Genomic DNA, 57,039 nt, shown 5'->3' on the forward strand with positions numbered 1-57,039 from the left:
CGCATCGAGGTTGCCGAGCGCGACGTCGCGCTCGCGGCCGAGCGCGATGCGCGCGACCGCGCGACTCAGCTTGCGCGTGACGAATGCCTCGTCGCGCAGCTCCGATTCGTGGTTGAACAGGATCGCGCTCGACGCGCGCAGACCGTAGCTCGCACGCCACGCGCCGACCGCGGCATGCGCGTACAGCTTCGACAACCCGTACGGCGAGCGGGCCGCGAGCGGCGTCGATTCGTCCTGCGGTGCGGCCTGGGGCGCACCGAAGATCTCCGCGCTCGCGGCGAGCACGAAGTGCGCGGCCGGCGCGCGCGTACGCACCGCTTCGAGCAGATGCAGCGTGCTCGTGCCGTTCGCCTCCGCGCTCTCGCGCGGGTCGCGGAACGAATCGGCGACGCGCGACTGCCCCGCGCAATGGAACAGCGCGTCCGGCTGCACGTCGGCGACGAGCCGCGCGCAGGCGTCGCCGTCGCGCGGGTCGAGTGCGACCGCGCGCAAGCGCGCGTCGCCATCGATGCCGAGCTCGCGCAGGCGCCAGCCGCGCGCGTCGCTGCCGGGGCGATGCGTGCCGACGACGTCGACGCCCGCGCCGAGCAGGCGCGCGGCGAGCAGTGCGCCATCCTGGCCGCTGAGGCCGGTGACGAGGGCGCGTCGGATCGGGTTCATCGGGAATCGCTCGGCAGGCGCGCGGGAGGCAGCCATTCTGCCGTGCGCAGCGCCGCCGCGGCACTCTCGCCGAACGGCGCGGCGATGCGCAGCCGCGGAACGCCGAGCAGGCCACAGAGGATCTCGGCGACGGAGTCGCGCGCTTCGGTGACGAGCAGCGCCTCGATCGCGTGCAGCTGCAGCCAGTCCCACAACGCGCGGTACGAGGGCTCCGGGTCGTGCGCGATCCACGCGCTCGCGGCGACCACCTTGCCGGCATGCAGGAGCTCGTTGCGCGCGCGGTTCGCGCGCAGGTTCCATACCTCGGCGTCGCGCCATGCCGGTGCACCCGCGCCGACCCAGAGCAGGCGCCGCAGCGGCGCGGCTTCGGTGCGCGCGTCGGCATGGATGCGCCTGACGCGCCAGTCGAGCACGCGGCGTTCGTACGAGTACAGCGTCCGCGCGACGTCGTCTTCGTAGCGCGGCCAGCGTTCGCGCAGTACCGCCATGCCGGCGCGGCCGAGCGTCGCGCGCCGCTCGTCGCCGAAGCTCGCGCTGCGCGCATGGCGCACGAACACGTTGCCGGCGACCACGTGGCGCAGGCCGCGCTGCGCGGCGCGCTGGCTCCAGTCGTTCTCTTCGCCGTAGCCCTGCGGGAACGCGGCCTCGTCGAGCACGCCGACCGCGTCGAGCACGTCGCGGCGCAGGTACATGCAGAAGCCGTTGCCGGTCGGCAGCTCCGGATAGGCGAGGCCGGCGTCGTGCCATGCCGCGCGCGCCGCGTGTTCGGTCGTCCAGCCGTCGGGCAGCGCGTTGTAGCGTTCGAGTTCGGGCACAGAGAACGCGCCCGCGTTGTCGGACACCGCGGTCGCGCTGGCGACGTCGTCGGCCGCGTACGCGGCGCGGCGCAGGCCGGCGAGCCAGTTGGGGCCGACTTCCGTGTCCGCGTTGAGCAGCACGACGTCGGCGCGGTCGGCCTCGGCGATGCCGCGGTTAGCGGTCGCGGTGAAACCGCGATTGACCTCGTTGCGCAGCACGCGCGCGAAGCCCGCCGCGCGCTCGAGCAGCGGCGCGATCGCCGGATCGCGGCTTGCGTCGTCGATGACGATCACGCGCGTCGCGGCGTCGACGTGCCCGCGCAGCGCCGCGAGGCAGCGTTCGACGAGTGCGGGCGCATCGTGCACCGGCACGACCACGGCGACTTCGCGCGCGGCGACGTCGCGGCCGAACGGCACGAGGCGCGACGCCGCCAGCGGCGCGAGCGGCGAGCGGCGCCATCCGGCGGACACCGCGACGAGGCCGGCCTTGCCGAACTCGAGGCGCAAGGGGCCCGCGGCGAGCGCGGCGCCGTCGCGCCCGGCACGCGGCAGCAGTTCGAGCGTATCCGTGCCGGACGGCGCGAATGCGAACGTGCAGCGCGCGACGCCCTGCGCGTCGGGGACCAGGCTCGTGAAATGGCAGCCGTCGAGTTCGAGCGCGACCTCGACGAGCGCGCCGGGCGTGCACGCGAGGCGCAGCTCGCGACCATCCCAGTGCAGGTCGAGCAGCGGCGCGAGCGGCACCGGTTTCGCGCGTCGCAGCAGGCCGAACATCATGCGCCCTCCGGCATCAGGCGCTCCGCGGCACGACTATGCGTGCCTCGACCGACGCGGCATCGAGGATGCTGCGGTCGGCGATCGCGGCCTGCAGCGCGCGCTGCGCCGCGCTCGGCACGGCGCCCGGCGCGCGCACGCGTTGCGTGTTCGGCTCGATCCAGTCGCGCAGCACGTCGACCGACGGCATCGCGACGCCGGCGATGCCGGCCGCGCGCAGCGCGTCGAACAACCGGCGCGCTTCCACCTCGGGGGCGACGCACAACGCGTCGTAGTCGACGACGATGCGCGGCCAGCCGCGGCTCGATTCGAACGCGTCGCGCGTGTAGCGCTCCCACAACGCGAGGGCCGCGGAAGGTGTGAAACCGTCGCGCGCGGCGAGCGAGTCGGCGACCGCGACGGGATCGCGCACCACGTGCACGAACAGCGGCCGTGTCAGCAACGGCAGCAGCTCGCGCGCGACGAGGCACAGGCGCGGCTCCTTCAACAGCCACGGCCGCTGCGCATCGAACTCCTCGACGAGCGCGCCGACCTCGCGGCGGAATGCGTCGATCGCGGCCGGCGGCGCCGCGTCGGGTGGATCGCGCCAGTCGCCTCCCGCGGCCGCGAGGCGACGCACGCAGGCCATGTGCAGGCGCGCGGATTCGTAGTGTCCTTTCGGGTTGTCCGGTCCCTGCAGCAGGTCGTCCGCGGGACCTGCCGCGACACCCATGCGCGCGAGCAGACCGGCGACGCTCGACGTGCCCGAGCGATGCATGCCGAGCACGACGATCTGCCCGCTCGCCGCGCGCGCGAGGTCGATCGGCCGATGCGGCCGCGGAACCGGAGCGGGTGCGGGCAGGCCCGCGAGTTCGCCGATGCGCGCGGCGAGCCGGTCCGCACTCGCCTCGACGTCGTGCGCACGCGCGAACGCGTCGGCCTCGCGCCGCGCGCGCGCGAGTCGCTCCTCGTGCTGGTCGTGCACGTCGCGCAATGCCGCGACGAACGCATCGTGATCGGGCTCGGCCCACGGCGATCCGCTCGCGGAGTCGGTGACGCGCCCGCTGGCGACCGCGCGACCATGCGTGCGCGCGAGTTGTGCCTGGCTTCCGAAGTCGGCGGCGACGAGCAGCTTGCCGCAGGCGAGCGCTTCCGCCGCGTACGGATCCCAACCGCCACCGCGGCGCACGGATACATAGACGTCGGCGCCCGCAAGCAGTTGCGCGCGCTGGTACCACGGGTGCATCCAGTCGACGATCAGGCGGATGCGCGCGTCGCCGGCGCAAAGCGGCGCGAGTGCGTCGGCGATCGCGAACGCTTCGGCGCCGGGGCGCACGTGGATGAGCAGTGCGACCGCTTCGTCGCGATCGAACGCGGCGCGGAACGCGCGCACGAGACGGTCCGGCGCGTCGCGTCCGTACGCGTCGACGACGGCGAGGAACACCAGCCGTCCGGCCGGGTCGCGCGGCGCAGGCACGCGCGGATGGCAGTAGTCGCGATCGACGCCGGGCGGCAGGATCTCGATCGGCGCGTCGACGCCGGCGGCGCGGAACGCGTCGCGCTGGAACGCGTCGGGCACGAGCAGCAGGTCGAGCGAGCGCGCTGCTGCAGCCCAGCCGTCGGGCACGCGCTCCCATTCGCCGCAGCGCAGGCCGACGCGCACGCGCGCGTACGCCGGTGCGGCGGCGCCGCCGCAGACGACCGCCGCATCGATCGGCGGACGCGCGCGCCGCCGGGCAGCGAGGTCGAGCCTGAAATCGTCGCCGGGAGCGATCTCCGCGGCCGACGTCGGCCGCGTCATGCGCAGGCCGCGCGCGTCGAGGCGCCGCACGAACGCGTGCGCGAGATGGGCATCGGCGTACGGCAGGCGCGCGGCGCCATGCCAGGCGACGTCGCCGCGATACGACGCACGCAGCCGCTCCTGCCAGCGCCCGGCGAACGACGCGCGACTCGCATCCCACAGGCGGCGGCGGAAGCCGCCGTCGTCGCGCGTCGAACCGTGCTGGTGGTGGTGCAGCGTGACCGCGCCGGCGACGATCGTCGCGATGCCCGCGTCGGCGGCGCGCAGGCAGTAATCGGTGTCCTCGAAATAGCTGTGGAAGATCGGGTCGAGCGCGCCGATGCGGTCGAGGCAGTCGCGGCGCAGGTAGGCGAGCGCGAACGCGACGCCCTGCACGCGCCGCGTCCTGTCGAACTGGGCGACGTCGCGCTCGAACGGACCGGTCTCGACCTGATGGCCGCGCAGCTCGTCGGCTTCGATGAAGCCGCCCGCGTGATAGAGGCGTCCCTCCGCTTCGGGGCCGAGCTGGCGGCAGCCGACGACGCCGTACTCCGGCGCCGCATAGGCCGCATCGCGCAGGCGTTCGAGCCAGTCCGCCTGGATGAACACGAGGTCGTTGTTGAGCAGGACGACGTCGTCGTCCGCGCGTGCAGCGGCGATGCCGGCATTCATGCCGCGCACGAAACCGAGGTTGTCCGGCAGCGTGACGATGCGCACGCGCCCCGCATAGGCGGCGAGCGCGGCGGGCGTCTCGTCGCTGCTGCCGTTGTCGACGACGATGACTTCGGCTGCATGCGGCGCGGTCGCGAGCAGCGAGTCGAGGCAGCGGCGCGTGGTCGTCCACTGGTTCCAGGCGAGCACGATCAGGGCCGCGCCGCGCACGTCAACGCTCCGCCACGTCCGCCCAGATCATGCCGAGCGCGTTGTCGATGTCGTCGAGCGCGTACGCGCCAGGACCGAGCCGGGCGAGCGCAGCAGCGGCTTGCATCGCGGCCGGCGCGTCACGCAGGCGCTCGATCTCGAGCTGCAACCGCTCGCGGTCGAACGGCTGCCCTGCTTGCGCCGCGCGCCGCGCGAACAGGACCAACAGCGCGTGCGGCTCGAGGCCAAGGCGGGCGGCGAGTGCCTCGAGGCGCGCCGCCTCGGGCGCCGCGGCATTCACGCCGCCTCCGGCGGATGGTGCAGGTCGCGATGATAGGCCTCGAACACTTCGTCGCGCGGCCCCTCGAGCACGCTGCGCCCGTGTTCGATCCACAGCACGCGATCGCAGCGATCGGCGATCTGCTTCTCGTCGTGGCTGACCAGCACGACGGTGTGGCCTTCGCCCATGCGCGCGCGCAGCGCGGCGCCGGACTTCTCCTGGAACTCGGCGTCGCCGACCGACAGCACCTCGTCGATGAGCAGCACGTCGGGCTCCACCTGGATCGCGACCGAGAACGCGAGGCGCAGGTTCATGCCGGCGGAATAGGTCGCGATCGGCTGCTCGAAGAAGTCGCCGAGTTCGGAGAAATCGCGGATCGCCGGCAGCCGCGAGACGATGTCGCGCCGGCGCAGGCCGAGCAGCAGACCCGACAGGATCGCATTGTCGCGGCCGGACAGGTGCGGTACGAAACCGAGTGCGAGCGACATGAGCTGGCACGATACACCGCCGCGCCGGATCGCGCCGCGATCGGGCACGAGGATGCCCGCGAGCACGCGCAACAGCGTGCTCTTGCCGGCACCGTTGCGGCCGATCACGCCGAGGCGTTCGCCACGACGCAACCGCAAGCTGACGTCTTCGAGTGCCCAGTAGCGCGATCCGCCGATGCTGCGTTGCGAACTGAAGGCGACGCCGACGCGGTCGAGTTCGATCACGACGTCGTTCACGCGGGCCTCGCGCATGCGGGGGCATTCTTCGGCATCGTCAACTCGCGAGCTTCGGGAAACGCGGCGCGAGGCGCTGCACGAACAGCAAGCCGACCACGCACAGCACGACGGAAATGAGCGCGACCTTCGACAGGCCGGTCCAGTTCGGCAGCTGCCCGTGCAGCAGGATGCCGCGCGCGTCGTCCATGACCACCGCGACCGGATTGAGCGCCATGACCCAGCGCAGGTGCTCGGGCACCTTGTCGAGCGGGAAGATCACGCCGGACAGGAACATCACGACCATGAGCACCTGCTCGATCACGAAACGCAGGTCGGGGACGAGCGGGACCAGCGCCGAGATCACGAAACCGGCGCCGGCGGCGGCGAGGAAGATCGCGGCGAACACGATCGGCAATGCCCAGTACGCCGCGTTCGGCGGATAGCCGAGCGCCCACAGGATCGCCACCAGCAACACGAAGATGCAGGCGAACTTGACCGTGTCCGAGAGCATCGCGATGAGCGGGAACACGAGTGGCGGCAGTCGCACCTGGCGCACCATCGGCAGGCTGCCCCAGATCGCGTAGCCGCCGTGCGTGATGCACGACTTCATCCACTGCCACAGCGTCATGCCGATGAGCAGGAACGGCACGTAGTCGGGGCCGCCGGTCTTGAGGATCACGTCGAACACGAGCCAGAACGCGCCCATCATCATCGCCGGCTCGAGCACCCACCAGATCAAGCCGAGGTAGCTGCGCGCGGCTTCGGCGCGCAACTCGGCATAGGTGCTGAACAGGACGAGTTCGACGAGGTGGAGACGCATCGGAGGCACGGGCAGGGGGCGGGCGCGAGGATACCGGATTCGCCGCGGCTCAGCCCGCGCAGAGGCGATCGAGCGCGGGTCCGGCGAACGCGAGGAACAGCAGCAGCGCGGCAAGCGCGCCACCGACGGCGAGGCGCACGGGCGTCATCGCGATCGCGTCGTCGACGCGACGGCGGTGCAGCGCGGCGAGGAAGCTGCCGGCGAAACCGCACAGGAAGGGCAGCAACGGCAGCAGGAAACGCGCCTTCACGTGGATCAGCGCGAACAGCGCGAGCTGGTAGCCCGCGAACAGCGCGAGCACGAGCAGGAGGCGATCCGGCCGGCGCCGCCAGGCGGCAATGCCGAACGCGGCCGCGACGAGGATCAGGGCATGGAACGCGTCATTGCCCCGGCGCAGCGCGCTCGCGAGCGCCGGCGACGTCGCGTACGCCGACAGATGGCCCGCGCACGCGGGACCGGGCAGCTGCGACACGAGCGGCGTCTTCGCGCTGAACAAGCGGAAGTACTGCCGGCCGAACTGCGCGGCCGCGACGTCGACGACGCCACGCTCGGCGACGAGCGCGCGCACCTTGTCGAGGTAGATCGCGTTGCGCGCCTGCGGCGTGTCCGCACTGGCGAGGAACTCCGGCAGCGTGCGGCCGCCCATGTCCGCGACGTAGTCGCTGCGCCAGCGGTCGCCGAGGCCGACCCACAGGTTGTAGATCGAACTGTCGGCGATCATCGGCTTGCCGTACTCGCGCCAGCCGTGCAGCAGCGCGGGCGCGGTGACCAGGCCGATGCCGAGCGTGAACGTCGCGACGAGGCGCACGCCCGCGAGCGGCCGCGCGCGCGGCACGAGCAGCACCGCGAGCACCGGCCAGAACAGCGACAGCAGGCTCTTGGCGAGCAGCGCGAGGCCGATGCACAGGCCGGCCGCGAACGCGCGCGCGCGCAGCAGCAGGGCGAGTGCAGCGAGCAGCAGGAACAGGTGCGGCACCTCCGGCCACAACCAGTGCGCGTACGCGGCGATGCCCGGATCGAGCAGGAACAGTGCGGCGGCGGTGTTCGCCGCGGCGACGCTGGCGCCGAAGCGGCGCCAGATGTCGCGCAGCAGCGCGCCGCAGGCGACGAACAACAGCGTCTGCGCAACCTGCGCGACGAGCACGTGCGCGCCGAACAGCGCGTACAGCGCGGCGAGCAGCAGCGGCTGCAGCGGCGGCCAGATCGTGCTGGGCATCCACGCGCCGCCGCCGAGGATCGACAGCGCGGTCTGCTGGTAGGTCAGCTCGTCGCCGATCAGCGCCTTCGCGCCGTGGCCGTAGTAGGCGTACCAGAGCAGCCCTTGCGACAGCGCGAACGCGGCGATGAATAGCGCGGCAAGCGCGCGGCGACGCCGCGCGATCGCCGCGTCGGCCTTCATCGCGGCGCGTGCCGGCGCGGCATCAACCGTTCTTCGCCGGTTCCGGCGTCGCCGCGGCCGCCGCGCGTGCGCGCACTTTCGGCGGCGCACGGAAGGTCGGCGTGAACTTCTCGTGCGAACCGGTCGTCGTGATGCCTTCGACGTAGTACCAGTATTCCTTGCACGGATCGATCGTGTCGTCGCGGTACTCGTACTTGTGCGTTTCGTCCGAGGTACCCGCGCCGAGGATCGGTTCCTTGGTCAGCTTGGTGAATTCGCCCTTCTCGCTGTCGCCGCGGAACACGTCGAAGCCGAAGTTGTTCTGCTCGCTCGCGGTGGTCCAGCGCGCCGTGTTGGCGATGCGTTGCTCGGGCGGCAGTTTCGACTGGTCGCCGCAGTCGCCCTCGGGGATTTCCTTCGCCGGTGCCGCAGCGGGCGCAGCCGCCGTCGGTTCGGCTGGTTTCGGCGCGGCGGCGGGCGCCGCGGGGGCAGCCGACGGTGCGGCGGGCTGCGGGGACGGGCTGCAGGCGCACAACGCGGCGGCGAGGACGGTGAGGGCGAGCGGACGCATGCGGAACTCCCTGGATTCGTGGCTGGACAACGGCCGGCGCCGGCAACGATAGTCGGCGGATGCGTCCACTGGCAACCGCACCGTATCGACGCCCACTCCGCACGCTGGTCGGCGCCAGCGCGCTCGCGCTCGCGTTCGCTGCGTTTCCGGCGCGCGCGTTCGACTGGCAGATCGATGTGACGCCCGCGGGCGAGCTGTTCCCGGCGCTGCAGCTGTCGCAGTCGCCGCGCCCGCGCGCGGGCGGTTTCGGCGACGGCGACGGCCTGGTCAGCGTGAGCGTGCGTGGCGACGACCTGCCGCGCCACCTGCGCCTGCGCATCGACACGCCCGGCCTGCGCCGGCCGGCCGTGCTCGAGGCCGACGTCGAGGCGGGAACGCACCGCGTCGACCTGCACCCGCGGCTCGAATGGGACACGACCTGGCTGCGCGCCCTCGACGGCACGCGCGAGCAGGCGCTGCGCCTGGGCCTCGAGGCCGACGGCGTCACCCGCACGCACCGCGTCGACGTGCGCGTGCACGCGCTCGACGACGCGCCGTACTACGTGCGCGAAGGCCGCGATCGCGTCGATCTCGGCTGGGCGTTCGCCGGTTACGTCGACCCGCACGATGCGGTCGTCGACGAGATCCTCGCCGACGCGCGTGCGTCCGACGCGGGCTTCGACCGCGGCAGCGACCTGCATCGCGTCGGCGCGGTCTGGGCCGCACTGGAGCGGCGCGGCCTGCGTTACGACGCGGGCGATCCCGCGCTGAGTCGCGGGCCGGTCGTCTGGAGCCAGCGCGTGCGGCTGCCCGCGGCCGTGTGGCGCGACCGCCGCGCGAACTGCATCGACAGCAGCGTACTCATCGCGGCGGTGCTCGAACGGCTCGGCATGCGTGCGCTCATCGTGCTGGTGCCGGGCCATGCGTTCGTCGGCTATCGCGACGGCGAGCGCGCCGAGTATTTCGAGACGACCCTGCTCGGCGCCGCCGGGGGCCGCGCCGACAGCGCGGCCGCGAACCATTTCGCCGCCGCGCGCGCCGCCGGGCACGCACGCTGGCGGCGCGTCGCGGCACGCCTCGACGGCCGCCACGGGCCGGACTATGCGCTCATCGACATCGGCACCGCGCGCGCGTATGGCATCATTCCGCTCGGCGCCGGGGAGCGCGCCAGCCGACATCCATCCGAGGCCCCACCGGCACCCGCCGGATCCTCCCGACAGCGCGGGTTGCCGTGAATTCCGATCGCAACGACGAACAGCTCGAGCAGGTCCGGGGCGAGATCCGCGCCGCTGCGGCGACCCTGCGCGATCGTCCACGGCTCGCGCCGTCGGCACCCGCGCCGGCTGCGGGCGCCGACGGCATCGAAGCGGCGCGCCGCAGCTACCGCATCGCCGAACTCACCGATCCGCCGTATCACGCGTTCGTCGAACACGCGTTCCGCGCCCTGCTCAAGCGCGCGCCGACGCCCGTCGAAGCCTCCGCACAGCTGGATCTGCTCGGACGTGGAGCGAGCAAGACCGAAGTGCTCGGCAACCTGCGCTGGTCGGCCGAAGGCCGCCGCGTCGGCGTCGGCGTCGCCGGCCTGCTGCCGCGCTACCTGCTCGCCAAGCTCGGCCGCGTGCCGCTGCTCGGCTACCTCGTCGAAGGGGCCGTCGCCTTCGCCGCGCTGCCGCTGCTCGCGCGCCAGCTGCGTGCGGCCGATGCGGCGATATCCGCCGGCGACAGCGCGCTTGGCGCCGGGCAAAAGGCGCTTGCCGCGCGCGCCGACGTGCTGAACCAGCGCATCGACGACCTGCGTGGCCTCGCGCACGAACTCGGCCTCGCGCGCGACGAACTGATCCGCACCCTCAACATGATCGACGAGGGCTTGCGCGCACGCGCGTCCGCGACCGAAGTCGCGCTCGACGACCTCGCCCGGCGCCAGCACGACCTCGAAGGCGTGCGCCGCGACGAACTCGAGTTCGTGCGCCGGCGCGTGTACGTGATGGATCGCTGGTTCGAGGCGCTGCGAGGCGCGCTGGACGAAGTGGAGTTGGCGGCCGGGCGCCGCGACGCGCGCGTGCGCGAGTTCGAGGCACGCACGCGCGACGCGATCACTGCCGCCGACGGCGGAGCGAGCGCGGCGCGTCTCGATCGCTGGCTCGACGCGCTCCAGCCCGCGTGCGCCGCAGGCGCGCGCGTGGTCACGATCGGCGACGACGACTGGAACGAACGGCTCGCCGCGCGCGGCGCGATCGCGACTTCGTTCGCGGGTACGCGTGCCGGCGATGGCCCCGGGCTGCGCGACGCGCTCGCGCACGTCGAGGACAGCTGCCTCGGCGCGCTGGTCGCACCCGCGTTTCCCGCGCTGCTGCGCGCGATTCCCGCCGACGAGTTCGTCGATGCGGCGACGCGCGTGCTGCAACCGGGTGGACTGCTGCTGCTCGGCTTCGCCCACGAACCCGTGCTCGCCGCCGCGCTCGCCGGCGACATCGTGCCTGCGGTGCAACCGGGCGTGCTCGCGACGACGCTCTCCGTGGCCGGGTATTCGACCCGCCGCATCGACGCCGCCGACGGCACGCCGGCCCTGCTCGCGTGGAGGGAGTCGCACTGAATGGACGCACTCGCTTCCCTCGCCGAGGCATCCGGCCGGCTGCGCACACAGGCAGCGGACGACGCGTTGCTGCGCCGCTGGCAGACCCGTGCGACCGTGTGGGCGGCCAGCTGCGACGCTGCCGGCTCGCCGGTCCTGCTCGACGCGTTCCATGCCTGTCTTTCCCATTGCGATGCCGCCGCACGCCTGCTCGTCCTCGACCCCGGCGCCGAAGCGGCGGTAGCCGCCGCCTCGAGCCGCGGCATCGACGCGCACGTCGAGTGCGTGGGCGACGCCGCCGACGCTCGCAAGGCGGCGCTGCTCGCCGCGGACGCGCTCGTCGTCTGCGGCGGCGGCGCCGCGTTCGTGCTCGACGCCCTCGCCGTCGGCACGCCGGTCACCGGCGTCGAATGCGCCGCCACCATGGACGCCGCCGGCGACGCGGCGCTGCTGTGGCGCGCGGGCGACCCCGCCGCCGAGCTGATCGCGGCGACCGTGGAGCGCTTGCGCGCGGACGCGCCGCTGCGCGCACGGCTGCGCGCGCGCGGCCACGCACGCATATCCCGCATCGCTGCGCCATCGGAGTCGCCCGCATGACGCGCATCGCGATCGTCGTGCAGCGGTGCGACGAATCGGTGGTCGGTGGTTCCGAAGCCCTCGCCTGGCAGTACGCACGCCTGCTTTCGGATCGCTTCGACGTCGAGGTGCTGAGTTCGACCGCGATCGACTACGTGAGCTGGCGCGACGAGCTGCCTTCGGGCGTGCGCCTGCGCGACGGCATTCCCGTGCGCCGTTTCCCCACGCTGTTCGAACGCGGCCCTTACTGGTACGGCCTGCACCAGCGCATGATGCTCGAGGTGCAACCGTTCGCAGCGCCGCGCGACGGCGCGCCCCTCGCATGGCGCGAGGCGCTGCAGGACGAGTACGTGCGGTTCCAGGGGCCGTGCTGTCCCGGCCTCGACGACTGGCTGCGCGACCACCACCCCGATTACGCCGCCGTGCTGTTCTGCACCTATCTCTATCCGACCACCTACTTCGGCATCGCCGAAGTGCCTGCGCACAAGACGCTGTTCGTGCCGACGCTGCACGACGAGCCGACCGCCTACCTGCCCGCATTCGCGCAACGCTACGCCGCGCACCGCAACCGCATCTGGCTCACCGCCGCCGAGCAGCGCACGGCGGCACGCATCTGGGGCTATGACGAGGGCGACGTGATCGGCATGGCCGTCGAACACAGCGAATCGGCGATGCCGGAGTCGCGTGCGCGGCCGTACCTCCTGTACTGCGGCCGCATCGAGGCCGGCAAGGGTTGCGACGAACTCGTGCGCGCGATGGAGCGCGTCGCCGATCGCGGCCTCACCCTCGTGCTGACCGGCGTGGACAACATGGGCCTGCCGCGCCAGCCGTGGATCGAGTACCTCGGCTTCGTCGACGAGCGGCGCAAGTTCGAACTCATGGCCGGTGCCACCGCGTTCGTGCTGCCCTCGCAGTACGAGAGCTTCAGCATCGTCACGCTGGAGGCGATGGCGCAGCGCGTACCCGTACTCGTCAACGGCCGTTGCGACGTCATGCGCGAGCACATCGAGCGTTCCGGCGCGGGATTCCACTACGACGGCCTCGACGACATGGTCGCGAAGATCGGCCGGATCGCCACGCTGGATTCAGGCGAGCGCGCCCGCATCGGCGCCGCGGGCCGCGAGTATGTGCTGGCGAACTACCGCGAGGAGCGCGTGCGAGCGCGCCTGGTCGAGCAGGTCGAACGCGTCATCGGCGCAGCTGCAGGCTGAAATCATGGCGCATATCTACATCGACCTGACCACGAGCATCCGCTGGCGCCGTCCGCCGGTCGGCATCGTGCGCGTCGAGCGCGAATTCGCCCTGCACTGCCTCCGGCACGAGCCGGGAACGGTGTTCTGCGAGATCGATGCGGCGGGCGAGTATCGCGCGATCGAACCGGCCCAGGCATCCCTGATCCTCGACGACGCCTGGTGCCGAGCCGAGCCGGTCGCGGCGATCGGCGCGCACGTCGCCGCCGCGACTTTGGCGCCCGTGCGCGGGCGCGTACAGCGCCTGTTCGACTGGCTCGCCGCGCGCGGGCCGAAGCTCGTGCCGACCGCGGCGTACCCGCTGTTGCGCGATCTCGGCCGCGTACTCGTCGACCACCACGCGGCGTTCGTGCGCCATCGCGCCGCGAGGAAGGCCTTGCGCGAGGCAGCGGCGCCCGCCACGACCTCGGTGCCGCAAGCCGTCGCGCCGCGCATCGAGCCGACGCCGCAGGACCTGTTCTTCTCGATCGGCCTGCAGTGGCACCACGGCGCGATCCACGCCTGGCGCCTCAAGCAACGCACCGGCATGCGCGTGATCGAAGCGTGCTACGACACGATCCCGATCGACTATCCCGAATACGCCGGCAGCGCGAAGCAGCCGTTTTCCGAGCATTTCACCACGATCGCGCACACTGCCGACGTCGTCTTCGCGATCTCCGACACGTCCAACGCCGATCTCGCCGCGTTCTACCGCCGTGTCGGCCTGTTCGAGGTGCCGCCGATCCGCACCGTGCACCTCGCCACGCCGGAAGTGCATCGCGACGCCGACGTCGACGCGCTCGCCGAGGACGAGCGGGCGGCGCTGGACGCGCTCGCCGCGCGCGACTACGTGCTCTACGTGAGCACGTTCGAGACGCGCAAGAACCATCGCGTGCTGTTGCAGGTGTGGAAGGAGCTGTACCGCCGCCGCGGCGAGGCCTGCCCGACGCTCGTCGTCGTCGGCATGTTCGGCTGGGGCGTCAACGACCTGTGGGCCGAGATGCAGGCGAGCGAGGTGTGGGAAGCCGGACGCATCGTCCTGCTACACCACGTCTCCGACGCGCTGCTCGCGCACCTGTACCGCGGCTGCGCATTCACCGTGTTCCCGTCGATCTACGAGGGCTGGGGACTGGCCGCGACCGAGAGCCTCGCCTACGGCAAGCTCGCGATCGTGTCCGATGCGCCGGCGTTGCGCGAGGCGACGCAGGGCCTGTGTCCGACGATCCATCCCTTCGATTTCCCGCGCTGGCACGAGGCGATCGCGCATTATCTCGACGATGCGGGCGCGCGCGCCGAGGCCGAAGCGCGCATCCGCGCGACGTACGTGCCGCGCCACTGGAGCGACTTCGCGGTCGACCTGCTCGCCGCGGCGAGGACGCGGCCATGAAGCGCATCGTCCAGCTCACGACCTATCCGCTGAAGTCGCCCCGCCACGGTGGCCAACTGCGCTGCGCGGCGATCCGCGCCTGCTATCGCGAACTCGGCTTCGAGGTCGCGACGATCGCCGCGATCCACGGTACCGACTACCGCCCGTCCGACCTCGAGGGCGACGACCTCGTCCTGCCGGCGGACCACGCCGCGTTCGACCCGCGCCTCGCGCGCTTCATCGACCTGCAGAGCGGCGAGCTGATCGCCGCCGACGACGGTGCGACCTGGCGCGCGTTCGCGCGCACGCTCGACCGGCTCGCCCCGGACGTGATCGCGCTCGAACAACCGTGGCTGTACCCCGCCGCGCGCCGCTGGATCGACGCGCGCATCGCTTCGGGTGCCGCGGTGCCGCGCCTCGTCTATTCTTCGCAGAACGTCGAGGGAAAGCTCAAGCGCGACGAGCGTCCCGAAGGCGCGCGCGACGCGCTGCAGGACGACGCGGTCGCGCGCGTGGAACGACTCGAACGCGAAGCGGTGTGCCACGCCGACCTCGTCGTCGCGTGCACCGACGAGGAGCTGGCGGAGCTGCGCGCGATGGACGACGCGCCGCAGTCGCGCGCGTGGATCGTCGCGCACAATGCGATCGCGCCGTTCGAGGCGGATCCGCAGCGCGTCGCCGACGTTCGTCGCCGCCTCGGACTCGACCGCTACGCGTTGTTCGTCGGCAGTGCGCACCCGCCGAACGCCGACGGTTTCTGGCGCATGCTCGCGCCCTCGCTGGCGTTCCTGCGGCCGGACGAACGCATCGTCGTCGTCGGTGGCGTCGTCAACTACCTGCGCCAGCACCGCGTCTATCGCGCGTGGCCCGCGATCGACGAACCGCGCCTCGTCACGCCGGGCGAGCTCGATCGCGACGATCTCGTCGCGCTGCTCGGCGGCGCACACGTGGTACTGCTGCCGATCACCACCGGCGGCGGTTCCAATCTGAAGACCGCCGAAGCGATCTACAGCGGTCGGCCCGTGCTGGCGACGCCGCACGCGCTGCGCGGCTATGGCGACGCCGCACATTGGCCGACGGTGACGGTCGCGGCGAGCACCGATGTGTACCGGCGATCGCTGCGCGCGATGCTCGATCGCGATACGCCGCCGCTCCCGGCGGACTACGCATCGATCCGCGAGGAAGTCACCTGGCAGCGCAGCCTGGCACCGCTCGCACACGCGGTTAGCGCGCTCGCGCCGTAGCCGTGGTGCGCCAACCCGATCGCTTGCGCGACGCGATGGACGGCTCGTCCACGCAACCGCTCGAATTCGTGCAGGCGTTGCGCGGAATCGCGGCGCTGCTCGTCGTCCTCTGGCACGCGAGCATCTACCTGGGCCCATATGGCACGGGCATCGGCGGCAGGCTGTTCGGGTCGGGGGGGTCGATGGGCGTCGACCTGTTCTTCCTGATCAGTGGCTTCATCATGGTGCACACGACGCGCGCCAGCGACGGTTCGTGGAAGGATGCGGCCGTGTTCGCCATCAAGCGCGCCAGCCGCATTTGGCCGGTATGGGTCGTCGCGCTCGTGTTGTGCGTGCTATCCCGCTCGGATGCCCATGCATTCTTGGTCGATCCCGGAAAGCGTTCGTGGCTGCTGCATTCCCTGGTGTTCGTGCCCGCACCGGGTGCGCCGTCGGACTTCGCGCCCATCTACGGTTTCCCCGTGCTCGGCGTCGGCTGGACGCTCAACTACGAGATGTACTTCTACGCGATCTTCGCCGCGTCGATGCTGTTCGCCCGCTGGCGCTGGCATGCGTTCTTCGCCTGGATCGTCGCGACCATCCTGTTGCTGCCGTATTGCGCCGGACATCTCGTGACGACCGCGGACTGGGGGGGACTCGCCGCTTCCGGCAACGCGCATCGATTCCAGGTGCACTATCTCGACCTGGCGACCAACCCGCTGGTCCTGCTGTTCGTCGCCGGCGTGCTCATCGGCTTGCTCCATGGTTCGCGCCATGCCGTCGGCAATGCGCGCGTGCTGAAGATCCTGTGCCTGGCAGTGACTGTCGGCGCGGTGCTGCAGTACGCGATGCAGTGGCGCGTCGGCCACGGAGTCGGTCGGTGTGGCGTTTCGCTGGGCCCGCTGCTGCTGGTGTACTGCATGGCGAGCAAGCGCATCGCCATGCCCGTGCCGCGCTGGCTCGTCGGCCTCGGCAACATGTCGTTTTCCCTGTACCTGCTGCATCCGATCGCGCTGGGCATCCTGCAATCCCTCGCGATCCGGCCCGGCCCGAATCATGGATGGGCCGCGATACTCCTCATGATGGCCTTGTCCGTCGCCCTCGCTGCGCTGTCGTACTTCGTGATCGAACGGGGCCTGTGCGAGTGGCTCAAGGAAAAGATGTTGCGCTGGCTCCCTTCGCGGCCCGCGGCGAGCTGCGCCAGCACGGGCTGATCAGCGCACGCCGAGGCGCGTGACGAAGCGCGCGCCGCCGAGCGTCGGCGAACGGTCGACGACGAGTTCGCCGCGGTACGCGCGCACGATGTCCTGCACGATCGCCAGGCCGATGCCGTGGCCCTGCACGCGCTCGTCGCCGCGCACGCCGCGCTGCAGGAGATGCTCGACCTTGTCGTCGGGAATGCCCGGTCCGTCGTCCTCGACCGAGAACTCGAGGCCCGCGCGCCGCCCGCCGGCAGTCGCGAGCGGGCGGGCGTCGAGCAATACGCGCCGGCGCGCCCACTTGAATGCGTTCTCGAGCAGGTTGCCGAACAGCTCCATGAGGTCGCCCTGGTCGCCGTGGAAGCGCGCCGCGGGATCGATCTCGAACTCGCACAGCACGGACTTGCCCGCATAGACCTTCTCGAGGCTGCGCACGATCTCTTCCGCGTACGGTTCGATGAGCAGCGGCGCGGCGAACGTCTGGTGGCCCGAGGTCGCCGCGCGCGAGAGCTGGTAGGCGACGATCTCGTCCATGCGCCCGACCTGCTCGAGCACGGTCCAGCGCAGCGATTCGCCGTCGCTGCCGGTTTCGAGCTGGCTGCGCATGACCGCGAGCGGCGTCTTCAGGCTGTGCGCGAGGTCGGACAGCGTGTTGCGGTAGCGCTTGACGCGGTCGCGCTCCGCTTCGATGAAGCTGTCGAGGCTGGTCGTGAGGCCGGACAGTTCGACCGGGTACTGGTTGCCGAGGTGCTCCTGCATGCCGCGCTCGACGCGCACGAGGTCGGTGGAGACACGGCGCAGCGGCGCGAGGCTCCAGCGCAGCACGGCGAGCAGCAACAGCAACAACGCCACGCCGAGCACCCCGAGCCAGGTCAGCAGGGTGCGCCGGAACACGTCGATCTGCGCACGCAGCGCGTCGCCGTCCTCGCCGACATAGAACGTCAGGTGCAGTGCGTCGCTCTTGCCGCCGCTGTTCCAGTCGACGCCTTGGGCGAGCACGAACAGGTCGCCCGCGGGGGTCTCGACCGGCCCGCGGAATTGCGCCGGCCCTCGCGGCAGGGGTTCGGTGAACGGCAGTTCGCGCCCGACCGCCGACGGCGAGCGCCAGCTGCCGTCCTTCGAGCCGAGGATCTTCGCGCCGACGATGCCGGCGTAGAGGCCACTCTGCGAAGGGCGGTCGAAACGCGGGTCCGGGCCGACCTCGGGCGGGATCAGCGCGCCCGCACGGGTCGTGTCGGACCCGGCGAGGTAGGCGTACATGTAGCCCTGCAGGCGCTCGCGCAACGAGCTCTCGGCCGCTTCGTAGAACGCGCGGTCGAGTGCGATGAAGGCGAGCGCGAGGAACGCGGCGAGCACGAAGCCGGCCGCCGCGAGGGAGCGCGCTTGCAGCGACAGCGGGCGCGCCACGTGCGCGGTCTCAGGCGTTTTCTGCCTGCGCGTTGTCGTCGACCGGGTTGTCGCTGCGCTCGAGCGCGAAGCGGTAGCCGCGGCCGCGCACCGTCTCGATCGGCTTGATCGCGTTGTCAGGGTCGAGCTTGCGGCGCAGGCGGCCGATGAACACCTCGAGCACGTTCGAATCGCGGTCGAAGTCCTGCTGGTAGATGTGCTCGGTCAGGTCGGCCTTCGAGACGAGCTCACCGGCATGCAGCATGAGGTACTCGAGCACCTTGTATTCGTAGCTGGTCAGGTCGACCGTGCTGCCGTTGACCGCGACCGTCTGCGCGGTCGTGTCGAGCACGACCGGCCCGCACTCGAGCGTCGGTCGCGACCACCCGCTCGCGCGCCGCACGAGCGCATTGAGCCGGGCGAGCAGTTCCTCGACGTGGAACGGCTTGACCAGATAGTCGTCGGCGCCGTTCTTCAGCCCCTGCACCTTGTCCTGCCACGACGAGCGCGCGGTGAGGATCAGGATCGGATAGCGCTGCCCGGCCTCGCGCAGCTGCTTGACCAGATCCATGCCGGACAGTTTCGGCAGGCCGAGATCGATGATCGCCACGTCGAACGGCACTTCGCGCCCGAGATAGAGGCCTTCCTCGCCGTCACCGGCCGCATCGACCGCGAAGCCGTCGCGCTTGAGGCGCGCCGCGAGCGTTTCGCGCAGGGGTGCCTCGTCTTCCACCAAAAGTACGCGCATGTGTCCTCCGTCAGTCTCGTCCGTGCCCGCGCCGATGTGCCGCCTACTGCTCGGCCTGCACCTGCACGATGCGCACCTGGCCATCGCGGGTCAGGATCTTGATGCGATACACCTTGCGCTTGCCGACATTGAGCGCCTGCACCGACAGCACCTTGCCGCCCACTTCCTGCTGCGCCTGCGCCACCGCTTCCTGCACGCTGATCTCGCGCGCGTGCGCTACCGTCGCGGCGAGGACAGCGCAGAACAGGAGCAGCCGGCGATTTCGATTGGTTCGCATCACTCCGTCCGCATCATAGCGACCGCGGCTCTAACCGCGGAAGCCACGATCGCCGTTGGCCGGAGTCTCGGCAGCGGGGATTGAATTTCGGCTGAACCCGCTGCAAGGCCCTGCCCGCGCGAACAAAATTCCGCGCACCGGGAGCGCGGTGAAGCAGCCGTCCGCTGCGTCCGGCGAGGGCGGCTCAGAAGATCTCGGCGACGCAGCAGCGCAGGCTGCCGCCCGCCTTTTCGATTTCGTCGAGGTCGACCGCGCCGAGGGAGAAGCCGCCGCGCTCGAGCAGTGCGCGCTGCGACGGTTCGAGCACGGCCGCCGCCGCCGCGCTCATCCAGACGCGGTCGGGCGCGAGCGCGATCGCGTTGCCGGCGAACGCGCGCTTCTGCGCCGGGCTCAGGCGGACCGCCTGGCCGCCGTACGCGCGCGCGATCGCGTCCGGCACGGCCGGGTCGGCGAAGCCGTCGCCGGCGAGGATCACCGCGCGGCCGGCGAGCACCGCGAGCACGACGTTGGTGTGGTACTCGCCCGCGGCGAGTTCGAACGCGAACGTGAGGCGCAGGCCGAATGCCTCGTGCATCGCGCGCGCGCCGGCCATGTCGCAGCGTTCGGACAGGCCGCAGTAGCCGATCCCGCGCGCGCGATCGATGACGAGCGCACCGGTCAGCTCGGCGACGTAGTCGCCGCCCGACAGGTCGAGCTCGTGATAGCCGAGCACGTCGCGGAAGAAGCCGCGGATGTCGTCGCGCGCGGCCTCGCGCTGGCGCACCGGATGGCGCATGCGGCCGACGATGAGGTTGCCGCGCGCGGTCGCGAACACGTTGTTCGGGAACATGCCGTCGGGACAGTCCGGGTCGCCGGGGAAGGTCAGCACCGGCACGTCGGCGCCGAGGCGGCGCGCGAGTTCGGCGTGCTGGCGCAGCGCGCGCAGCGGGTCGGGCGCGCGCGAAAGATCCATGTAGCGGTTGTCGCGCGCCGATTCCTCGGCGAGCACGCTGCTCGCCGGGCTGACCAGGAACGCGCTGCGCGCGGTCGCCGCGCCGCGCATCGGGTAACGCTCGTCGGTGAACTCGGCGAGGAACGCGGCGGGGTCGGTGACGAACATGGATCAGCCTCGGATCACGGCGTCGTGGCGGAAGCAGCCGACCAGGTGGTCATTGACCATGCCGGTCGCCTGCATGAACGCATAGCAGATCGTCGAGCCGACGAAGCGGAAGCCGCGCTTGCGCAGGGCCTTGCTCATGCGGTCGGACACGTCGGTCGTCGCCGGTACTTCGGCGCGCGTGCGCCAGCGGTTGCGCAACGGCCGGCCGTCGACGAACGACCACAGGAACGCGTCGAGGCTGCCGTGCTCGGCGATCGCCTCGAGCGTCGCGCGCGCGTTGTCGCGCACGGATTCGATCTTCATGCGGTTGCGGATCAGCCCGGCGTCGCCGAGCAGGCGCTCGACGCGCGCGTCGGTGATGCGCGCGCAGCGCGCGATCTCGAAGTCGCCGAACGCGCGGCGGTAAGCCTCGCGCTTGGCCAGCACCGTGCGCCAGCTGAGGCCGGCCTGCGCGCCTTCGAGGCAGAGAAATTCGAACAGCGCGCGATCGTCGTGCAGCGGAACGCCCCACTCGCTGTCGTGGTAGTCGCGTTCGATCTCGCTGCCTGCGGCCCAGTCGCAGCGGACAGGCTCCCGGCCTTTCATGTAACGACCCTCGATCGTGGACACGTATCATACGCAGCCCGCCGCCCGCGCCACGCGCACGACTGTGACCGACGTCTCATCTTCCCGCCGTCCCGCGCTCGTCGCGCTCGCGCTGCTCACGCTGATCTGGAGCTACAACTGGATCGTCATGAAGCAGGCGCTGCGCTACAGCGGCCCGTTCGAGTTCTCCGCGCTGCGCTACGTGCTCGGCAGCGGGGTGCTGTTCGCGGCGCTGCTGCTGCGCGGCGAATCGCTGCGGCCGCCGCCGCTATGGCCGACCACGCTGATCGGCCTCGCACAGACGACCGGCTTCCAGCTGTTCGTGCAGTCGGCGCTGCTCGTCGGCGGCGCCGGCAAGACGGCGCTGCTCGCCTACACGATGCCGTTCTGGGTCGTGCTGATCGGCTGGCTCGCGCTCGGCGAGAAGCCGACGCGCCGCCTCTGGCTCGGCCTCGCGGTCGCCGGTGGCGGCCTCGTGCTCGTGCTCGAACCCTGGCACGGCCTCGGCAACGCGGGCAGCTCCGCGCTCGCGCTCGCCGGCGGCGTCTGCTGGGCGATCGGCGTGGTCGCGTCGAAGCGGCTGTTCCAGCGCGGCGGTACCAGCGCGCTGTCGCTGACCGCGTGGCAGATGCTGATCGGCACGCTCGTCGTCGGCGTGATCGCGCTGCTCGTACCGGAGAGGCCGATCGAGTGGACGAACTGGTTCATCGGCGCGCTCGTCTACAACGCACTCCTCGCCTCGGGCCTCGCCTGGCTCATGTGGTCCTACGTGGTCGCCCGGCTGCCGGCGAACGTCGCCGGCCTGTCGAGCCTCGTGATCCCGGTCGCCGGCATCGCGTTCGCGTGGCTGCTGCTCGGTGAAGTACCAACGCCGATCGAAGGTGCCGGCATCGCACTCATCGCCGCCGCGCTCGCCCTCGTGAACCTGCGCCGCGCTGGTTGACCTATCTCGATAGTCCGCGCGACATGATCACCGCTGCGAGCGGGATCAGCGCGAGCAGGTGCAGCTCGACCAGGACCCAGCGCCGCGCGCTGCGCCATTCCGCCTCGGGCACGCGCCAGCCCGGATCGACGCGGCGCGCGCGACGCCAGCGCAGGAATGCGCGCGTCGGCAGGATCGACAGCAGGCCGACCAGCACGAACAGCGTGACCTTCAGGTGGAACACCGGCGCGTGGGCGTAGAACGACCAGCCCTTGAGGCCGTACACCGCGCGCAGCGCGCCGCTCAGCAGCACGATGCCGGCGAGTGCGCCGTAGCCGGCGTCCGCGCGCGCGATGCGCTCGACGTCGAGCGCTCCGGCACCCGCGCGCAGCAACGTCCATTCCTTCGACAGGAACCAGATCATCGTGAAGATCGCCGCGAAGTGGAAATACGCGAGCAGGGCATCGGTCCACATGGGTTTCGACTCCGCTGGTCAGTCGACGTTGCCGCCGGACAGGATGATGCCGACGCGGCGGCCCGCGAACGCGTCGCGATGGGCGAACACCGCGGCGAGCGCGATCGCCGACGACGGCTCGACCACCTGCTTGAGGCGCGCGGCGATCAAGCGCTGCGCGGCGAGCGTGTCTGCGTCGTCGACGGTGAGCACGCGCACCGCGCAGGCTTCGAGCAGTTCGAGGTTGATCGCGCCGATCGCGCCACGCAGGCCGTCGCAGACGGTGTCGGGCACGAGGTCGGTCACGCGCGTGCCGCGCCGCAACGATTCGTACGCGTCCGCCGCGCCGGCGGGTTCGGCCGCGAACACGGCGATGCCCGGCGCGAGCGCGCGTGCGACGAGTGCGCTGCCGCCGATCAGCCCGCCGCCGCCGACCGGCGTGAGCAGCACGTCGAGGCCGTCGATCTCGCGCAGCAGTTCGAGCGCGGCCGTGCCCTGGCCCGCGATCACGCGCGGATCGGTGTAGGGATGCACGAGCGTCGCGCCGGTCGCGCGGCGCACCCGCTCGGCCGCCTCTTCGCGCGCGGCGATCGTCGGCGCGCAACGGTGCAGGGTCGCGCCGTAGGCTTCGATCGCGGCGAGCTTGGAGCGCACCGCACCCTCAGGCACGACCACGTGCGCGCGAATGCCGCGCGTGCGCGCCGCGAGCGCGAGCGCCGCGCCATGGTTGCCGGAGGAGTGCGTGACGACGCCGCGCGCGGCATCCGCCTCGTCGAGCGACCAGACTGCGTTGCAAGCACCGCGGAACTTGAACGCGCCGACGCGCTGCAGATGCTCGCACTTGAAGTGCAGCTCGGCGCCGGCGAGCGCATCGAGCGAACGCGAATGCATGACCGGCGTGCGGTGCGCGTGCGGCGCGATACGCGCGGCCGCGGCTTCGATCGCGCGGAAATCCGGCAGGGTGTGCGCTGGCATGTTCGCGGCGGCAGGCAGGCGGAGCGCGTCACGATACACGCGCGCGCGGCGTGCATGCTAGCCTGCCGTCCCGTTCCACCCCTGCCGCCGTCCCGCCGATGAACGACCCCGCCGGCGCCAAGCCGACCCGCTTCCTGCGCGACTACCGCGCGCCGGCCTGGCGCATCGACGACGTCGAACTCGACGTCGAGCTCGACGCGGCCGCGACGACCGTGCATGCACGCCTGTCGTTGCAGCAGGACGATGCGACCGCGCCGCTCGAGCTCGACGCCGAAGCGCTCGACCTGCTGGATCTGCGCGTCGACGGCCGCGTGCTCGCGGGCGACGAGTTCACGCTGGCCGACGGCCGGCTGGTCGTGCCCGGCCTGCGCGGCCCGCTCGTGCTCGAGTCGCGCGTGCGCATCGCGCCGGATCGCAACACCGCGCTGCAGGGCCTCTACCTCAGCGGCACGCCCGAGCACGGCTTCCTGCTCACCCAGTGCGAGGCCGAGGGTTTCCGTCGCATCACGCCGTTCCTCGATCGCAGCGACGTGCTCGCGCGCTACACGGTGACGCTGCGCGCCGATCGCGCGCGCTACCCGGTGCTGCTCGCGAACGGCAACGCCGACGGCGCCGGCGACCTCGGCGACGGCCGCCACTGGGCGCGCTTCGTCGATCCGCACCCGAAGCCGAGCTACCTGTTCGCGCTCGTCGCGGGCCGGCTCGAATCGATCGAGCGTACGTTCGTGACCGCGCAAGGCCGGCGCGTGCGCCTCGTCATCCACGCCGAGGCCGATGCGATCGGTCGCTGCGACTGGGCGATGCAATGCCTCGAGCACGCGATGCGCTGGGACGAGCAACGCTTCGGCCGCTGCTACGACCTCGACGCGTTCCACGTCGTCGCCACGCACGATTTCACCATGGGCGCGATGGAGAACAAGGGCCTCAACATCTTCAACGCGAAATACCTGCTCGCCGACCCCGCGAGCGCGACCGACGACGACCATCGCCACGTGCTCGCGGTGGTCGGCCACGAGTACTTCCACAACTGGAGCGGCAACCGCGTCACCTGCCGCGACTGGTTCCAGTTGTGCCTCAAGGAAGGTCTGACCGTCTACCGCGAACAGGAGTTCGAATCCGACCTCGCCTCGCGCACGCTGCGCCGGATCGAGGACGTGCGCCTGCTCTGGCGTGCGCAGTTCAGCGAGGATGCGGGTCCGCTCGCACACGCGGTGCGACCGGACCGCTACAGCGAGATCAACAATTTCTACACCGCGACCGTGTACGAGAAGGGCGCCGAGATCGTGCGCATGCTCGGCGTCGTGCTCGGCCGCGACGGCTTCCGGCGCGGCCTCGACCTCTACTTCGCGCGCCACGACGGCACCGCCGCGACGATCGAGGACTTCCTTGCCGCGCTCGGCGACGCGAACGACGTCGACCTTTCGCCCTGGCTCGCCTGGTACGAGCAGGCCGGCACGCCCGAACTGCGTGCGAGCGGTCGCCACGACGCGCGCCGGCGCTGCTACGAACTCACGCTCGAACAACGCACGGCGCCGACGCCGGGACAGGCGCACAAGCGCGCGTTGCCGATCCCGGTCGCGGTCGCGCTGTTCGACCGCAGCGGACGCGCGTTGCCGCTGCGGCTCGACGGCGAGGACGCGGCCGTCGCCGCGAACGAGCGCGTGCTGCTGCTCGGCAGCGACAGCGCGACGTTCCGCTTCGTCGACGTCGACGAGGCGCCGACGCCGTCGCTGCTGCGCGGATTCTCCGCGCCCGTGCGCCTCGTGCAGGACACGTCGCCGCAGGCGCTCGCCGCGCTCGCGCGCCACGACAACGACGGCTTCAACCGCTGGTTCGCGAGCGACGCGCTCGTGCGCCGCCTGTTCGCGCAGGCGCTCGCGCACGGCGAACCCGAGGCCACGCTGTTCTCCACGTGGACCGGCTGCGTCGGCAGCGCGCTCGACGACACCGGCGTCGATCCCGCGCTCGCCGCGGAGATGCTCACGGTCGCCGACGCGACGTCGCTCGCCGACGGCCTCGACGACGTCGATCCGGAAGGCGTGCACCAAGCGCGCGCGCGCGTCGAGACCGGGCTCGCGTGCGCGCTCGTCGCGCCGCTGCTGCGCCGCCGCCTCGCGCTCGGCGACGGCGGCGACCTCGCGGTCGAGCCGCTCGCGCAGGCGCGCCGGCGCCTGCGCAACGCCTGCCTCGCCGCGCTGTGCCGCGCCGACGTCGCGCATGCGCCGCTCGCGCGCGCGCAATACGAACAGGCACGCAACCTCACCGACCGCCTCGCCGCGCTCGGCGTGCTGCTCAGCATGCGCGATGCCGGGGCGAGCGCCGCGCTCGCCGATTTCGCCGCGCGCCACGCCGGCGACGCGCTCGTGCTCGACAAGTGGTTCTCGCTGCAGGCCACCGAAGCCGATCCGCGCGCGTGCGAGCGCGTCGCGGCGCTGCTCGCGCATCCCGCGTTCCGCTGGAGCAACCCGAACAACGTCTATGCGCTGCTCGGCGCGTTCGCGCTGCGCAATCCGCGCGCGTTCCATCGCGCCGACGGCGATGGCTACCGTCTCGTCGCCGACGCGATCCTGCGGCTCGACGCGCTCACGCCGCAGGTCGCCGCGCGCCTGGCGACCGCGTTCGGCGCCTGGCGTCGTTACGAGCCGATCCGGCGCGCGCTGATGCACCGCGAACTCGAGCGCATGCTCGGCCGCGAGCACCTCTCGCCCGACCTCGCCGACATCCTCGGGCGCAGCCTCGCGGTCTGAGCGGCGCGCGGCCTGATAGCCGCACCCGCCGCAATCCGCTTACCCCAGTGCGCGGCGACGCCATCCGGCGCGCCGTCCGCGATCGCCTCGCATCGCCACTGGGGAGTACCGCCATGCATCGCCCGTCCGTCCCGCGAACGCTTCGCCTCGCCCTGCCGCTCGCCGGCCTGTGCGCGGTCGCGGCCGCCGCCGCGCCGCTGCCGCGTTTCGCGACGCATGAACTCACGCCGCTCGACTGCGCGCAGACGCCGTTCGGCCGCCACGTCACGCTCGGCGGCGAAGCCGAGTACGTCGACCTCGTCGCGGCCGGTGCCGCGTTCAGCAACATCGACGAGTACCAGCCCGCCGCGCCGCCCGGCGATCCGCTCGTGCGCACGTTCCGCACCGGCCTCCATCCCGGTGCGCTCGCCGGCAGCACTTTCCTCAAGGCGGTCAGCGTCGACCTCGACGGCGACGGCCGCGACGAGGTCGTCACCGCGAATCGCGCAGCCGGCGGCGCGCTCGTGCTCGGCGTGTTCGAGCGCGGCGCGGGACCTTCGGCGAGCCTCGTCGACACCTGGACGATGGCGCAGCCGTTCAACGTCGTCGACATGGTCGCCGGCGATTTCGACGGATCGACCGACCAGCAGCAGGAACTCGCGGTGCTCGTGCGCACGAGCACGTTCGGCCTGCGCCTGTTCGTGCTCACCGGTGCTGCGGGCGGCGGCATCGCCCAGGCCGACGGCGGCGCCGCGGGCGAGTGGGTGCGCAGCGACGCGGTCGGCCAGGTCAGCCTCGCCGCCGGCGACCTGCTGCTCGACGGCCGCGCGCAGATCGTCGTCGTCGACGAGAAGAGCTTCGGCGCGTCGCGCACGCTCGACTACAACCTGCTCGAGTACCAGCCGGGCACGACGCAGTTGCCCGTCGCCGCGGGCGACAGCGCGATCGGCAGCAAGGTGTTCACGAGCGCGATCGGCATGACCTACCAGGCGGAGAACGGCTCGCCCGGCATCGACAACGTGCTCAAGCTCGAGGCGGACGCGGGCGACGTCGTCGACAGCGCCGCGGCCGAACTCGTCGTGCACATGCAATTCGAGCAGTCGGGATACAACTACATCGGCGCGCGCCTGCACCACTTCACGACCACGCGCGACGGCGCCAACGTGATCACCGGCATCGGCTTCGCGAGCCGCGGCGCCGGCCAGGAATACGACTCGAGCCGCATCGTGCAGGGGCAGAACGAGGACGGCGTCGCGAGTTTCGAGGCGACCGTCGCCGACGTCGACCGCGTGTCGCCCGGCGAGATCGTGCTCGCGCGCGCGGACCCGAACTCGCGCCTGCAGGTGGACGTGTACAAGGCCGAGGTCGACCTCGCCGCCGGTTACACCTGGGTCGAGAGCGGCATGGCGGTGCAGTTCACCAACACTTCGACCGGCGCGGTCGTGCAGCGCGACTGGAACTTCGGCGACGGCACCGGCCTCATCCACGACCTGCACCCGACGCACCTGTATACCAGCGCGGGCAGCTACAACGTGAGCCTCAAGGTCACCGACGACGGCGGCGGCACGCGCACCTACGCGCAGACGATCGCGGTGAGCGCGGGCGGCAGCGGCTCGGGCGGCAACGCGCCGGGCTACATGTACCACCTGCGCAGCTCGCCGAGCTACGCGGCGGGTTATGCCGTCGACAGCCTGCAGGCGCTGTCGTTCGTCAATGTCGCGGTCGGCGACATGGACAAGGACGGCATTCCCGAAGTCATGACGATCGCGCGCAACACGACCGACACGCTGCTGCGCTCGGTCTGGCGCCTCGCCGACACGTCGGTGCCGGCGAGCTTCGCCGGTCGGCATTCCAGCGAGAGTTCGACCGCGTTCCCGGCGATGACCGCGCTCGACCTCGTCGCGAGCGACTTCGACGGCGATTCGGTGCAGGCGACGCTCGGCACCGACTGCCGCCAGGTCGAGGAACCGCAGTTGCGCCAGGTGGTGTGGCTGCCGCCGTACTTCCAGCGCCTGCAGGCGTCCGCCGGCAAGCTCTCGACGTTCGGCGAATCGACCAGCGGCGGCTCGAGCTACGAGAAGCAGTCGGGCAGCTTCACGTCGCACGACGTGTCCGCGTACATCGGCGTCGGCGTCGGTTCCGACCTCGCCGGCGTGAACGCGTCGGTGCATGCGACCGCGGGCTACAACTACCAGTCGAGCTATGGCGCGATCCACGGCAGCGAGAACACCTTCACCGTCGACCAGGGCTACGCGCAGGACCACGGCGAGGCGCTCGCGGTGATCGAGGAGAACAGCTTCAACTGCTACTCGTACCAGGTCGAGAGCGAGGCCGGCGGCGTCGACGGGGGCAGCGCGGTGCGCATGTGCGAGGTCATCGACGGCAGCCGCTTCATGTCGGCGAGCGACGCGCAGGCGTGGGACAAGGAGATCCCGGCCGCGTCGCCCGGCCATCCGCCTGCGCAGTGGATGCCGCTGCAGCGCGACTGGAACAGCATCGCGCTGTTCCGCCCGGTCGCGAGCAACGCCGCGTTCGCCGGCGGCAACGGCGCCGACAAGGCGACCGACGGCCTGTTCTCGACCGCGACCGAATCGAATGCGAGCTCGCAGCCGTACCTGCAGGTCGATCTCGGCGACGTGCGCGACGTGTCCAACATCCGCGTGTTCCCCGCGCACGGCGAGGAAGCGTCGCTGAAGGGCTTTCGCGTCTACGCCTCGGCGAGCCCGATGAACGGCGCCGGCGTGCCGTCCGGCGGTGGCGTGCGCACGTTCGCGCCGGAGACCGCGGACGATGTCGGCTTCGACCGCTGGAACATCTGGACGCGCGACGCCGCGAATCCGTCGACGATGCTGCGCGCGCGCTACATCCGCCTGCAGAATCCGGGCGCGGCGAGCCTGCACGTCGCGGAAATCCAGGTATTCGGCGACGTGCACGCCGAGCCGCCCGCGTATCCGGACGCGGTCTGCGACCCGGTTGCCGGCGACGGCCTGTTCAACGCGTACGTGTGGGACGCGGCGCAGGCGACGTTCCGCAGCATCGAGGTGCGCGGCGACCTGCTCTGGAGCGGCGCCGGTTCGATGCCCGGCTGCACGAACTATTCGGGCCTGCTGCAGGCGTCGATCTGGCCGAACACCGTGGTCGGCGCGAGCGGCACGGTGACGTGGAACCTGAGCCAGGACGCGAGCACGCTCGTCGGCAGCAACACCAGCTTCGAGAGTTCGACGCGCGTCGGCGCCGAGTTCGACCTCGAGGCGGGCTTCATCGCGACGGTGCAGGCCGGCGGCGCGTACGAGTACACGCAGGGCATCACCGAAGACGTGCAGACGACGAGCTTCTGGGGCAGCGGCCTGGAGATCGGCGGCGAGATCAGCGGCTTCGATCCCGCCTACGCCTCACTCATCACGAGTTGCCGCTACAACCCGCGGCCGTACGCGTTCCATCTCGTCGACCTGTCGAACACGGGCTACCGGCACGACGTCTACGCGGTCGACTACACCGTGCACCAGGGGGCCGGCCTGTGGCAGCGCGGCGGCGTCCCCGTCCTGTGCCTGCACGACGACGCGATCTACGCGAACGGCTTCGACTGAGAAAAAAAATCGGAGCCGCGCGCCGCACGGCTCCGATCTTCCCCTGTTCCACCGGTTGCGCGCGGCGCGATGCCGCGCGCGTGTGTTCTGTCAGGCCGGAAGCCTGCTCAGCGCTTCGTTGATCTTCGCGAAACGCGTTTCGAGCTGGTCGAGCGACGTGTTGGACGGCGCTTCGGACCGCGCGCCTTCGATCGCCATTTCGAGGCGACCCAGTTCGATCATCAGGTCGTGACGCAGGAAGAGCGGATTGATACTCATGGTGGCGATGTTGCTCATGGCGCGTGCTCCCGGATTCCCTGTGTCCAGTACACAGCAAGGCCTGTGCCAACAGCGGAAACCGCGTATTGCGCGTTGCGATCACGATTTCGCACGCGCATGATGGCGTCGGCAGCGACGCGGCGCGTCGAAACCTGACGCGGTAAATCCCTCGCAGGCGATGACGGGCAAGAGTTCGCGACGATCGTCACAGTCTGCCAGTGGCGGTTGCGGCTAAGGTCGGAGCATCGGTGTCGCACAGCCACGCGGCGGCACCTCGACTGGGGAGGTTTCCAGGCGGAACGCGCCGTGAGGCGATTCCGAACGACAAACCGGGGGGCACAGGGGCCGCCCGGCACTTCGCAAGCGCACGCTGGCGCGGTTTTCCCGCAGATTTCCGGCGCGCCGCATCGATGCGGCATCGCCACCACTCACTGGCGCCCGGCACACGGTCCTCTTGGATTCCCCCTGTTCCTACGACCGCCGGGCGCCAGCCTCTCCCTCGCGAACACGACGTGCCGCAACCGCGCGAACGCGCAGGCGCACACGCGCTTTTGGAACGCCTGCCTCGTAGAGGCCGTACTCCTCTTTCGGAATGGCCGCCTCGGATCATCGAGGCCGCGATTCATTTGAGAAGTGCGGCCATGGATGGCCGCTGGTGGACGAGCCCGAAGCCGGGACATCACAAGCAGCAGCTCGGTCGATCCAGAAGGCAGCGATCCAGGACGGATCGCAAGAATGAAGGTGCTCCCACCGACGCAGGCCGGCCCCTGAATTCCGGCCATCGGCGTGCTCGCATACGCCGTGCGTCGGTGGGAGTGTACGTCCAGTGCAGCATGTTCCGTGCCAGCATCGGACCGGCGGCTTGCTAGAATGCGCGCGCGGCCGGCGTTCCGGCCGGCACCGGTCGGCACTGCACCATGTATACGTATGACGTCATCGTCGTCGGCGGCGGCCACGCCGGCACCGAGGCTGCGCTCGCCAGCGCGCGCTGCGGCGCGCGCACGCTGCTGCTGACCCACAATATCGAGACGATCGGCCAGATGAGCTGCAATCCTGCGATCGGTGGGATCGGCAAGGGCCATCTCGTGCGCGAAATCGACGCGCTCGGCGGCGCGATGGCGCTCGCGGCCGACCGCGCTGGCATCCAGTGGCGCACGCTCAACGCCTCGAAGGGACCGGCAGTACGCGCGACGCGCTGCCAGGCCGACCGCGTTTTGTACAAAGCGGCCATCCGGCGTCGGGTCGAGACGCAACCGGGCCTGACCCTGTTCCAGCAGGGTGTCGACGCGCTGCGCGTCGAGGGCGGCCGGGTGACCGGTGTCGTGACCCAGTCCGGTCTCGAGTTCCGCGCCGCGGCCGTCGTGCTGACCGCCGGCACGTTCCTCGCTGGCAAGATCCACGTCGGCCTGACCCAGCACGCGGGCGGCCGCGCCGGCGACCCGCCGGCGCAACGGCTGGCCGAAACGCTGCGCGAGCTCGCGCTGCCGGTCGGCCGCCTCAAGACCGGCACGCCGCCGCGCATCGACGGCCGCACGATCGACTGGTCGCAGCTCGAGGAGCAGCCCGGCGACGATCCCGCGCCGGTGTTCTCGTTCCTCGGTTCGACCGCCGACCATCCACGCCAGGTCAGCTGCTGGATCACCCATACGAGCGAGCGCACGCACGCGATCATCCGCGGCGCGCTCGACCGTTCGCCGCTCTACGGCGGCGTCATCGAAGGCACCGGCCCGCGCTACTGCCCGTCGATCGAAGACAAGGTCGTGCGCTTCGCCGACAAGGCCTCGCACCAGATCTTCATCGAGCCGGAAGGGCTCGACACGTTCGAGATCTATCCGAACGGCATCTCCACCTCGCTGCCGTTCGACGTGCAGGTGGAGCTCGTGCGCTCGATCCGCGGCCTCGAACAGGCGCACATCACGCGGCCTGGCTACGCGATCGAGTACGACTATTTCGACCCGCGCGGCCTCAAGGCGTCGCTCGAAACCAAGGCGATCGACGCGCTCTACTTCGCCGGCCAGATCAACGGCACCACCGGCTATGAGGAAGCGGCTGCGCAGGGCCTGGTCGCCGGTCTCAACGCCGCACGGGCGACGCGCGGCCTCGAGCCGTGGACGCCGCGCCGCGACGAGGCCTACATCGGCGTGCTCGTCGACGACCTCGTCACCAACGGCACGAGCGAGCCGTACCGCATGTTCACTTCGCGCGCCGAGTACCGCCTGCAGCTGCGCGAGGACAACGCCGACCTGCGCCTCACCGCGCAAGGCCGCGAACTCGGCTGCGTACCGCAGGAGCGCTACGACGCGACCTGCCGCAAGCGCGACGCGATCGAACGCGAGAGCGAGCGCCTGCGCGACCTGTGGGCGTCGCCCGCGAATGCGCTCGGGCGCGCGATCGACGCGACGCTCGGCATCACGCTCGCGCGCGAGACGAGCGCGCACGATCTTTTGCGCCGGCCCGAAGTCGGCTACCGCGACCTCGTGCGCGTCGAGGGTGTCGGCCCGGGCGTCGACGACGCCGCGGTCGCCGAGCAGGTCGAAGTCGCGGTCAAGTACGCGGGCTACCTCGAGCGCCAGCGCGAGGAGATCGAGCGCAGTCGCCGCCACGACGACACGGCGATCCCGCCCGCGTTCGACTTCGACGCGGTGCGCGGCCTGTCGACCGAAGTGCTCGGCAAGCTCAAGCTGGCGCGACCGCTCACGGTCGGCGAGGCGCGCCGCATCTCGGGCGTGACGCCGGCCGCGGTGTCGCTGCTGCTGGTCCACCTCAAGCGCGGCCTCGGCCGCCGCGTCGCCTGACGCCGTGCGCATCCTCGTCGTGGAAGACGATGCGCTGGTCGCCGACGCGATCCGGCGCGGCCTCGGCGAGGCGGGCTACGCGGTCGACCACGTCGATTCGGCCGAACGCGCGGGTACCGCGCTCGGCGCCGAGTCGTTCGATCTCGCGGTCGTCGACATCGGCTTGCCGGGTGCCGACGGGCTGGCCTTGTTGCAGCGCATGCGACGTGGCGGCAGCGCCGTCCCGGTGCTCATCCTGACCGCGCGCGACGCGCTCGCCGACCGCGTCAGCGCGCTCGACCTCGGTGCCGACGACTACCTCGTCAAGCCGTTCGCGCTGCCCGAACTCGTCGCACGCAGCCGCGCGCTGATCCGGCGCAGCCGCTCGGCGGCGAGCGCGGAGCTCGTGATCGGCGCGTTGCGCCTCGATCTCGCGGCGCGCCGCGCCGAGGTCGACGGCACCGCGGTCAGCCTGACCCGTCGCGAATGGGCGGTGCTCGAATGCCTCGCTCTCAACATCGGCCGCGTCGTCGCCAAGGACCGCCTGCTGCAGGCGATCGCCAACTGGGACGAGGACATCGGCGCCAACGCGATCGAGGTGTACGTGTCGCGCCTGCGCACCAAGCTCGGCGGCGCGGCGCCGATCCGCACCGTGCGCGGGCTCGGCTACCGCCTCGATGACGCGCCCGGCTGAGTCTTCGGTCAGCCGGCGCCTGCTGCGCCTGCTGTTGCTACCGCTCGCGCTGCTGCTCGGCATCGGCGTGTTCTTCGACTACGTGAGCGGTTCGGCGACGATCCGCGCCGCGTACGACCGCGCGCTGCACGAGATGGCGCTCGCGGTCGCCGCGCACCTGCGCGACGCCGATGCCGACGGCCGCATCGACGCCGACCTGCCGCCGCAGGCGGTCGCCGTGCTGCGTGCCGACAGCGTCGACTCGATCTATTTCGCGGTGCGCGCGGGCGACGGCCACCTCGTCAGCGGCGATGCCGACCTGCAGGCGCTCGCGGCGGGCAACGGCTCCGAATTCGGCGACGGCCACCTGCACGGCGAAGCGATCCGCTTGGTCACCCATCCGACGGTGATCGGCAGCACGCCGGTCACGATCACGATCGCCGAGACGACGCGCAAGCGCACGACGGCGATCCGCAGCATCCTCGCCAGCGTCGTGCTCACCGACATCGTGCAGCTCGCCGGCACGCTGCTGCTGGTCTGGCTCGGCGTGCGTTACGGCGTACGCCCGCTGCGCGCGCTCGGTGAACAGATCGAGCAGCGTTCCGCGCGCGACCTCGCGCCGCTCGACCGCGCGCAGGTGCCGGTCGAAGTACGTCCGCTCGTGCACACGCTCAACGCGCTGTTCGAAACCGTGCGCGACAGCGCGCGCGCGCAGCAGCAGTTCCTCGCCGACGCCGCGCACCAGCTGCGCACGCCGCTGACCGGCATCATCGCGCAGCTCGACCTGCTCGCGCGGGAAGCGAGCGGCAACGGCTTCGCGCCGCGCGTGCTCGCGCTGCACGAGGGGACGCGCCGCCTCGCGCACACGGCGAACCAGCTGCTCGCGCTGGCGCGCTCGGAACGCTCGGCGACGACGCACGACGACTTCGCGCCGGTCGACCTCGAGGCGCTCGCCACCGACGCGGTCGCGCAGTACCTCGACCGTTCGCTGCACGCACGCATCGACCTCGGCGCGGAAACCGAGCCGGCGCGCACGCTCGGCAGTCTCTGGCTGCTGCGCGAGCTGCTCGGCAACCTCGTCGACAATGCGCTCGCGTACACGCCCGCGGGCGGCCGTGTCACCGTGCGCAGCGGCGTCGCCGGTGCCGTCGCGTTCCTCGAAGTCGAGGACGACGGTCCCGGCATCCCCACGGATCAGCGCGCGCACGTGCGCGAGCGTTTCCGCCGCCTGCCCGGTTCGCCCGGCAACGGCTGCGGACTCGGCCTCGCGATCGTCGACGAGATCGCGCACGCGCACGACGCGAGCTTCGTGATCACGGATGGCAACGACGGGCGCGGCACGCGCGCGCGCATCGAATTCCGCGTCGCCTGAGCTACGCCCATCGCCGGCTCCAAGGCCTACGCCGCAGGAATGCGCCGTTGCGCGCGTGGGGCGCCGGAAGGATGCCCTTCGCTTCGAAGGACGACGGCCGCTTGTCAGCTTGGCGAAAGCGAGTCGGCGCTATCGTCGCGGCGCGATGGGCGCCGGGACCTTCCACCCCAGGGAAGCACCGGCCGATTCGCACTCAAGGCGGCCCATATCCCCCAGGATGGGCCGCCTTCTTTTTGTGCGATCGTCCGTGATCGCGGCTTCGACAGAGCGATCCTGACCGCAGGATCTTTCGGTCTTCAGAGCTAGAGCGGCCATCCATGGCCGCACTTTTCATCAAGAGCACAAGAAGAAAAAGCTGCTTCTTCGTGCGAAGTTACTTCTTGCGGGCTGCGTCGAGTTTTTCCTGTGCCATCTGCAGCGCCTTCATCGCGGCGTCGTGCATCGAGGTGATTTCCGCAGGCGCGACCTGGCCGCCGCCGTGCTTCTCGTTGATGAGCACGGAGCCGTCGTCGCCCCAGCCGACCAGCGCTCCGCCCTTCTGCTGCACGGCCATCAGCTTGCCGTCCTTGAAGCCGTAATAGACGGCCGAACGACCACCGGCGTCGAGTTCGGTGTTGACGCGCACGTAGCGCACGACACCGCCTTCGCCGAACGCGTCCCACGCGACCGACGTGGTATCCGTCGTGTAGGTGCCGTTGACCGTCTTCATGCCGCCGATGCGGCCTTGCAGCTTCGTGAACTCGGCCTTGAGGCTCTCGGCGGGCGTCGCTTCGGCGGTGAGCACGATCTGCACGTTCGTGCCCGCGCCGTGCGTGAGCACCGGCGCGGCGAGGCCGGCCTGGAAGCGACGGTCGCCGTCGACGAGCGTCGTGTTGACCACGTAGGTGCGGCCCGCGACGATCTTCGAGCGATCGAAGTCGAGCGAGAAGTTGAACGGAGCGGCGCCGCTCACGTCGAGCGTCTTCTCGGCGATCGCCGGCTGCGGCTGCGCGACGTCGACGAGATGCACCTCGAGCTTGCCCGCGCCGATCGTCATCGGGTCATGCAGGGTCACGCTACCGGTGATCGCCGCGCCTGGCGCGATCGCCGGCGCCGCGGCCTTGTCGGTGGTCGCCGTGTCGGTCGAGGAATTGCAACCGCCGAGCAGCGAGAGGGCGGCGATCGCCGCGAGCCAGTAGGTGCGCATGACTGTCATCTCCAACGAGAACGAAAATTATCGTACAAAAGCGGGCTTGGCGCGGAAAACGGACGGGAACAACGGGCGTTCGCCGCGACCGGGGTCGTGCTGCGACGCGGCGACGCAGCCGCGGCACGCCGATGGCTCACCATAGTCCGCGCCCGCGTCACGCGCAATCGCAGTGGCCGACTGCGACGTGAACGGTGCGCAGGATCGGCAACACCGGTGCATCGGGCCGCGCGGCGGCGGCCGGAAATCCCCGTGCGGCACCGATGCGGCGTCGGAGCCGCCGCGGCGGCCGCGTCATGCATTCGTGCCGCGTTCATGCGGGCGGGCTAGGCGGCCGGCAACTGCGAGATGTCGGCGACGGCGAGGAACGAGCCGGCGACCGCGCCGAGCAGCGACAGGCGGTTCGCGCGCACGCGCTCGTCGTCGACCATGACCATGACGTCTTCGAAGTAGCGGTCGATCGGTTCGCGCAAGGTCGCGAGGCGCCTGAGCAGGCCGACGTAGTCGCGCTGTTCGACGTACGGCTTCGCGTCGACGAGTGCCGCGCGGTACGCCTCGCGCAATGCGCGCTCGGCGCCGTCTTCGAGCAGCGCATCGTCCACCGCGCCGAGGCCGATGCCGGCGGTCTGCCGCAGCAGGTTGTTGATGCGCTTGTTCGCCGCGGCGAGCGCACGCGCCTCGGGCAACGCCGCGAATTCGACCACCGCGCGCACGCGCCTGTCGAAGTCGGCGAGGTCGGGCGGCGCGAGTTCGCGCACGGCCTCGAACGCTTCCGCGGGAACGCCGCGATCGACGTAGTAGCCACGCAGGCGGTCGATGATGAAATCGTACAGTTCGGTCGCCAGCGCCGCTCGACGCTCGGCAGGATCGGGCGCGACGACGCGACCGTCCTTGCCCTTCGGCACGCCCGCAGCGAGCGCGCTGTCGGGCAGCTGCGCGAGTGCTTCGTCGAATTGCGCGCGCAGGTCGAGCGCGAGGCCGCCCTCGATCAAGGTGCGCGCGAGGCCGAGCGCGGCGCGGCGCAGCGCGAACGGATCCTTGTTGCCGGACGGCTTCATGCCGACCGCGAAGATGCCCGCGAGCGTGTCGATGCGCTCGGCGACCGCGAGCACCTGGCCGACCCGGCCTTGCGCGATGCCGTCACCGGCGAAACGCGGCCGGTAGAACTCGTCGAGCGCGAGCGCGACGTCGGCGTGCTCGCCGCTCGCGGTCGCGTAGTAGCGACCCATCGTGCCCTGCAGCTCGGGAAACTCGCCGACCATGCGCGTCATGAGGTCGCACTTGGACAGCGCCGCCGCGCGCGTCGCGAGCGCCGCGTCGACGTCGATGCCGGTGTCGCGCAGGCGGTTGGCGATCACGCGCGCGAGCTCGGCCACGCGCAACGTCTTGTCCCACACCGAGCCGAGCGACTGCTGGTAGGTGACGCTCTTCAACGCCTCCTGCTGCGCCGCGAGCGGCGATTCGAGGTCCTCGTCGAAGAAGAATTTCGCGTCGGCGAAACGCGGCCGGATCACGCGTTCGTAACCCTTGCGGATCTCGGCCGGATCCTTCGAATCGATGTTGGCGACGCCGATGAAGTGCTCGGTGAGGCGACCGTCGGCGTCGAATGCAGGTACGAACTTCTGGTTCGTCTCCATCGTCGTGACGAGTGCTTCCTGCGGCACGGCGAGGAAGTCGCGCTCGAACGCGCAGGCGATGCCGACCGGCCACTCGGTAAGGTTCGCGATCTCGTCGAGCAGCGCGTCGGACAGGCGTGGCACGGCACCCGCGGGCGCGACGCGCGCGACTTCGGCGCGAACGCGCGCACGCCGCTCGGCCGGATCGGCGAGCACTTTGGCCGCACGCAACGCGTCGAGCCACGACTCGGCGTCGACGACGTGCACGGGTTGCGGATGATGGAACCGGTGGCCGCGCGAACTGCGCCCGGACCTGAGGCCGAGGACCTGCGCATCGACCACGGCGTCGCCGTGCAGGATCACGAGCCAGTGCGCGGGGCGCACGAACGAATAGTCGTGGTCGCCCCAGCGCATCGGCTTGGGGATCGGCAGCGCCTTGAGCGCGTCGCCGACGATCTCCGGCAACAGCGCAGCGGTCGGCTGGCCCGGCTTCTCGCTGCGCGCGACGAAGCGCTCGCCCTTCGCGTCGGTCGTGCGTTGCAGCTGGTCGACGGCAAGGCCGTTCTTCGCGGCGAAACCGAGCAGCGCGGGCGTCGGTTGCCCGTTCGCGTCGAGACCGATGTTCGCATACGGGCCGAGCGCTTCGGACTTCTGCAGCGGCTGCTGCGCGGCGACGTCCGGCACCAGCACGGCGAGCCGGCGCGGCGAACAGTAGCGCCTCGCGGCGGCGACGTCCGCGGCGATGCCGCGCTTCACGAGGCCGTCGCAGATGCCGCTCGCGAACGCGGTCGCGAGTTCGTCGAGTGCCTTCGGCGGCAGCTCTTCGGTGCCGAGTTCGATCAGGAGGGGGGCGGTGGCTGGGCTCATGGCGGCAATCTTGGTTTGCCGTCATTCCCGCGCAGGGGGGAATGCGGCGATGACGTCGTGGTGGTCGGGAATCGTCTCAGGCGGCGGCGGGCGTCTTGCGCAGCGCCGGGAAGCCGAGCTTCTCGCGCTGCGCGTAGTACGCCTCGGCGACCGCGCGCGACAGCGTGCGCACGCGCAGGATGTAGCGCTGGCGTTCGGTCACGCTGATCGCGCGGCGCGCGTCGAGCAGGTTGAACGTGTGGCTCGCCTTCATGACCTGCTCGTACGCGGGCAGCGGCAGGCCCGCTTCGACGAGCCGCTTGGCCTCCGCCTCGCAGGTGTCGAACCAGTCGAACAGCTTGGCGACGTTGGCGTGCTCGAAGTTGTACGTGCTCTGCTCGACTTCGTTCTGGTGGAACACGTCGCCGTAGGTCACGACGCCGTGCGGCGCGCGCGTCCAGACGAGGTCGTACACGTTGTCGACGTTCTGCAGGTACATCGCGAGGCGCTCGAGCCCGTAGGTGATCTCGCCCGTGACCGGGCGGCATTCGAGGCCGCCCGCCTGCTGGAAATAGGTGAACTGGGTGACTTCCATGCCGTTGAGCCAGACCTCCCAGCCGAGGCCCCAGGCGCCGAGGGTCGGCGATTCCCAGTTGTCCTCGACGAAGCGCAGGTCGTGCACGAGCGGATCCACGCCGAGTGCCTTCAGCGAACCGATGTAGAGGTCGAGGATGTCGTCCGGGTTCGGCTTCAGCACGACCTGGTACTGGTAGTAGTGCTGCAGGCGGTTCGGGTTCTCGCCGTAGCGGCCGTCCGTCGGTCGACGCGACGGCTGCACGTACGCGGCCGCCCACGGCTCCGGGCCGATCGCGCGCAGGAACGTGGCCGGATGGAACGTGCCGGCGCCGACTTCGGTGTCGAGCGGCTGGATCAGCACGCAGCCTTGCTCGGCCCAGTAGCGGTTGAGGGTCTGGATGACTTCCTGGAAGGTCGGTCCGGGCATGCGCCAACTCACAAAGTTGCGTGCGAAAAGCGCGCTAGTATAGCGACGATACCCCTGCCGGACTCGCACCATGGCCAGCGTGACCCAGCTCCCGGGTGCCCCGAAACCGCACGCGCTCGGCCTGCACCGCCGACTCGACCTCGACGAGACGCTCGCCGCGCTGATCGGCGACGGGCTGCTGACCGAGGCCGACGCCAAGCGCGTCCGCGCCGACATCCGCACCACGCGCGGGCGCAGCGAGCTGCACCCGCTGGTGCTGGTGTCGAACCTCAAGCTCGTCGATCACCGCCAGCCGGACAAGCCGCTCAGCCTCGAAGTGCTGACGCAATGGCTCGCCGCGAAGGCCGGCCTGCCCTACCTCAAGATCGATCCGATGAAGATCGACGTCGCCAGCGTGACGCAGGTGGTCAGCCACGCCTACGCGCAGCGCTATCGCATCCTGCCGGTCGCGGTCAGCGAGATGCAGGTCGTGTTCGCGACGTCGGAGCCGTTCGACGCACGCTGGATGGCCGATCTCGGCCACATCCTGCGGCGCGACATCCAGCGCGTCGTCGCGAGCCCGCTCGACGTCAACCGCTACCTCGCCGAGTGGTGGAGCGTGCAGCGCTCGATCCAGCGCGCGAAGGACGCGAAGAACGACGTCCACGACGGCCGCGCGATCCTCAATTTCGAGCAGCTCGTCGAGCTCGGCAAGACCGGCGAGGTCGGCGCGGACGATCGTCACGTCGTGCACATCGTCGACTGGCTGCTGCAGTACGCGTTCGAGCAGCGCGCGTCCGACATCCATCTCGAGCCGCGCCGCGACATGAGCAACATGCGCTTCCGCATCGACGGCGTCATGCACAAGGTGTTCGAGTTGCCGACGCCGGTGATGACCGCGGTCACGTCGCGCATCAAGATCCTCGGTCGCATGGACGTCGCCGAGAAGCGCCGCCCGCAGGACGGCCGCATCAAGACGCGCTCGCAGGGCGGCCGCGAGGTCGAGCTGCGCCTGTCGACGATGCCGACCGCGTTCGGCGAGAAGGTCGTCATGCGCATCTTCGACCCGGACATCGTCGTCAAGGAGTTCCGCCAGCTCGGCTTTTCGCCGTCGGAGGAGACGGTCTGGCGCGAGATGGTCGAGCGCCCGCACGGCATCGTGCTGGTGACCGGCCCGACCGGCTCGGGCAAGACGACGACGCTGTACTCGACGCTAAAGCACCTCGCCACGCCCGACCTCAACGTCTGCACGGTCGAAGACCCGATCGAGATGGTCTCGCCCGAGTTCAACCAGATGCAGGTGCACGCGGCGATCGACCTCGATTTCGCCGCGGGCGTGCGCACGCTGCTGCGCCAGGACCCCGACATCATCATGGTCGGCGAAATCCGCGACCTCGAGACCGCGCAGATGGCGGTGCAGGCGTCGCTGACCGGCCATCTCGTGTTGTCGACCCTGCACACCAACGACGCGCCGAGCGCGCTCACCCGCCTGCTCGACCTCGGCGTGCCGAACTACCTGATCCAGTCGACCCTGACCGGCATCGTCGCGCAACGCCTCGTGCGCACGCTGTGCCCGCACTGCAAGGCCGAAGCGCCGCTCGACGTGCAGGCCTGGGCCGCGCTCACGCACCGCTGGCATCTCGCGCCACCGGCGAAGAACTACGGGCCGAAGGGCTGCCTCGAATGCCGCAAGACCGGCTTCCTCGGCCGCACCGGCATCTACGAGATGCTGCGCATCACGCCGGCGGTCCGCGCGCTGATCCAGCCCGACATGAATCTCGCGAAGCTGACCGAGACCGCCTACGCCGAAGGCATGCAGCCGCTGCGCGCGTCCGCCGCGGCGCAGGTCGCGCGTGGCGTCACCACGATTCCCGAAGTCATCAATGTCCTGCCGCCGACCGACTGACCGCCGACCCGCCGCGCGATTCCTGATCGTCCAGACCGGCAGCACGCTGCCCGCGGTGCGCGCGCGCCACGGTGATTTCCCCGACTGGTTCCGTTCCGGCGTCGGCCTGCACCGGCGCGACGTCGACGTCGTGCGCGCGCACGCGGGCGAACGGGTGCCCGATCCGCGCGCGTATGCGGCCGCGATCGTGACCGGATCGCCCGCGATGGTCAGCGAACGGCTGGCGTGGAGCGAAGCGACGGCCGCATGGCTGCGCGACGCGATCGCGCACGGATTGCCGATCCTCGGTGTCTGCTACGGCCACCAGCTGCTCGCGCACGCACTCGGCGGTCGCGTCGACTACCACGCGAGCGGGCGCGAGATCGGCACGGTCGACATCCAACGCCTGGCAGCCTCCGACGATGACGCCCTGCTCGCCGCGGCGCCGGCGCGCTTCGTCGCGCACGCTTCGCACCAGCAGAGCGTGCTCGAGTTGCCGGACGGTGCGGTCGTCCTCGCACGCTCTGCGCACGACCCGCACCACGCGGTGCGCTACGCGCCGCGCGTCTGGGGGCTGCAGTTCCACCCCGAATTCAGCGTCGAGATCATGCGCGGCTACCTGCGCGGCCGACCGCGTGCGGCCAACGGCGACTGCCCCGCCGGCTGCTGCCCGGCGCGCGAACACGCCCCTGCGCCGGCAGCGCGCCGGCTGTTGCGCCGCTTCCGCTCGATCGCGCTGGCGAACGCCTGAAGCGCCGCCCGGCGCGCAACCCCTTCCGCCTTACTTGCGCGCGCGGCCCGCGCGACGGATCGCGGCGAGCGGATCGCCGAGCTTGAGGCCCGACAGGTAGTCGCTGATCGCCTCGTTGGTGACGTCGTACAGCGGTCGACCCATGACCGCGGCGGCGGCCTTGAGGCTGTCACGTACGCGCTTGGAGACGCGCAGGCTGGCATCGCGCGCGTCGTCGGATTCTGCCGCAACTGTGGACTTCTTCATGTTCTCTCCCGGCACCGGTGTGTAACCGCACTTTATTTTGACTGTTTTAGAAGTGTAACTGTGATTAGGGCGCGGCAGGTAGGCCCGGGCGGACAACTGTGTGACGTTTTGTAACCTGAGCCAGGCCCAAGGCGGCCACGACGGCCACGACGGCGCGCCGGGCGCCCGAAGGGCCCGGCCGAGGAAGACCGGAAAATCAGCTCCGCGAAGCGGCGTCGGACGGGGGCGGGACGGGGCGGGCGAGGGTACGTGCGCCGAAGATGCCGACCTCGTACAGCAGGCACATCGGCACCGCGAGCATCGTCTGCGAGAGCACGTCCGGCGGGGTCAGCACGGCGGCGATCGCGAACGCCCCTACGATCGCATAGCGGCGGCCGGCGGAGAGCTGGTCGGGCGTGACGATGCCGAGCGCGACGAGGATGACGAGCACGACCGGCACCTCGAAGCAGAGGCCGAACGCGAGGAACAGCATGAGCACGAAGTCGAGATAGCGGCCGATGTCCGGCGTCACCGCGACCCCGGCCGGCGCGATGCCGGTCATGAATGCGAACACGGCCGGCAACACGAGGAAATAGGCGAACGCGCAGCCGACGTAGAACAGGATGACCGAGGACACGAGGATCGGCACGGCCAGGCGCTTCTCGTGGCGGTACAGCCCCGGCGCGACGAACGCCCAGAGCTGGTACAGCACGAACGGAATCGCGATGAACAGCGCGACGAAGAACGCGAGCTTGAGCGGGGTCAGGAACGGCGAGGCGACTTCGGTCGCGATCATCGTGCCGCCCTGCGGCAGGTGGTGGATCAGCGGCAGCGCGAGCCAGCCATAGAGCTTGTTCGCGAACGGCATCAGGCCGACCAGCACGAGCAGCACCGCGGCGACCGCCTTGAGCAGGCGCTCGCGCAGTTCGACCAGGTGCGAGATGAACGACTGCTCGCCGTCGTGCTCAGGTTCGCTCATCGGTCGGCGCTGCTGGCGGCGGTGGCGTTGGATTCACGCGTGCGGCGGCTTCGACGTCGGCCGCCGTCGCGTGGACGTCGGCGCGCACGTCGGCGGCGCGGCGTGCTTCGTCGATCGATTTCTTGAGGTCTTCGGCGGCGAGTTCGCGCTCGATCTCGCTGCGCACGTTCTGCCAGCTCGAGCGCGCACGGCGCACGAGCGCGCCGGCCGTGCGCGCGACGCGCGGCAGGCGCTCGGGGCCGAGCACGAGCAGGGCGACGACCGCGACGAGCGCGATCTCGCTGAAGCCGACATCGAACATGCGTATTCCCTGGGACCGGCGCGCTCGCGCGCGCCCGCACGTCAGTCGACGCGCTCGTTCTTGCTGGTGTTGTTCGCCGGGCCGGCGTTCGCCGCCGGCGGATCGGCCTTGAGCTGGGCCTGGTCGGCTTCGCCGTCCTGCATGCCCTTCTTGAAGCCCTTGATCGCAGCGCCGACGTCTTCGCCGACGTTGCGCAGCTTCTTGGTACCGAACACGAGGGCGATGATCGCCAGCAGGACCAACCAGTGCCAGATGCTGAAACTACCCATGGGACCACCCGACGAAATGACCGACGCGGCGCGTCGCGTTACTTCGTAGTGTACTCCTCCAGCAGGTCGCGGAAGTCGACCACGGCATTCGGCACGCCGGATACGCCGCCCTCGAAGATGCGCCGCGCGGTCACGCCATTGCCATACACGGCCTGGTTCGCGTCGTTGTCGATCTTCAGCGCGGTGCCGTCGAGCGCCGCCCCCGCGAACAGGCCGCGCGAGCGCGAATAGGAGTAGATCTCGGCCTTGAGCTGGGCGTCGGTCGACGCCTGTGCCGAGCGGCCGACCGGACCCGCGGCCGCCGAGGCGTCGGCACCGAGCGTGAACTTGCCGTGCACGATCGAATCGACGCCACGCTGCGTGCGGAACACGAGGATGACGTCGGTCGACGAGACACCGGCCTGGAAGCCGATGCTGCCGCCGGTCATGCTCACGAACGCGGGATTCGACCAGACGCCGTCGCGCGTCTTCACGGTGACGAGCCCGCTGCCGTGGCGACCGCCGATGACGAGGCCGGCCTTGATCACGTCCGGCACGACGGCGATCGCATGCGCGTTTTCGAGCAGGTCGCGCGGAATCGCCTTGTCCGGCGCTTCCATGACTTCCTTGAGCACGCGCACCGCGTTCTCGGCGAGCTTGTTCTCCTCTTCGCCCGCGCGCGCCGGCACGGTCATCGATGCGAGCACGGCGGACAGCAGGGCGAACAGGGTGGCACGCATGCGCGACTCCGGAAGGTGGATTCGGCCTACGTTAATCCGCGCGAGCTGAGCCGGCGATGAAGCGTGTTCAGGCGGGCCGGCCGCGACGATGCACGGCGACGGCCGCCACGAGCAGTATCGCGAGGACGCCGAAAGCGAGCGGCGAGCCGGCCGGCGCGGCCGCGGGCACGGCACCGGCGATGCATTGGGTGGAGCCGGTCGTGAAGCCCTTGATGCCGACTTGGCGCAGCGACTCGGGGCCGGTGATCGGACCAATCACGTGCACATGGCCGGTGTCGGGATCGATCGTCGCGAGATCGCTCCAGTCGGCGAGCGGGTCGGTGTCGTGTTCGGGTGGGATGTAGTTGATGACCGCCCACAACGTGCCGGCGTCGTCGAAGCTCATCGCGACCGAATTGACCCAACGCTGCAGGTCCGTGCCGAACGGACCGATCGCGGTGGCGGCGCCGGTGTCGCGATCGATCCGGTAGAACGTGTTGTCGCCCTTGCCGCCGGCGCCGTAGAGTGTGTTGCCGCGTGCGACGAGGCCCGTGATCGTGTGCCCGGTCGGACCGACGAGGGTGGTCGCGCCGCTGGCCGGGTCGACGGTCCAGATCTTGTTCGCGACCGCCGAGACGAGCCAGAGCGTGTCGTCGCAGCTCGACGTCATGTTGAGGTCGAGCGCGTCGTTGCGGGTCGGATCACCCTGGCCGGTGAGGCCGAAATCGCCGATCACGCTCGCGCTGCCGCTGTCCGCATCGATGCGCACGAGCAGCTTGAAACCGCCCGCTGCCGCGTACAGCGAGCCGTCGCGCAGGGTGGTGAGGCCACTGATGTTGCCGATCAGCTGGCCGGCGTAGCGGCCCGCCTCGCCGACGCGCGTCGCCTCGTGCTTGTCGAGGTCGATGCGGTACAAGGTGTCGAACGCCTCTCCATAGGCGGTCGCCGCCTGCGCCGGAACGGCGGCGACGGCAAGCATCCCTGCTGCGATGACGCAGGTCAGTGGGCGCATGGCGGCATGTTATCGTTATGGTAATCGTCTGCCCCGCGGTTGTTCCGCGTGGCGGCCCGAGTCTACCAGTAACGTCAACGCCGTCAAAACCTTAGCTTCCGGCGGCCTCGCGCAGGGTCGCCGCACGGCGGCCCCCCTGCCCGAACCCACGATGCCGCGCTACTTCGGACTGTCCAACCACCGCCACGGCGATCCCGTCGCCGCCGGCGTGCTGCTCGTCAACCTCGGCACGCCCGATGCGCCGACACCGCGCGCAGTGCGGCGCTATCTCGCCGAGTTCCTTGCCGATCCGCGCGTGGTCGAGCTGCCGCGCTGGCTCTGGCGCACGATCCTGCACGGCTACGTGCTGCGCGTGCGGCCGGCGCGCTCGGCCGCCCTGTACCAGCGCATCTGGACGCCCGAAGGCTCGCCGCTGGCGACCGGCACGGACGCACTCGCGCAGCGGCTGCAGGCGGCGCTGCGCGCGCAACGCCCCGGCCCGATCCTCGTGCGCCACGCGATGCGCTACGGGCGGCCCGGTCTGCGCGCGGCACTGCGCGACTTCGCCGCGGCCGGCGTGCGGCGCCTGATCGTGCTGCCGCTGTTCCCGCAGTACTCGGCGACGACGACGGCATCGGTGTTCGATGCGGTCGCGCGCGAATTCGCCGGCTGGCGCTGGCCGCCGGAGCTGCGTTTCGTCAACGATTACCACGCCGAGCCGCTGTACATCGAGGCGCTGGCGCGCAGCGTCGAAGCGCACTGGCAACGCCACGGCCGCGCGCAGCGGCTGCTGCTGTCGTTCCACGGGATTCCCGAGAAGAACCTGCATCACGGCGACCCGTACTACTGCCAGTGCCAGGCGACCGCGCGGCGCCTGCGCGAGCGCCTCGGCCTGGACGAATCCGATCTCGTCGTCACGTTCCAGTCGCGCGTGGGCCGCGCGAAGTGGCTGCAGCCGTACACCGACATGACCCTGGGCACGTTGCCCGCCGAAGGGGTCGGGCACGTGCAGGTGCTCTGCCCCGGTTTCGCGGTCGACTGCCTGGAGACGCTCGAGGAAATCGCGATCGGCAACCACGCGCGGTTCCTGCACGCGGGCGGTGAACGCTTCGACTACATCCCGGCGCTCAACGCCGGCGACGACCACGTCACCGCGCTCGCCGAGCTCGTGCTGCGCCACGGCCAGGGCTGGAGCGAATTCGATCCGGGCTGGGACGCGACGCGCGCGAACGCCCAACTGGCCGCCGCGCGCACGCGGCACGAACGGATCCGCGATGCGCAGCGCTGAAGAGCTGCGCATCGACTTGCCGGCGGCGACGCTCGCCGCGAAGCGCTGGGGCGATCCTTCGGCACCGCCGCTGCTCGCACTGCACGGCTGGCTCGACAACGCGGGCTCGTTCGACGAACTCGCGCCGCGGCTCGCTGCGCGCTGGCAGGTCGTCGCCCTCGACCTGCGCGGCCACGGCCGGTCTTCGCACATCGGCGCGGGCGCGTGGTACCACTACGTCGACTATTTCGACGACATCGGCGCCGTGCTCGGCCATTTCGGCTGGGCGCGTGCGGACCTGCTCGGCCACTCGCTCGGCGGCACGCTCGCGAGCCTGTTTGCGGCGGCATATCCCGAACGCGTCGGCGAGCTGCTGCTCGTCGAAGCGCTCGGTCCTCTGACGACGACGCTCGAGGATGCGCTGCCGCAGCTGCGCCGCGCGCTCGACCAGCATGCCGCGTTCGCCGCGCGGCGGCCGCTGCGCGTGTTCGCGACGCTCGACGAAGCCGTCGCCGCGCGCATGATGGCGAACGATCTTTCCGATGCGGCCGCGCGCGCGATCGTCGCGCGCGGCGTGCAGGCGGTGGACGGCGGTTACGTCTGGTCGAGCGATCCACGCCTCACGCTCGCGAGCCCGCAACGTTACGGCGAGGAACAGGTGCGCGCGATGCTGCGTGGCATCCGCGCGCGCACGCGCCTCGTGCTCGCCGATCCGTCGACGAGCTACCTGCCGACCGCGATGATGGATGCGCGCGCCGCGTGCGTCGCGGACATCCGCGTCACGCGCGTGCCGGGCCATCATCACTTGCATCTGGAGAACGCTGCAGCAGTGGCTGATGCGCTGCTGGTCGAAACGAAAGACTGATGCACCGAGCGCACGAAGAAAGCGCAAAGCTGAAGTCTTTTCCCCGCGCTCCGTGTTTCAGTCTTTTCCTTTCTCGATCGCCTTGGCCCGGTCCATTCCATCGGACGCCTGCGTCAGGGCGAAATCCAACCGAGATTGACGGCGACGATGAACGCGACGGCGACGAGCGACAAGCCCGCTATTGTGCCGAGCAGATAGTGCAATACGTCGCGACGTGCGCGACTCACGCCTGGATCAGGCGACTCAGCTCGGCCTTGAGCGCCTGGCCGTTGAGGCGCAACCAGTCGCGCTGTTCGCGCCAGTCGGGCATGAGCTTCTCGACCAGCGCCCAGAAGCGCGGCGAGTGGCTACGGATGCGCAGGTGACACAGTTCGTGCACGACCACGTAGCGAAGCGCCGCGGGCGGCGCGAGCGCGAGCGCGAGGTCGAGCGTAACGCGGTCGCGCGTGTCGAGACTGCCCCACAGGCTCTTCAGCGGCCGCAGCTTGACCGCGGTCGGCGCACGGCCGAGTTCGGGGCAATAGCGCGCGAGCCAGCGGCTCACGTCGCGGCGGATCTGCGCTTCGAGGAACGAACGCAGCAGCGCGCGGGCCGCGGGCAGGGTCGACTTGCCGTGGGGACGCGGCAAGGTCAGCACGAGGCGGTCTTCGAGCTGCTCGATCTGCGGGTAGGCGCCGTCGCGCCACGACAGGCGCGTAGTCTCGCCACGCAACGGCATCACGGTCGCCGCACCCGGCTTCAGCGCGGGCGGCGCCGAGCCGAGGCTGAGTTCGTCGAGCTTGCGCTCGAGCCATTCACCGTGCTTGCGCAGGAATGCGAACACCTGGGCCGGATGCGTGCCTTCGGGATAGGTGACGCGCGCTCCGCCCGGCGTCACGGTCAGGCGCAGGCGGCGCGCCTGCGGATGGCTCTTGCGCAACACCTTGATCGTTTCGCCGGCCGGCGTCGCCAGTTCAAGGTAGTCGTGCGCAAGTTCCACTTCATTTCTCCGACAGATCCGCGCGCGCGGCGCTCAGTCGCGCTCGCCCGGACGGGGAATTCCGAACCACTTTTCCAATCGCTCGAACAGGTTCTTCAATTCGAGCGTCATCAACGCAAATGTCGCATCGAGTTCGGCGCGCGCCGATTCCGCGGTCCCGTCGCCGAGCTCGTCGAGCACGCCGTCGAGGAAGCGGAGCTTGCGCACGACGAGATCTTCGCCGAGCACGAAACCCATCCGGTCGTCGAACACGAGGCCAAGCTGGAAGACCTGCTTGCCCGACTTCAGATGCTCCCGGATTTCGTCCGATTCAAGGTCCTGCCGACGGCAGCGAACGATCGCGCCCGCTTCGGCCGGATCCCGCAATTCGACCTCCTCGCCGAGCACCAGTCCTGCCGGCAGTTTCCCATCTATCAGCCAGCCCGTCATCAGGTTGCGCGGGGATTCCGACGGCGCCATCGGCGTAGCCGGGAAGCGGCCGAGCGCCTCGCGCACCTGACTGACGGCGTCCTCGGCCGCCTTCCGGCTCGCGCTGTCGACGACGAACCACCCCTGCTCGGCATCGAGATAAGCAGACAGCCGTGACGGGCGTATGAACGCGCGCGGTAAAAGTTCCGAAATTACCTCGTCCTTCAATCGTTTGCGTTCTTTCGCGCCGGGCCGGCGACCCTCCTTGTCGGCGATCTTCGCGATGCGGTCGGCGAGTTCCTCGGCCACCACGACGCCCGGCAACAGGCGTTCCTCGGCACCGATCGTGACGAGCGAATATGCACCGGTCTGGTGCAACAGTTCCTCGCTGTCGCGCCCGTACGGCGACACGAAGCCGCGGGTCGCCAGTTCCAGCGGCCCGCAATCGCGCAATCGGTGTGAATCGAGGTCTTTTGGCAGGTGTTTGATGCTTTTGGTGACACTTTCGGGAAAACGGAACAGGCTGAGGTTGCGGAAGAACATGGCGGGACCGGATTCGGGTTCGGGAACGGGGTTCGTGGGCGCGATTCGCGGTCGGGGTTCGCGAAGCGTGGCGGACGTGTCATCGCGCGGAAAGCGGGAATCGACGTGGTCGCGCGTAGGTGGATCGCGATGGGATTGCGGCTTTCACCGGAATGCCGGGCAGGACAACGATGCGCAAGGACGCCGTAACGACGGCGGCTGCGGTCAGCTCGGGCCGTCGTCCGCACGCGCGGGCTCCGTGCCGGCGAGCCACGCCTGCGCGTCGGCGCGCCCGGCTACGGGATTCGCGCCGAGCCCGGCGAAATCGAACAGGCTGCGATCGGCGAGCTGCGACGGCGCGACGTTGCCGAGCGCACGGAAGATCGTCTCCGTGCGCCCCGGATGCTTCTTCTCCCACTCGGCGAGCATCGCCTTGATCGTCTTGCGCTGCAGGTTCTCCTGCGAGCCGCAGAGGTTGCACGGCATGATCGGGAAACCCTGCTGTTCGGCGTACGCCGCGATGTCGTCCTCGGCGCAGTACGCCAGCGGGCGGATCAGCACGTTGCGGCCGTCGTCCGAGCGCAGCTTCGGCGGCATCGCCTTCAGCGTCGCCTGGTGGAACAGGTTGAGGAACATCGTCTCGACGATGTCGTCGCGGTGGTGGCCGAGCGCGATCTTCGTGTAGCCGCGTTCGGCCGCGTGCGTATAGAGCGAGCCGCGGCGCAGGCGCGAACACAGGCTGCACATCGTCTTGCCTTCGAGGATCACGCGCTTGACGACGCTGTAGGTATCCTGCTCGAGGATCTCGAAGCGTACGCCGAGGCCGCGCAGGTAGTCCGGCAGGATCGCCGGATCATAGCCCGGCTGCTTCTGGTCGAGATGCACCGCGACGAGCTCGAAGCGTACCGGCGCCTTCGCCTGCAGCTTGAGCAGGATGTCGAGCAGCGTGTACGAGTCCTTGCCGCCGGACAGGCAGACCATGACGCGGTCGCCGTCTTCGATCATGTTGAAATCGGCGATCGCCTGGCCGACCTGGTGGCGCAGGCGCTTGGCCAGCTTGGCGGTTTCGTAGTCGTGCTTGCGGGACGGAATCGCGTTCATGACCGCCTATTGTAGTCGGCGCCGGCGCCGGTTCCGAGACGCCCTCGCACGGACCGTTGCCTTCACTTCCGCGACCGCCGCCGATACGGCAAAATTCGCGCCCTCTGCGCACCGGGACGGAATCCGGGCGAATCCCTCGTCTTCCGCACGTCCGTCGCCCGGCGCCGCCGGCATCGCGCGTGCCCATCCGGAGTTGCGTCATGACCAGCCCGAGCGTCGATACCGCCCGCCTCGCCAATGCAATCCGCTTCCTCTCCGCGGACGCGGTCGAGCAGGCGAAATCGGGCCATCCCGGCATGCCGATGGGCATGGCCGAGATCGCGGTCGCGTTGTGGACGCGCCATCTCAGGCACAACCCGGCCAACCCGCACTGGGCCGATCGCGACCGCTTCGTCGTCTCCAACGGCCACGGCTCGATGCTGCTCTATTCGCTGCTGCACCTGACCGGCTACGACCTGCCGCTGGCCGAGCTCAAGGCATTCCGCCAGCTGCATTCGAAGACGCCGGGCCATCCCGAAGTGCATGTGACCCCGGGCGTCGAGACGACCACCGGTCCGCTCGGGCAGGGTCTCGCCAACGCGGTCGGCATGGCGCTGGCGGAGAAGCTGCTCGCGGCCGAGTTCAACACCGACGACGCGCGCGTGGTCGACCACGCCACCTACGTGTTCCTCGGCGACGGCTGCCTCATGGAAGGCATCTCGCACGAAGCCTGCGCGCTCGCGGGCACGTGGCAGCTCGGCAAGCTGATCGCGCTGTACGACGACAACGGCATCTCGATCGACGGCCAGGTGCAGGGCTGGTTCACCGACGACACCGCGGCGCGCTTCCGCGCCTACGGCTGGCAGGTGATCGGACCGATCGACGGCCACGACGTCGATGCGGTCGATCGCGCGATCCGCGAAGCGAAGGAACACACGACCCAGCCGAGCTTCATCATCTGCCGCACGACGATCGGCAAGGGCGCCCCGACGCGCGCGGGCACCGCCAAGGCGCACGGCGAGGCGCTCGGTGCCGACGAACTCGCGGCGACGCGCAAGGCGCTCGGCTGGGAACACGCGCCGTTCGAGATCCCGGCCGACATCGTCGCGGCGTGGGACGCGCGCGCAGCCGGTGCTCGGCACGAAGCGGAGTGGAACGCGCGCCGCGACGGCTATCGCGCGAAGCACGCGGACCGCGCCGCCGAACTCGAGCGCCGCCTCGCCGGCGAACTGCCGGCCGACTTCGCCGAACGCGCCGCGAAGCTCGTCGCCGAAGCGAACGCGAAGGCCGAAACCGTCGCCTCGCGCAAGGCGAGTCAGTACGCACTCGAGGCGTTCGCGCCCGCGCTGCCGGAAATGCTCGGCGGCTCGGCCGACCTCACCCACTCGAACCTCACGTTGTGGAAAGGCGCGCCGCTACTCGCCGGCGGCGGCACCGGCCGGCACATCAGTTACGGCGTGCGCGAGTTCGGCATGGCCGCGATCATGAACGGCATCGCGCTGCACGGGGGCTACATCCCGTTCGGCGGTACCTTCCTCACCTTCAGCGACTACAGCCGCAACGCGATCCGCATGGCCGCGCTGATGAACCAGCGCGTGATCCACGTGTTCACGCACGACTCGATCGGCCTCGGCGAGGACGGCCCGACGCACCAGTCGATCGAGCACGTGTCGAGCCTGCGCCTGATCCCGAACCTCGACGTCTGGCGCCCGTGCGACACGGTCGAGACCGCCGTCGCTTGGAAGCTCGCGCTCGAACGCCGCAACGCGCCGACCGCGCTCGCACTGTCGCGGCAGAACCTGCCGTTCGTGCCGCGCAGCGATGCACAGATCGCCGCGATCGAACGCGGCGGCTACGTGCTCGCCGACAGCGACGGCGCGCCTGCGCGCATCCTCGTCGCGACCGGATCGGAAGTCGGCCTCGCGCTCGCAGCGAAGAAGCTCCTCGACGCCGACGGCCTGCCGACGCGCGTCGTGTCGATGCCGTCGACGGAAGCGTTCGACCGCCAGGACGATGCGTATCGCGCGTCGGTGCTGCAGGCCGGCGTGCCGAAGGTCGCGATCGAAGCGGGGACGACGGCATCGTGGTGGAAGTACGTGCGCGGCGACGGCAACGTCGTCGGCATCGATCGCTACGGCGAATCCGCGCCGGCCGGCAAGCTGTTCGAGTTCTTCGGTTTCACGCCGGAGAACGTCGCTGCGGTGGCGAAGAACGCGTAGGGCGGGTGTAGGGCGGGTCGAGCGCGCAGCGCGAGTCCCGCCGCGCCATCGGACTCCATCCGTGCCAGCGTGCGCGCGCTGCGCGCGTATCGCCCTACGGTAGACTGCGCGATGCCATGTTTCCCGACGACCCCGCCGCCATCGTCCGCCGCCTGACCGAACTGCGGATCGAGCATCGCGACCTCGATGCGGCGATCGCGCGCCTGCCGACCGGTCCCGGCTGCGACGAGCTGCAGCTCACGCGGCTGAAGAAGCGCAAGCTCAAGCTCAAGGACATGATCGCCTACCTCGAGAACAAGCTGATCCCCGACCTCGACGCCTGAGGCGCGGCGGTCAGGCCTGCGTCGACGCCGCGGCTTCGCTGCGCGTGAGCTCGGCCTGCTTCTCGGGTGTCAGCTTGAGGATGCCGTGGCGGATCTCGCGCGAGAGGATCACGCGCGCATCCTTGGCGACTTCCTCGAGCGTGAGGTCGAAATCGAGCTTGCCGTTCTCGTCGGCCCACACCACGCGCCGCTCGCGCAGTTTCTGGATGAAGCCGCGGAACAGGCTGCGATCGAAGAACTCCGGCGCATTGAGTTCGTGCAGCAGCGACAGGCGCTGCGCGCTGAGGTAGCACAGGTTCTCGAGTTCGCCCGCGGTCAGCGTGTGCGGGCCGTTCTTCACGAGCAGCGCGAGACCGATGTAGTAGCGCTCGATCGCCGGCAGCAGCGTGTGCGCGAGCGCGCGCAGGCGGAACGCGGGATCGCTCTGGCCCGGGCCGCGCTCCATGATGCGACCGTCGGCGTCCGCCTCGAGCAGCCCCTGCGCGATGAAGAAGTCGAGCGTCTTCTGGATGCGCTCGCCGAACTCGTCCTCGCTCCACGGCAGGAACAGCTCGGCCTGCACGAACGGGTAGATGAGACGGCCGAGGCGCAGGATCGACGTGCGCGCGAGGCGCCGGTTGTTGAGGAAGCAGCAGGCGACCCACGACGCGGTCGCGAACAGATGCGTGACGTTGTTGCGGAAGTAGCTCAGCAGGACGCCCTGCTTCGCGTCGACCGTTAGCACGTCGCCGAGCGGGTGCGCGACGCGGCGGATCCACTGCATCTTCTCGCCGTAGGCGATGATCTCGGCCGGACCGAGCGACGTCAGCGTGACGCGCTCGGAATACGGCAGCGTCGAGAGCAGCGCCTTGTATAGCTCCAGCTGCGCGAGCAGGTCGGCCTCGGCCATCGCGTGCTTGGGCGTCGCGAGCAGCGCGACCGCGAGCAGGTTGATCGGGTTCGCGTGCGCGGCGCGGTTGATGTTGACGAGGATGCGCTCGCCGAGCGTGTCGACCGCGGCCTTCAGCCACGCGGGCTTCGCGTCCGGGTTCTCCGCCGCGCTCCTCCAGTCCGGCGCGATCTGGTCGAGCAACGGGGTGAGGAACAACGGCTCGCCGAAGTTGACCGTGACCGCACCGTAGTTGTCGCGCAGCGCGCCGAGGCCGCGCAGCAGCGCGCCCCACGATTCCTTTTCCTTCGGCTTGCCCGAGAGCTCGCCGATGTAGGACTCGCCCTCCATGATCTTCTCGTAGCCGATATAGACCGGCTGGAACACCACCGGCCGCTCCGGCTGGCGCAGGAAGCTGCGCAGGGTCATCGACAGCAGGCCGCCGCGCGGTTCGAGCGTGCGCCCGGTGCGCGAGCGGCCGCCCTCGATGAAGTACATCAGCGAGATGCCGCGCGCGATGAGCTGGCTCATGTACTCGCGGAACACCGTCGAGTAGAACGGGTCGCTGAAGCTGCGCCGCAGGAAGAACGCGCCGCCGCGCCGGAGCAGCGGGCCGATCAGCGGCAGGTTGAGGTTCACGCCTGCGGCGATGTGCGGCACGGTGAGCCCGTTGCGGTACAGCAGGTACGGCAGCAGCGCGTCGTCGGTGGTGCTGCGGTGGCACGGCACGAACACGACTTCGTGGCCGGGCACGATCTTGCGCAGCTCGGCGAAGTGGTTCATGTGCACGCCGCGGTAGATCTTCTCCCACAGGCCGGTCAGCATGAACGATGCCGAGCGCACGACCAGGTGCGACTGGTCGGCGGCGATCTCCCACGCGAACGCGCGCGCCTTGCGCGCGGCCTTGTCGCGATCGATGCCTTCCTTGCTCGCGTTGGTGTCGATCGCCTGCTGCACGGGCGCGGCGTTGACGACGCCGTCGATGAGCGTGCGTCGATGCGACAGGTCGGGCCCGATCACCGCGGCGCGGATGCGGCGGAAGTGCGCGCGCAGGATGCGCTGCAGCTTGCGCACGCCGCGCTCGGCTTCCGGCTGGTCGGCGATGACTTCGCGCAACGACACCGGTGCGGCGAACTGCACGTGCGTGTCGCGGCCGTTGAGCGCGAGCGCGAGCAGCCGGCGGAAGCGGCCGACGACGACCCAGTTCTCCGAGAACAGCACGCTGAACCAGCCCGATTCGCGATCCGGCGCGCGGCCGACGAAGATCGACACCGGCACGAGGCGCACGTCCTGTTCCGGATGCGCGCGCACGATGTCGGCGAGCAGGCTCAGCGTCTCCGAACGCGTCGGATGCGGCTGGCGGCCGAACACGCGTGGTCGGCGCGACAGCGCGACCACCGCGCGACGGCGCTTGATCGGCAGCTGGTCGGCGGCCGCGTAGGGCGAGGGCAGGCCGGCTTCGGCGCACGCCTGCTCGAGGATCAGCGTGTCGGACAGGCCGTAGCGTTCGATCACGTAGACCGTCGGGCGCGCGTCCTCGGGCAGCAGCGTGTGGACGTCTTCAGGCGTGCGATGGATGCGGATCCACGGGCGCAGCAATGCGCCGAACGCCTTGAGCCAGGCAGGCACCTGCGCGGCCTCGGGCGGGCGCGGCGCCGGTTGCGAGTCGTTCATGCGTCGAGTCTATCAGGATGGCGGAACCACGCCCTCGCACGCGCATCGACGGAACGCGTCGATGCGCATGCGGGTAGCGCGGATCCGGCCGACGAGCGTGCCGCGCCGGGCGCGGCGCGCGTCAGCCCTGCTTCGGTTCCGCGGCCGGCGCGGTCTCGACCTGCGGCGCCGCGGCGGCCGGTGCAGCGGACTGCTCCGCGGCCTTTTCCTTGAGCTTCTCGATCGTCTGCTTGCCGTACCAGCGGCCGTCGACGTTGACCATCTCGGTGGTCGCGGTGAGCGGCGCGCCGAGCAGCGTGTACGACAGCTGCACCGATGCGGTCTTGCCGTCGTTCGACAACACCTGCGGCTTGATCGAATCGAGCGTCTGGTCGATCGAGAAGCCGTACACAGCGAGCGCGTCCTTGAGGCCGATGAACGCGATGCGCGCCTTCTGCATCGACTGGTCGTAACTGAGCGCGCGCGCTTCGTCGAGCGACTTGAGGTTCATGTCGCGCGCGGCCTTGGCGACGATCGCGATGACCTTCTTGATCGATTCGGCGTCGGTGAAGCGCGTCTTCACGACCCACGCCTGCAACGCATCGACCGCGGCCACGGCCTGCGTGCGTTCGGCTTCCGACATCGTCTGGTTCTGCTGGATCATGTTCTTGACCCAGCCGGCGCCGGCCATCGCGTACATCGGCAGCTGCTGCTGGTACTGCGCGTCGAATTCCTTGAGCTTCGGCTCGATCTCGGCGAATAGCTTCTGCTCCGCGTCGGGCGCGGTCAGCTTCGCCATCGTCTCGTTGAACTGAGTGCGCTGTTCCTCGGTGATCGGCTCCTGGTCCTTGTCCTTGCCCCAGTCGGCCTTCGCCTTGGCGAAGTCGGCCGGCGGCAGCGCGTTCTGCATCAGGCCGGCGATGTCGCCCTGCTTGATCGACTGCACCGAGGCGAGGATCGCCGCGTCCGGCGTCGCCGCCGCCGCAGGTGCGGTCGCAGCGGTTTCGGCAGGCTTCTGTTCGCAGCCGGCGAAGAAGACGAGCAGCGACGCCGCGAGCGCCGCGCGGACCAGAGGCTTGACCATGAGCGTTCCCCAAGGGTTGGAAGGCCGCGAACTGTAGCAGCGCGCCGATACAGCGGCCACTATGCGCGGCCGCCCGTCCGCCACAAAAAAATAAACCCGGGCGGCGGAGCCATCCGGGTGGAATCCGGCAGTGCCGGAGGAGGAAATCGTACGTCGTTCTCTGGGGGCTGTCCCGTCGGGCGACCGGTTCATCGGCCGGCCCGCAATTCCTGAGGACGATTGTACTTAGCGGATGGAGCTGAGGCAACACTTCATGTGTATACGAATAAGTAGTTGATCAGTAACGAAGTTGATCCAGCTTGGCCGCACGCTGCCGCGTTTCGGGCTGAGCCCAGTCGTTGTTGAACAGCGCCGGCTCCCACGAACCGTAGGTCGGGTTCGGCAGCACGAACCAGCGCTCGCCGAACCAGTCCGCGTAACCGGACACGGCATCGCGGCGACCTTGCGGCGTGTTCGCC

General features: G+C 70.4%; 49 protein-coding genes and 1 pseudogene (2 of these 50 only partly in view). 19 read left to right on the plus strand and 31 right to left on the minus strand.

The window, feature by feature from the left end:
- The 8 genes and pseudogenes from FHW12_RS07210 to FHW12_RS07245 form a co-directional block, all read right to left on the minus strand.
- Positions 1 to 660 carry the 5' portion of a GDP-mannose 4,6-dehydratase gene (locus FHW12_RS07210; RefSeq protein WP_182530335.1) on the minus strand. Its footprint begins 381 nt before the window's first position, so the window shows 660 of its 1,041 coding nt (coding positions 1–660); its start codon is at positions 658 to 660; its stop codon lies off the left edge, out of view.
- Positions 657 to 2,234 (minus strand): glycosyltransferase family 2 protein, encoded by a 1,578-nt coding sequence (locus tag FHW12_RS07215; protein WP_182530336.1) that lies wholly within the window; start codon positions 2,232 to 2,234, stop codon positions 657 to 659. The genes FHW12_RS07210 and FHW12_RS07215 overlap by 4 nt, the downstream gene beginning before the upstream one ends.
- Before the next feature lie 13 nt (positions 2,235 to 2,247).
- Positions 2,248 to 4,872 carry a glycosyltransferase gene (locus FHW12_RS07220; protein WP_182530337.1) on the minus strand — a complete coding sequence of 875 codons (2,625 nt, stop codon included), beginning with the start codon at positions 4,870 to 4,872 and terminating at the stop codon, positions 2,248 to 2,250.
- 1 nt (position 4,873) lies between these two features.
- Positions 4,874 to 5,152: a hypothetical protein gene (locus FHW12_RS07225; protein WP_182530338.1), complete on the minus strand. Its 279-nt coding sequence runs from the start codon at positions 5,150 to 5,152 to the stop codon at positions 4,874 to 4,876.
- A pseudogene (locus FHW12_RS07230) lies at positions 5,149 to 5,760 on the minus strand (ABC transporter ATP-binding protein); the annotation flags it as partial. The gene FHW12_RS07225 and the pseudogene FHW12_RS07230, both read right to left, overlap by 4 nt.
- A gap of 133 nt (positions 5,761 to 5,893) precedes the next feature.
- On the minus strand, positions 5,894 to 6,655 hold the full coding sequence (locus FHW12_RS07235) for an ABC transporter permease (protein ID WP_182530340.1): 762 nt from the start codon (positions 6,653 to 6,655) through the stop codon (positions 5,894 to 5,896).
- 49 nt (positions 6,656 to 6,704) lie between these two features.
- Positions 6,705 to 8,054 carry a hypothetical protein gene (locus FHW12_RS07240; RefSeq protein WP_182530341.1) on the minus strand — a complete coding sequence of 450 codons (1,350 nt, stop codon included), beginning with the start codon at positions 8,052 to 8,054 and terminating at the stop codon, positions 6,705 to 6,707.
- A 22-nt stretch (positions 8,055 to 8,076) separates the two neighbouring features.
- Positions 8,077 to 8,604 carry a hypothetical protein gene (locus FHW12_RS07245; RefSeq protein WP_182530342.1) on the minus strand — a complete coding sequence of 176 codons (528 nt, stop codon included), beginning with the start codon at positions 8,602 to 8,604 and terminating at the stop codon, positions 8,077 to 8,079.
- A gap of 59 nt (positions 8,605 to 8,663) precedes the next feature.
- Between FHW12_RS07245 and FHW12_RS07250 the strand changes: the two genes are divergently transcribed.
- The 7 genes from FHW12_RS07250 to FHW12_RS07280 are packed head-to-tail and all read left to right on the plus strand — an operon-like array spanning position 8,664 to position 16,763.
- Complete coding sequence (locus FHW12_RS07250; RefSeq protein WP_182530343.1) at positions 8,664 to 9,818, plus strand: hypothetical protein; 1,155 nt, start codon at positions 8,664 to 8,666, stop codon at positions 9,816 to 9,818.
- Positions 9,815 to 11,176, plus strand: a complete 1,362-nt coding sequence (locus tag FHW12_RS07255) for a hypothetical protein (protein WP_182530344.1) — start codon at positions 9,815 to 9,817, stop codon at positions 11,174 to 11,176. Before FHW12_RS07250 ends, FHW12_RS07255 begins: the two co-directional genes overlap by 4 nt.
- Positions 11,177 to 11,752: a hypothetical protein gene (locus FHW12_RS07260; protein ID WP_182530345.1), complete on the plus strand. Its 576-nt coding sequence runs from the start codon at positions 11,177 to 11,179 to the stop codon at positions 11,750 to 11,752. It abuts the gene before it with no gap.
- Positions 11,749 to 12,942 carry a glycosyltransferase family 4 protein gene (locus tag FHW12_RS07265; protein WP_182530346.1) on the plus strand — a complete coding sequence of 398 codons (1,194 nt, stop codon included), beginning with the start codon at positions 11,749 to 11,751 and terminating at the stop codon, positions 12,940 to 12,942. The genes FHW12_RS07260 and FHW12_RS07265 overlap by 4 nt, the downstream gene beginning before the upstream one ends.
- Positions 12,943 to 12,946: 4 nt before the next feature.
- The gene (locus FHW12_RS07270; protein WP_182530347.1) at positions 12,947 to 14,347 is read left to right on the plus strand and encodes a glycosyltransferase; all 1,401 of its coding nucleotides are present in this window, start codon (positions 12,947 to 12,949) and stop codon (positions 14,345 to 14,347) included.
- Entirely contained in the window at positions 14,344 to 15,570 is a 1,227-nt protein-coding gene (locus FHW12_RS07275) for a glycosyltransferase (protein ID WP_182530348.1), read from the plus strand. Before FHW12_RS07270 ends, FHW12_RS07275 begins: the two co-directional genes overlap by 4 nt.
- A gap of 5 nt (positions 15,571 to 15,575) precedes the next feature.
- Positions 15,576 to 16,763 carry an acyltransferase family protein gene (locus FHW12_RS07280; RefSeq protein ID WP_182530349.1) on the plus strand — a complete coding sequence of 396 codons (1,188 nt, stop codon included), beginning with the start codon at positions 15,576 to 15,578 and terminating at the stop codon, positions 16,761 to 16,763.
- Here FHW12_RS07280 and FHW12_RS07285 read toward each other — a convergent pair whose 3' ends face one another.
- From FHW12_RS07285 to FHW12_RS07305, 5 genes are all read right to left on the minus strand, one after another.
- Complete coding sequence (locus tag FHW12_RS07285; protein WP_182530350.1) at positions 16,764 to 18,155, minus strand: ATP-binding protein; 1,392 nt, start codon at positions 18,153 to 18,155, stop codon at positions 16,764 to 16,766.
- A 10-nt stretch (positions 18,156 to 18,165) separates the two neighbouring features.
- A complete protein-coding gene (locus FHW12_RS07290) occupies positions 18,166 to 18,882 on the minus strand; it encodes a response regulator transcription factor (RefSeq protein ID WP_182530351.1) in 717 nt (238 codons plus the stop codon).
- Between the two features lie 43 nt (positions 18,883 to 18,925).
- On the minus strand, positions 18,926 to 19,159 hold the full coding sequence (locus tag FHW12_RS07295) for a PepSY domain-containing protein (protein WP_182530352.1): 234 nt from the start codon (positions 19,157 to 19,159) through the stop codon (positions 18,926 to 18,928).
- A gap of 184 nt (positions 19,160 to 19,343) precedes the next feature.
- On the minus strand, positions 19,344 to 20,258 hold the full coding sequence (locus tag FHW12_RS07300; RefSeq protein WP_182530353.1) for an arginine deiminase-related protein: 915 nt from the start codon (positions 20,256 to 20,258) through the stop codon (positions 19,344 to 19,346).
- A 3-nt stretch (positions 20,259 to 20,261) separates the two neighbouring features.
- Positions 20,262 to 20,843, minus strand: a complete 582-nt coding sequence (locus FHW12_RS07305) for a DNA-3-methyladenine glycosylase I (RefSeq protein ID WP_182530354.1) — start codon at positions 20,841 to 20,843, stop codon at positions 20,262 to 20,264.
- A 16-nt stretch (positions 20,844 to 20,859) separates the two neighbouring features.
- Here FHW12_RS07305 and FHW12_RS07310 point away from each other — a divergent pair, with 16 nt between their 5' ends.
- Complete coding sequence (locus FHW12_RS07310) at positions 20,860 to 21,786, plus strand: DMT family transporter (protein WP_310735178.1); 927 nt, start codon at positions 20,860 to 20,862, stop codon at positions 21,784 to 21,786.
- Between the two features lies 1 nt (position 21,787).
- Here FHW12_RS07310 and FHW12_RS07315 read toward each other — a convergent pair whose 3' ends face one another.
- Together FHW12_RS07315 and FHW12_RS07320 are read right to left on the minus strand one after the other, a co-directional pair.
- A complete protein-coding gene (locus FHW12_RS07315) occupies positions 21,788 to 22,240 on the minus strand; it encodes a DUF2214 family protein (protein WP_182530355.1) in 453 nt (150 codons plus the stop codon).
- Between the two features lie 18 nt (positions 22,241 to 22,258).
- Entirely contained in the window at positions 22,259 to 23,194 is a 936-nt protein-coding gene (locus FHW12_RS07320) for a pyridoxal-phosphate dependent enzyme (protein ID WP_182530356.1), read from the minus strand.
- A 98-nt stretch (positions 23,195 to 23,292) separates the two neighbouring features.
- Here FHW12_RS07320 and pepN point away from each other — a divergent pair, with 98 nt between their 5' ends.
- Both pepN and FHW12_RS07330 read left to right on the plus strand, forming a co-directional pair.
- Positions 23,293 to 25,941 (plus strand): aminopeptidase N, encoded by a 2,649-nt coding sequence (pepN, locus tag FHW12_RS07325; protein WP_182530357.1) that lies wholly within the window; start codon positions 23,293 to 23,295, stop codon positions 25,939 to 25,941.
- A gap of 113 nt (positions 25,942 to 26,054) precedes the next feature.
- Positions 26,055 to 29,507: a PKD domain-containing protein gene (locus tag FHW12_RS07330; protein WP_182530358.1), complete on the plus strand. Its 3,453-nt coding sequence runs from the start codon at positions 26,055 to 26,057 to the stop codon at positions 29,505 to 29,507.
- A gap of 90 nt (positions 29,508 to 29,597) precedes the next feature.
- Here FHW12_RS07330 and FHW12_RS07335 read toward each other — a convergent pair whose 3' ends face one another.
- Positions 29,598 to 29,783 carry a hypothetical protein gene (locus tag FHW12_RS07335; RefSeq protein WP_182530359.1) on the minus strand — a complete coding sequence of 62 codons (186 nt, stop codon included), beginning with the start codon at positions 29,781 to 29,783 and terminating at the stop codon, positions 29,598 to 29,600.
- An 899-nt stretch (positions 29,784 to 30,682) separates the two neighbouring features.
- Between FHW12_RS07335 and mnmG the strand changes: the two genes are divergently transcribed.
- Genes mnmG through FHW12_RS07350 form a run of 3 tightly spaced genes read left to right on the plus strand, consistent with a single transcriptional unit; the run spans position 30,683 to position 34,584 of the window.
- On the plus strand, positions 30,683 to 32,560 hold the full coding sequence (gene mnmG / locus FHW12_RS07340) for a tRNA uridine-5-carboxymethylaminomethyl(34) synthesis enzyme MnmG (protein ID WP_182530360.1): 1,878 nt from the start codon (positions 30,683 to 30,685) through the stop codon (positions 32,558 to 32,560).
- Positions 32,561 to 32,564: 4 nt separating this feature from the next.
- Positions 32,565 to 33,233, plus strand: a complete 669-nt coding sequence (locus tag FHW12_RS07345) for a response regulator (protein WP_182530361.1) — start codon at positions 32,565 to 32,567, stop codon at positions 33,231 to 33,233.
- Positions 33,217 to 34,584 carry a sensor histidine kinase gene (locus FHW12_RS07350; protein WP_182530362.1) on the plus strand — a complete coding sequence of 456 codons (1,368 nt, stop codon included), beginning with the start codon at positions 33,217 to 33,219 and terminating at the stop codon, positions 34,582 to 34,584. Before FHW12_RS07345 ends, FHW12_RS07350 begins: the two co-directional genes overlap by 17 nt.
- Positions 34,585 to 34,957: 373 nt before the next feature.
- Here the strand turns inward: FHW12_RS07350 and FHW12_RS07355 are convergent, their stop codons facing one another.
- The 3 genes from FHW12_RS07355 to glyQ all read right to left on the minus strand — a co-directional run bounded on the left by FHW12_RS07355 (position 34,958) and on the right by glyQ (position 39,235).
- A complete protein-coding gene (locus FHW12_RS07355) occupies positions 34,958 to 35,770 on the minus strand; it encodes a YbaY family lipoprotein (protein WP_182530363.1) in 813 nt (270 codons plus the stop codon).
- 326 nt (positions 35,771 to 36,096) lie between these two features.
- A complete protein-coding gene (glyS, locus tag FHW12_RS07360; RefSeq protein ID WP_182530364.1) occupies positions 36,097 to 38,253 on the minus strand; it encodes a glycine--tRNA ligase subunit beta in 2,157 nt (718 codons plus the stop codon).
- 76 nt (positions 38,254 to 38,329) lie between these two features.
- Positions 38,330 to 39,235 (minus strand): glycine--tRNA ligase subunit alpha, encoded by a 906-nt coding sequence (glyQ, locus tag FHW12_RS07365; RefSeq protein WP_182530365.1) that lies wholly within the window; start codon positions 39,233 to 39,235, stop codon positions 38,330 to 38,332.
- Positions 39,236 to 39,305: 70 nt separating this feature from the next.
- Here glyQ and FHW12_RS07370 point away from each other — a divergent pair, with 70 nt between their 5' ends.
- Entirely contained in the window at positions 39,306 to 41,120 is a 1,815-nt protein-coding gene (locus FHW12_RS07370) for a GspE/PulE family protein (protein ID WP_182530366.1), read from the plus strand.
- Entirely contained in the window at positions 41,098 to 41,850 is a 753-nt protein-coding gene (locus tag FHW12_RS07375; RefSeq protein ID WP_182530367.1) for a glutamine amidotransferase, read from the plus strand. The genes FHW12_RS07370 and FHW12_RS07375 overlap by 23 nt, the downstream gene beginning before the upstream one ends.
- Positions 41,851 to 41,880: 30 nt before the next feature.
- Here FHW12_RS07375 and FHW12_RS07380 read toward each other — a convergent pair whose 3' ends face one another.
- The 6 genes from FHW12_RS07380 to FHW12_RS07405 all read right to left on the minus strand — a co-directional run bounded on the left by FHW12_RS07380 (position 41,881) and on the right by FHW12_RS07405 (position 45,301).
- Entirely contained in the window at positions 41,881 to 42,096 is a 216-nt protein-coding gene (locus FHW12_RS07380) for a hypothetical protein (RefSeq protein WP_182530368.1), read from the minus strand.
- Between the two features lie 196 nt (positions 42,097 to 42,292).
- A complete protein-coding gene (tatC, locus tag FHW12_RS07385; RefSeq protein ID WP_182530369.1) occupies positions 42,293 to 43,054 on the minus strand; it encodes a twin-arginine translocase subunit TatC in 762 nt (253 codons plus the stop codon).
- Positions 43,041 to 43,355 carry a Sec-independent protein translocase protein TatB gene (gene tatB / locus FHW12_RS21785; RefSeq protein ID WP_182530370.1) on the minus strand — a complete coding sequence of 105 codons (315 nt, stop codon included), beginning with the start codon at positions 43,353 to 43,355 and terminating at the stop codon, positions 43,041 to 43,043. The genes tatC and tatB overlap by 14 nt, the downstream gene beginning before the upstream one ends.
- Positions 43,356 to 43,396: 41 nt before the next feature.
- Positions 43,397 to 43,624, minus strand: a complete 228-nt coding sequence (gene tatA, locus FHW12_RS07395) for a Sec-independent protein translocase subunit TatA (RefSeq protein WP_182530371.1) — start codon at positions 43,622 to 43,624, stop codon at positions 43,397 to 43,399.
- A 38-nt stretch (positions 43,625 to 43,662) separates the two neighbouring features.
- Complete coding sequence (locus FHW12_RS07400) at positions 43,663 to 44,343, minus strand: lipid-binding SYLF domain-containing protein (RefSeq protein ID WP_182530372.1); 681 nt, start codon at positions 44,341 to 44,343, stop codon at positions 43,663 to 43,665.
- A gap of 67 nt (positions 44,344 to 44,410) precedes the next feature.
- Positions 44,411 to 45,301 carry a hypothetical protein gene (locus FHW12_RS07405; RefSeq protein ID WP_182530373.1) on the minus strand — a complete coding sequence of 297 codons (891 nt, stop codon included), beginning with the start codon at positions 45,299 to 45,301 and terminating at the stop codon, positions 44,411 to 44,413.
- A gap of 184 nt (positions 45,302 to 45,485) precedes the next feature.
- Between FHW12_RS07405 and hemH the strand changes: the two genes are divergently transcribed.
- Positions 45,486 to 46,601 (plus strand): ferrochelatase, encoded by a 1,116-nt coding sequence (gene hemH / locus FHW12_RS07410; protein WP_182530374.1) that lies wholly within the window; start codon positions 45,486 to 45,488, stop codon positions 46,599 to 46,601.
- On the plus strand, positions 46,588 to 47,445 hold the full coding sequence (locus FHW12_RS07415; protein ID WP_182530375.1) for an alpha/beta fold hydrolase: 858 nt from the start codon (positions 46,588 to 46,590) through the stop codon (positions 47,443 to 47,445). Before hemH ends, FHW12_RS07415 begins: the two co-directional genes overlap by 14 nt.
- Before the next feature lie 223 nt (positions 47,446 to 47,668).
- Here the strand turns inward: FHW12_RS07415 and FHW12_RS07420 are convergent, their stop codons facing one another.
- From FHW12_RS07420 to ttcA, 3 genes are all read right to left on the minus strand, one after another.
- Positions 47,669 to 48,424, minus strand: a complete 756-nt coding sequence (locus FHW12_RS07420; RefSeq protein WP_182530376.1) for a M48 family metallopeptidase — start codon at positions 48,422 to 48,424, stop codon at positions 47,669 to 47,671.
- A gap of 33 nt (positions 48,425 to 48,457) precedes the next feature.
- On the minus strand, positions 48,458 to 49,375 hold the full coding sequence (locus FHW12_RS07425; protein WP_182530377.1) for a recombination-associated protein RdgC: 918 nt from the start codon (positions 49,373 to 49,375) through the stop codon (positions 48,458 to 48,460).
- 204 nt (positions 49,376 to 49,579) lie between these two features.
- Positions 49,580 to 50,455 (minus strand): tRNA 2-thiocytidine(32) synthetase TtcA, encoded by an 876-nt coding sequence (gene ttcA / locus FHW12_RS07430; protein WP_182530378.1) that lies wholly within the window; start codon positions 50,453 to 50,455, stop codon positions 49,580 to 49,582.
- A 200-nt stretch (positions 50,456 to 50,655) separates the two neighbouring features.
- Between ttcA and tkt the strand changes: the two genes are divergently transcribed.
- Positions 50,656 to 52,653 carry a transketolase gene (gene tkt / locus FHW12_RS07435; protein WP_182530379.1) on the plus strand — a complete coding sequence of 666 codons (1,998 nt, stop codon included), beginning with the start codon at positions 50,656 to 50,658 and terminating at the stop codon, positions 52,651 to 52,653.
- A gap of 116 nt (positions 52,654 to 52,769) precedes the next feature.
- On the plus strand, positions 52,770 to 52,976 hold the full coding sequence (locus tag FHW12_RS07440; protein ID WP_182530380.1) for a YdcH family protein: 207 nt from the start codon (positions 52,770 to 52,772) through the stop codon (positions 52,974 to 52,976).
- Between the two features lie 10 nt (positions 52,977 to 52,986).
- Here FHW12_RS07440 and plsB read toward each other — a convergent pair whose 3' ends face one another.
- The 3 genes from plsB to FHW12_RS07455 all read right to left on the minus strand — a co-directional run.
- Positions 52,987 to 55,518 carry a glycerol-3-phosphate 1-O-acyltransferase PlsB gene (gene plsB, locus FHW12_RS07445; RefSeq protein WP_182530381.1) on the minus strand — a complete coding sequence of 844 codons (2,532 nt, stop codon included), beginning with the start codon at positions 55,516 to 55,518 and terminating at the stop codon, positions 52,987 to 52,989.
- 121 nt (positions 55,519 to 55,639) lie between these two features.
- On the minus strand, positions 55,640 to 56,581 hold the full coding sequence (locus FHW12_RS07450) for a hypothetical protein (protein WP_182530382.1): 942 nt from the start codon (positions 56,579 to 56,581) through the stop codon (positions 55,640 to 55,642).
- Between the two features lie 277 nt (positions 56,582 to 56,858).
- Positions 56,859 to 57,039, minus strand: the final stretch of a protein-coding gene (locus FHW12_RS07455; protein WP_182530383.1) for a 5'-nucleotidase, lipoprotein e(P4) family. The gene runs 707 nt beyond the window's last position; only the last 181 of its 888 coding nucleotides appear in the window; the start codon falls outside the window, past its right edge — the gene reads right to left on this strand; it ends in the stop codon at positions 56,859 to 56,861.

Origin of the sequence: Dokdonella fugitiva (assembly GCF_014138265.1) — a bacterium.
GTDB classification, from domain to species: Bacteria; Pseudomonadota; Gammaproteobacteria; order Xanthomonadales; family Rhodanobacteraceae; genus Dokdonella_A; species Dokdonella_A fugitiva_A.

Excerpts from the sequence above, each read along its gene's own strand:
- glyS (WP_182530364.1), bottom strand. The coding sequence starts at position 38,253 with ATGAGCCCAGCCACCGCCCCCCTCCTGATCGAACTCGGCACCGAAGAG.
- tatC (WP_182530369.1), bottom strand. The coding sequence starts at position 43,054 with ATGAGCGAACCTGAGCACGACGGCGAGCAGTCGTTCATCTCGCACCTG.
- tkt (WP_182530379.1), top strand. The coding sequence starts at position 50,656 with ATGACCAGCCCGAGCGTCGATACCGCCCGCCTCGCCAATGCAATCCGC.
- FHW12_RS07335 (WP_182530359.1), bottom strand. The coding sequence starts at position 29,783 with ATGAGCAACATCGCCACCATGAGTATCAATCCGCTCTTCCTGCGTCAC.
- FHW12_RS07260 (WP_182530345.1), top strand. The coding sequence starts at position 11,177 with ATGGACGCACTCGCTTCCCTCGCCGAGGCATCCGGCCGGCTGCGCACA.
- FHW12_RS07375 (WP_182530367.1), top strand. The coding sequence starts at position 41,098 with ATGTCCTGCCGCCGACCGACTGACCGCCGACCCGCCGCGCGATTCCTG.
- FHW12_RS07215 (WP_182530336.1), bottom strand. The coding sequence starts at position 2,234 with ATGATGTTCGGCCTGCTGCGACGCGCGAAACCGGTGCCGCTCGCGCCG.
- FHW12_RS07315 (WP_182530355.1), bottom strand. The coding sequence starts at position 22,240 with ATGTGGACCGATGCCCTGCTCGCGTATTTCCACTTCGCGGCGATCTTC.
- mnmG (WP_182530360.1), top strand. The coding sequence starts at position 30,683 with ATGTATACGTATGACGTCATCGTCGTCGGCGGCGGCCACGCCGGCACC.
- glyQ (WP_182530365.1), bottom strand. The coding sequence starts at position 39,235 with ATGCCCGGACCGACCTTCCAGGAAGTCATCCAGACCCTCAACCGCTAC.
- FHW12_RS07265 (WP_182530346.1), top strand. The coding sequence starts at position 11,749 with ATGACGCGCATCGCGATCGTCGTGCAGCGGTGCGACGAATCGGTGGTC.
- tatB (WP_182530370.1), bottom strand. The coding sequence starts at position 43,355 with ATGTTCGATGTCGGCTTCAGCGAGATCGCGCTCGTCGCGGTCGTCGCC.
- FHW12_RS07355 (WP_182530363.1), bottom strand. The coding sequence starts at position 35,770 with ATGCGCACCTACTGGCTCGCGGCGATCGCCGCCCTCTCGCTGCTCGGC.
- FHW12_RS07320 (WP_182530356.1), bottom strand. The coding sequence starts at position 23,194 with ATGCCAGCGCACACCCTGCCGGATTTCCGCGCGATCGAAGCCGCGGCC.
- FHW12_RS07380 (WP_182530368.1), bottom strand. The coding sequence starts at position 42,096 with ATGAAGAAGTCCACAGTTGCGGCAGAATCCGACGACGCGCGCGATGCC.
- FHW12_RS07425 (WP_182530377.1), bottom strand. The coding sequence starts at position 49,375 with ATGTTCTTCCGCAACCTCAGCCTGTTCCGTTTTCCCGAAAGTGTCACC.
- FHW12_RS07245 (WP_182530342.1), bottom strand. The coding sequence starts at position 8,604 with ATGCGTCCGCTCGCCCTCACCGTCCTCGCCGCCGCGTTGTGCGCCTGC.
- FHW12_RS07250 (WP_182530343.1), top strand. The coding sequence starts at position 8,664 with ATGCGTCCACTGGCAACCGCACCGTATCGACGCCCACTCCGCACGCTG.
- FHW12_RS07295 (WP_182530352.1), bottom strand. The coding sequence starts at position 19,159 with ATGCGAACCAATCGAAATCGCCGGCTGCTCCTGTTCTGCGCTGTCCTC.
- FHW12_RS07270 (WP_182530347.1), top strand. The coding sequence starts at position 12,947 with ATGGCGCATATCTACATCGACCTGACCACGAGCATCCGCTGGCGCCGT.
- FHW12_RS07450 (WP_182530382.1), bottom strand. The coding sequence starts at position 56,581 with ATGGTCAAGCCTCTGGTCCGCGCGGCGCTCGCGGCGTCGCTGCTCGTC.
- FHW12_RS07240 (WP_182530341.1), bottom strand. The coding sequence starts at position 8,054 with ATGAAGGCCGACGCGGCGATCGCGCGGCGTCGCCGCGCGCTTGCCGCG.
- FHW12_RS07370 (WP_182530366.1), top strand. The coding sequence starts at position 39,306 with ATGGCCAGCGTGACCCAGCTCCCGGGTGCCCCGAAACCGCACGCGCTC.
- pepN (WP_182530357.1), top strand. The coding sequence starts at position 23,293 with ATGAACGACCCCGCCGGCGCCAAGCCGACCCGCTTCCTGCGCGACTAC.
- FHW12_RS07330 (WP_182530358.1), top strand. The coding sequence starts at position 26,055 with ATGCATCGCCCGTCCGTCCCGCGAACGCTTCGCCTCGCCCTGCCGCTC.
- tatA (WP_182530371.1), bottom strand. The coding sequence starts at position 43,624 with ATGGGTAGTTTCAGCATCTGGCACTGGTTGGTCCTGCTGGCGATCATC.
- FHW12_RS07290 (WP_182530351.1), bottom strand. The coding sequence starts at position 18,882 with ATGCGCGTACTTTTGGTGGAAGACGAGGCACCCCTGCGCGAAACGCTC.
- FHW12_RS07405 (WP_182530373.1), bottom strand. The coding sequence starts at position 45,301 with ATGCTTGCCGTCGCCGCCGTTCCGGCGCAGGCGGCGACCGCCTATGGA.
- FHW12_RS07415 (WP_182530375.1), top strand. The coding sequence starts at position 46,588 with ATGCGCAGCGCTGAAGAGCTGCGCATCGACTTGCCGGCGGCGACGCTC.
- FHW12_RS07400 (WP_182530372.1), bottom strand. The coding sequence starts at position 44,343 with ATGCGTGCCACCCTGTTCGCCCTGCTGTCCGCCGTGCTCGCATCGATG.
- hemH (WP_182530374.1), top strand. The coding sequence starts at position 45,486 with ATGCCGCGCTACTTCGGACTGTCCAACCACCGCCACGGCGATCCCGTC.
- FHW12_RS07235 (WP_182530340.1), bottom strand. The coding sequence starts at position 6,655 with ATGCGTCTCCACCTCGTCGAACTCGTCCTGTTCAGCACCTATGCCGAG.
- ttcA (WP_182530378.1), bottom strand. The coding sequence starts at position 50,455 with ATGAACGCGATTCCGTCCCGCAAGCACGACTACGAAACCGCCAAGCTG.
- plsB (WP_182530381.1), bottom strand. The coding sequence starts at position 55,518 with ATGAACGACTCGCAACCGGCGCCGCGCCCGCCCGAGGCCGCGCAGGTG.
- FHW12_RS07350 (WP_182530362.1), top strand. The coding sequence starts at position 33,217 with ATGACGCGCCCGGCTGAGTCTTCGGTCAGCCGGCGCCTGCTGCGCCTG.
- FHW12_RS07305 (WP_182530354.1), bottom strand. The coding sequence starts at position 20,843 with ATGAAAGGCCGGGAGCCTGTCCGCTGCGACTGGGCCGCAGGCAGCGAG.
- FHW12_RS07275 (WP_182530348.1), top strand. The coding sequence starts at position 14,344 with ATGAAGCGCATCGTCCAGCTCACGACCTATCCGCTGAAGTCGCCCCGC.
- FHW12_RS07300 (WP_182530353.1), bottom strand. The coding sequence starts at position 20,258 with ATGTTCGTCACCGACCCCGCCGCGTTCCTCGCCGAGTTCACCGACGAG.
- FHW12_RS07440 (WP_182530380.1), top strand. The coding sequence starts at position 52,770 with ATGTTTCCCGACGACCCCGCCGCCATCGTCCGCCGCCTGACCGAACTG.